We start from the raw sequence: 57,671 nt of genomic DNA on the forward strand, positions 1-57,671 counted from the left end.
GGCCCTTTCTCGTTGCCTGGGTGCAGTGCGGGGTTGTCAGCGCGCGCGGCTCCGCAGGCCGGCTCCTGCTGCCATCAGGTTCGCCAGCAGGTCGTCAAAAAGCAGGGCGGCGGACTTGGCGGAATCACCGGGCCAGTGGTGCACCGGATGGGCGGCGCCCTGGATCTGCTGCCAGTTGGCCTGCTCCGGAATCCGGGGGCTCAGCAGGAGGTCGCCGAACATTGATTCCATTTCCGCGAGGCGGTAGGTGTGTTCGGATGACCCGGGCCGGACCCGGTTGGCCACGATCCCGGCGGGGGAGAGGTTGGGGGCGAACTCGCGGCGGAAGAGCTGGATGGCGCGCATGGTGCGTTCCGTTCCGGCCACCGAGAACAGGCCCGGCTCGGCCACCAGGGCCACTTTGTCGCTGGCTGACCAGGCCATCCTGGTCAGGCCGTTAAGCGACGGCGGGCAATCGATCAGCACCAGCTCGTAGGTCCCGGCGCCGGCCAGCACCGTTGACAGCCTGCGGAGGTCGCGCCGGCCAAGATCAGGCCGGTCGTAGATGCCCGTATAAGCGGAGCCCACCGCAACATCGAGCACGGCGGGGCCGGCACCGTTGCTCTTGGCCCGAGCGGTCCAGCCGCTGCCCACCACGTTCTCCGCAAGCCTGGCGCGGCGGGGGCTTTTCAGCATCCGGCCGATGTCCAGCTGGCCGTCCTGCTGGACGCCGAGGGCGGTGGTGGCGTCCGCGTGCGGATCAAGGTCCACAACCAGCGTGCGGATGCCCGCGGCCAGCGCCGCAGACGCCAATCCTGTGGTGACGGAAGTCTTACCGACTCCACCCTTAAGGCTGCTGATGCTGACTACTTGCACTGGAAGACCAAAACCTAACGCCGGATGCCGTGTTGGGAGCAGAGATGCTCCGGCGGAGCCGAAGCAGGGCAGCCCTGCTGCCCCAACCATCATATGTTGACGGCCGGGCTAATCTTGCGTTCAGCAGGCCCCGGGCATGGCACCGGTGCCCATAGCCGGGAGCCGGTACTTTTGGGCCCGGTGGAAGCGGCGAGGAGATGACGGCGAAATCTGTGACGGTTGCCACAAAGATTTGTGTTTGGCGGCAACGGTCCTAGACACTGTGACCACTCACCGATCCACCCGCGATGATGCAGGAGAAGTATGTTTTCCAAGATTCTGGTGGCCAACCGCGGCGAAATCGCGATCAGGGCCTTCCGCGCCAGCTACGAGCTGGGCGCCAAGACCGTTGCTGTGTTTCCCAACGAGGACCGCAACTCGATCCACCGCCAGAAGGCCGATGAGGCCTACCTCATTGGCGAGCAGGGACACCCCGTCCGGGCCTACCTGGACGTTGCCGAAGTTGTACGGGTGGCCAAGGAGTCCGGTGCGGACGCCATCTACCCCGGCTACGGCTTCCTTTCCGAGAACCCGGACCTGGCCCGCGCGGCCAAAGAAGCGGGCATCACCTTTGTTGGGCCGCCCGCCGAGGTCCTGGAGCTCGCCGGCAACAAGGTCGCAGCCCTGAAGGCTGCCAAGGAAGCCGGCGTGCCCGTCCTTAAGTCCAGCGAGCCGTCCAAGGACCTCGATGAACTGATCGCCGCCGCCGACGAAATCGGCTTCCCCATCTTCGCCAAGGCCGTGGCCGGCGGCGGCGGCCGCGGCATGCGGCGCGTCGACACCCGTGAAGCGCTTCCGGAAGCCCTCCAGGCAGCCATGCGCGAGGCGGACGCCGCATTCGGGGACCCCACCATGTTCCTCGAACAGGCAGTCCTGCGGCCCCGCCACATTGAAGTGCAGATCCTCGCGGACGCTGAGGGCAACGTGATGCACCTCTTCGAGCGTGACTGTTCCATCCAGCGCCGGCACCAGAAGGTCATCGAGATCGCCCCGGCCCCCAACCTGGACGAAGGCATCCGCCAGGCCCTCTACCGGGACGCCGTAAAATTTGCCCGCGCCCTGAACTACGTCAACGCCGGAACCGTCGAGTTCCTGGTGGACACCGTGGGCGAACGCGCCGGACAGCACGTGTTCATCGAGATGAACCCCCGCATCCAGGTGGAGCACACCGTGACGGAGGAAGTCACGGATGTGGACCTGGTCCAGGCCCAGCTGCGGATCGCCGCCGGCGAAACCCTCGCGGACCTCGGCCTGTCCCAGGAAACCGTCCAGCTCAAGGGCGCCGCCCTGCAGAGCCGCATCACCACCGAGGACCCGGCCAACGGGTTCCGGCCCGACGTCGGAAAGATCACCGGTTACCGTTCCGCCGGTGGCGCAGGCGTAAGGCTCGACGGCGGCACCGTCTACTCGGGTGCCGAAATCAGCCCCCACTTCGACTCCATGCTGGTTAAGCTCACCTGCCGCGGCCGGGACTACCCTGCTGCCGTGGCCCGGGCCCGCCGCGCCCTCGCGGAGTTCCGGATCCGTGGCGTCTCCACCAACATTTCGTTCCTGCAGGCGGTGCTGGACGATCCCGACTTCATCGCCGGCAACGTGGCCACCAGCTTCATCGACGAACGCCCGGAGCTCCTTAAGGCCCGCGTCTCCGCTGACCGCGGCACCAAGCTCCTGACGTGGCTGGCAGATGTGACAGTCAACAAGCCCAACGGCGAACTGAAGGTCCACTCGAACCCGGCAGACAAGCTTCCCGCCGTCAAGGGCCTGCCGGCGGCACCCGGTTCCCGCCAGAAACTCCAGGAGCTCGGACCCGAGGGGTTCGCCGCGTCGCTGCGGGCGCAAAACGCCGTCGCCGTCACGGACACCACGTTCCGCGACGCGCACCAGTCGTTGCTGGCCACCCGTGTCCGCACCCGCGACCTGGTGGCAGCCGGACCCGCCGTCACGGCGCTCCTGCCGGAACTGCTCTCCGTTGAGGCCTGGGGCGGTGCAACCTACGACGTTGCCCTGCGCTTCCTCGGCGAGGACCCCTGGGACCGGCTGGCGGCCCTGCGCAAGGCGCTGCCCAACGTCTGCCTGCAGATGCTGCTCCGCGGCCGGAACACCGTGGGTTACACCCCGTACCCGGAAGAGGTGACCGAAGCCTTCGTTAACGAAGCGGCTGCCACCGGCATCGACATCTTCCGGATCTTCGATGCGCTCAATGACGTCAGCCAGATGGCCCCGGCCATCCGCGCCGTCCGGGCCACCGGAACCGCCGTGGCCGAGGTGGCACTCTGCTACACCTCGGACATGCTCGACCCGGCGGAGACGCTCTACACGCTTGACTATTACCTGGCCCTGGCGCAGAAGATCGTCGACGCCGGCGCTCACATCCTCGCCATCAAGGACATGGCCGGCCTGCTGCGCCCTGCCGCCGCAGCCAAACTCGTCACCGCCCTTCGCGAGCGGTTCGACCTGCCGGTGCACCTGCACACCCACGACACCGCAGGCGGCCAGCTGGCCACGCTCCTGGCGGCCGTGGACGCCGGTGTGGACGCCGTGGATGTGGCCTCCGCATCCCTGGCAGGCACCACCAGCCAGCCTTCCGCTTCGGCCCTGGTCGCGGCGCTGGCCCACACGCCCCGCGACACCGGGCTCAGCCTGGCCGCCGTCAGCTCGCTGGAGCCGTACTGGGAGGCGGTCCGCCGCGTCTACGCCCCGTTCGAATCCGGCCTGCCGGGCCCCACAGGGCGCGTGTACCAGCACGAGATCCCCGGCGGCCAGCTCTCCAACCTCCGCCAGCAGGCAATGGCCCTGGGCCTGGGGGAGCGTTTCGAAGCCATCGAGGACATGTACACCGCTGCGGACCGCATCCTGGGCCGCCTGGTGAAGGTCACGCCGTCGTCCAAGGTGGTCGGTGACCTGGCCCTGCACCTGGTGGGCCTGAACGCCGACCCGGCGGACTTCAACGAAAACCCGCAGAACTACGACATCCCCGATTCCGTCATCGGCTTCCTGTCCGGCGAACTGGGGGATCCTCCCGGTGGCTGGCCGGAGCCGTTCCGCACCAAGGCACTCCAGGGCCGGGCCGTGAAGGTCCGGGACGTGGAGCTCAGCGCCGAGGACAGCGCGGCGCTGAAGGCGGATTCCAAAACCCGCCAGCACACGCTGAACCGGCTCCTGTTCGCAGGCCCCACCAAGGACTACCTCAAGAGCGTCGAAACCTTCGGCAACATCTCGGTCCTGGATACCCGCGACTACCTGTACGGGCTGCAGCAGGGCACCGAACACGAGATCACGCTGGAGCGCGGCGTCCGGCTGATCGCTTCCCTCGAAGCAGTCTCGGAGCCGGATGAGAAGGGCATGCGCACCGTGATGTGCACCCTCAACGGCCAGTCCCGGCCCGTGGTGGTAAGGGACCGGTCAGTGGTGAGCAACGTCAAGGCTGCCGAGAGGGCAGACCCGGCCCAGCAGGGCCACGTCGCAGCGCCGTTCGCCGGCGCCGTAACGGTGACCGTGAAGGCCGGTGACACCGTCAGCGCCGGGGATACCGTCGCCACCATCGAAGCCATGAAGATGGAGGCGTCCATCACGACGCCGGTGGGCGGCACTGTTTCACGGCTCGCCATCTCCGCGGTGGAGCAGGTCCAGGGCGGGGACCTGCTGCTCGTCATCGCCTAGGCAGCAAAAAAGCGCGGGGCCACGTGAGGTGGCCCCGCGCTTTTGTGTTCCCCGTCAGCCCCGCGGGGCCGCGTACATCTCGTCGATGACCGTCTCGAAGTCCTTCATGACCTGGGCCCGCTTGACCTTCATGGATGGGGTCAGGTGCCCTGACGCTTCGGTGAAGTCAGCCGGGACGATCCGGAACGACTTGATGGCCTCCGCCTGGGAGACCGAGGCGTTGGCCGCGGTGATGAGGTCCTGGACGGCGGCCTTCACCACGGGATGGCCCGCAGCGTCCGCCAGGGACGTATCGCCCGGCAGGCCGTGGCGCTGGAGCCAGCCCGGCAGCGCCTCGGTGTCCAGCGTGACCAGTGCTCCGATGAAGGGCCGGTTATCGCCCACCACCAGCACCTGCGACACCAGGGCGTCAGCCCGGATCTGGTCTTCGAGGAGAGCCGGGATCACGTTCTTGCCGCCGGCGGTGACGATGATTTCCTTCTTCCGGCCGGTGATCCAGACGAAGCCGTCCTCATCGAGGCGGCCGATGTCACCCGTCCGGAACCAGCCGTCCACGAAGGTTTCGGCCATCAGCTCTTCGCGGTGGTAGTAGCCGTGCATCACGCAAACGCCCTTGGCGAGGATTTCGCCGTCGTCGGCAATCCTGACCGCGTTGCCCGGCAGCGGCTTGCCGACCGAGCCGATCTTGATCCTGGACGGGGTGTTGACCGAAATCGGCGCCGTGGTTTCGGTCAGGCCGTAGCCTTCGAGGACCTGCATTCCGATGCCCTGGAAGAAGTGGCCCAGGCGTTCGCCCAGGGGGCCGCCGCCGGACACGGCGTGGGCAACCTGCCCGCCCATGGCGGCGCGGAGCTTGCCGTAGACCAGTTTGTCGAAAAGCGCGTGGCGCAATTTGAGGCCCAGGCCCACACGGCCGTCCTGCCGGGCTTTGGAGTAGGCGATCGCGGTATCGGCTGCCCGGTGGAAGATGGCGCCCTTGCCACCGTCCTCGGCCTTGGTCAGTGCCGAGTTGTAGACCTTCTCAAAGACGCGGGGTACTGCCAGGATGAACGTGGGCTCGTAGCTCTGCAGGTCCGCCAGGAGGTTCTTGATGTCCGGCGTGTGGGCCACGGTGGTGCCACCGGCCATGGCCAGGACGGAAATGAACCGGGCGAATACGTGCGCCAGGGGAAGGAACATGATGGTCTTGGCGTTTTCGTGGACGATCTCGCCGATGATCGACAGTGCGTTGTCCGAGAGTTCCACAAAATTGCCGTGGGTCAGTTCACAACCCTTGGGCCTGCCGGTGGTTCCGGAGGTGTAGATGATGGTGGCGACGTCGGCCAGGCCGGCCGTGGAGCGGCGCTGCTCCAGGTCCGCATCGCTGACGTCCCCGCCGGCCCCGCGGAGGGCATCCAGGCCGGCGCCTTCCAGCTGCCAGACGTGCTGGAGCCCCGTCAGGGCCTCGGACGTGACGGCCTGCCGGATGATGTTCTCGTGGTGCGCCGACTCCGCAAACGCGGCCACGGCGCCGGAGTCGCCAAGGTTCCAGGCCACCTGCGACGGCGACGACGTTTCGTAGATCGGGACCGAAACCGCGCCGGCGAACCAGATGGCAAAGTCCACCAGGGACCACTCGTAGCGCGTCCGGGACATGATGCCCACGCGGTCACCGGCACCCACGCCGCTGGCGATCAGGCCCTTGGCCAGGACCTGGACGTCGGCCAGGAAGTCCGTGGCGGAAATGTCCTGCCAGGCGCCTGCCGCATCAAGCCGGGAAAACAGTGCGGGGTTGCTGGCTTTGGTGGCCTGCCGCAGTACCAGGTCGGTGATGTTGGTCTCCGGTGCGACAACAACAAGAGGCGGAACACTGAATTCGCGCACTATAGCTCCTTTGATATCCGAGGTCCCGCGCTGGGGTATGCCCCAAGACTAGTATGCCCGCGCAGGCCCATGCAGTAACCAAAGCTACTGGTGAGTAACTTAGTCGTCAATCGGTCCGGCGCCCGGCGTGTGCCGGATTCGCTGCCCGGTCCCGGTGCCGACCTAGAATGGTGGACTATGTACGCACCACCCCCCGGCGAACAGGCCGGCTCCCCGAGAAGGTCCGCCCCGTGGCGGCGCAGGCCCGCCGCCTACCGCGCCAGGGCCCGGCACGGTGAAGGCTTCCGCGAGCACCTGAGGCTGGGCCGGAAGGGCCTGGCCATCGGGATCGACATCGGCGGCACCAAGGTCGCCGCAGGCGTGGTGGACGCCGAAGGCAGGATCCTTCGGGAAGCCCGGCGGTCAACGCCCGGCAACGATCCGCGGGCCGTGGAACGCGTCATTGTGGAACTCGTGGCGGAACTTGGGCAGGGCCACCGGATCTGGTCCGTGGGCATCGGCGCTGCCGGCTGGATGGACCTTGACGGCGGCACGGTGCTGTTCAGTCCGCACCTCGCCTGGCGCAACGAGCCCCTGCGCGCCAACCTCCAGCGCCTGCTCCGCCGCCCCGTGCTGCTGGCGAACGACGCCGACGCCGCTGCCTGGGCCGAATGGCGCTTTGGCGCCGGCCAGGGCGAGGACCGGCTGGTCTGCATCACGCTGGGCACCGGAATCGGCGGGGCCATGGTGATGGACGGCAGGGTGGAGCGGGGACGCTTCGGGGTGGCCGGCGAATTCGGCCACCAGGTCATTATGCCCGGCGGGCACCGCTGTGAATGCGGCAACCGGGGCTGCTGGGAGCAGTACGCCTCCGGCAACGCCCTGGGCCGGGAAGCCCGGCTGCTGGCCATCGCCAACTCGCCCATGGCGCAGGACCTGCTGACGGCGGTGGGCGGACATGCGGACGCCATCACCGGGGCGGTGGTGACGGAGCTGGCGCTCGCCGGCGACTCCGCCTCCCGCGAACTGCTGGAGGAAGTGGGGGAGTGGCTGGGCCTGGGCCTGGCCAACCTCGCCGCAGCCCTGGATCCAGGCCTCTTTGTGATTGGTGGCGGGCTGTGTTCGGCCGGGGACCTCCTGGTGGAACCGGCCCGTAAGGCTTTTGCCCGCAACCTGACGGGCCGGGGTTTCCGGCCCGTGGCAGGCATCGAGCTGGCGGCGCTGGGGCCCAAGGCCGGTCTGATCGGTGCCGCTGACCTGTCCAGGGTAAGCAGCCGCGTCCGCAGCTAGCCGGACCAGGCGCTGGTTCAATTCGGTACATCGATGGATGTACCATTGCCGCATGGAGACTTTAGCTGCCACGTCCGTCCTGGCCCGGTTTGGCTATGCCCTCTCGGACGCCACCAGGGCCCAGGTGCTGCTGGCGCTGCGCGAAGCCCCGGCATACCCGGGCGACCTGGCGTTGGCCGCAGGCGTCAGTAAGCAGAGCCTGTCGAACCACCTGGCCTGCCTGCGCGGCTGCGGGCTGGTGGTCGCGGTCCCTGAAGGCCGCCGGATGCGATACGAACTTGCCGACCCCCGGCTGGGTGATGCCTTGACCGCCCTGCTCGGCGTGGTGGCCGTCGCCAAGGCCGGGTGTGCCTGCGGCAGCGGTGCTGTGGACGGCTGCTGCTGATGGCCGCCGCGTCCGCAGTCCAGGCCCCCACCCGGGACCGCCGTGCCGTCCTGTCCCGCCGGATCCGGTTCCTTGTGGCCGCCACCATCAGCTACAACGTGGTGGAGGCGGTGGTGGCACTGACGGCTGGTTCCCTGGCATCCTCCAGCGCGCTGATCGGATTTGGCCTGGACTCCATTGTCGAGGTGCTCTCCGCCGCTGCCGTGGCCTGGCAGTTCGCGGGCCGTGACCCGGAGGCCAGGGAGAAGACCGCGCTGCGCCTGATCGCGTTTTCCTTCTTTGGCCTGGCCCTGTTTGTTTCGATCGATGCCGTCAGGGCGTTGGCCGGGGCCGGGGAAGCGGACCACTCGACGGTGGGCATTGTGCTGGCAACGGTCAGCCTGGCCGTAATGCCGTTCCTGTCCTGGGCGCAACGGCACGCCGGCCGGGAGTTGGGTTCCCGGTCCGCCGTCGCCGATTCAAAGCAGACCCTGCTTTGTACCTACCTGTCGGCTGTCCTGCTGGTGGGCTTGGTCCTCAATTCAACGCTGGGCTGGTCCTGGGCTGACCCCATCGCCGCTTTGGTGATCGCCGGCATTGCCGTCAAGGAAGGTTTGGCCGCATGGCAGGGCGATGCGTGCTGCGCGCCCTCCTTCACCGCCGCGGACCCCGCAGCCGTCGCGGAGAATGCCGACGGTGCGGACAACGAAGATGCAGCCACAGCCGGGTGCGCCTGCTGCGCACCCCAGGAGCGCCCCGGCGGGGCGTGAGGCTCCGGTCAGGCCTGGTCGAGGAACGTCAGGACGATCAGCACGCAGTTCAGGACCACAATCAGGGTGGCGCTGGTCCAGCCTGCGATCTTCAGAGGCATGGAGTCGGTGTGGATGCCCATGATCTCCCGCTTGCCGGTCAGCCGGATGAGCGGAATCAGGGCGAAGGGGATGCCGAAGCTGAGCAGCACCTGGCTGAGCACCAGGGCAAGGGTGGGTTCGATGCCCGCCGCCAGGATGATGAGGGCCGGGATGAGCGTGATGACCCGGCGGGTCAGCAGCGGGATCCGCACCTTCAGGAGCCCGCCCATGATGGTGGCGCCGGCGTAGCAGCCCACGGAGGTTGAGGCCAGTCCGGAGGCCAGCAGGCCGATGGCAAACACAACGCCGATGGCCGGGCCCAGCGCCGACGTAACGGCTGCGTGGGCCCCGGCAATGGTGTCGGTGCCCTCCACCCCGCGCAGGCTGGACGCCGCCAGCAGCAGCATCGCGATGTTGACCACGCCGGCCAGCAGCAATGCGCCGGCCACATCGAAGCGTGTCGCGCGGATGAGCCGGGTGCGTACGGCCGGGTCGGGGGAGAAGCCGTGCCGGTCCCGGGCCAGGGCGGAATGCAGGTAAATGGCGTGCGGCATCACGGTGGCACCGAGCATGCTCGCCGCCAGCAATACGGTGTCCGTTCCTTCAAACCGGGGGACCAGGCCGGCCAGGGCGCTCCCCGCGTCCGGCGGGTTCACAAACAGGCCGGAGACAAAACCCACGGCAATGACACCAAGCAAAACCAGGATGGCAAGCTCAAATGACCGCTGGCTGCGGTTGGACTGCAGGGTGAGCAGCAACATGGAGGCGATACCGATGATGACCCCACCGACCGGCAGCGGAAGGCCGAACAGCAGGTTCAGGGCCACGGCACCGCCAATCACCTCGGCCATGTCGGTGGCGCCGGCCACAATTTCGGCCTGGACCCAGTAGGCGCGGCGCCGCTTCGTCCCAAGGCGCCGGCCGAGGATTTCCGGCAGGCTCAGCCCCGTCGCAAGCCCCAGCTTGGCTGACTGGTACTGGATCAGCACCGCCATGGCATTGGCGGCCACCAACACCCATACCAGCAGGTAACCGAAGTTGGCCCCGGCCGTGAGGTTGGCGGCAACGTTGCCCGGATCCACGTAGGCAATGGCGGCTACGAAGGCGGGCCCCAGCAACAGCAGCCGGGACCAGGCGCGGGGCGTCGCCGGCTTTTTATTCAAGGTGGTGACGGCCATGATGTGTCCTCGTCGTTGGGGGCGGTGCTACGACGAGAATAGCTTAATTTAGGTGAACCGAAAAGTAGTGTTGAGGGAACCCTTCACATCAGCAGCCGGCCGGTTCAGACGCGGGCGCCGTCGTCGCCGTCTGCCTTCTCCGAGGGCAGCTTCATGATCAGGTAAACCGTGCCGAGGACAAACGCGGCAACGATGCCCACAATGGCCAGCACAGGTGCTGAACGCCAGAACATCACGGAGAGGAGCAACGCCACCGGGCCGCCCACCGCGCCGAGCCAGGCGAGCACGGTCAGCGGATCCGTCCCGGCCAGGCTGGGCGGTTCGGCAGGGACAAACCCGTCCTCGTCGTCGTCCTCCACCCCGTAGTCCCGCGGGCCCGGAAGCGCGGGGGTTCCGCCGCCGGCGTCGTTGGCGCCCGCAGCTGTGGGTTCGGCAGGGAGGGAACCGGCGAGGCCCAGCGGATCGAAGTCCCGGAAGGTCGGGGCAGCGCGCCGGCCGGCGTCTGTGGTGCCGCCTGTGGTGCCGCTTGTGGGGGCGGCGCCGGCGGCGGGGGAGTCCTCCTGCAGGCGGGCCACCAGGTCCAGCCACACGGCGTCGTCCTGGTTGGCGCCCTGGTCAGGAGCGCCCGGGTCATGCCTGGCCATGCCGGGCCTCCTGGTTGTCGGAGTTGGAGCCGGAGCCGGAAGCCGGCGGAACCAGGCCGTTGATGAAGTCCACGGAGCCCTGGAAGATCCGGTCCGCATCGTTGTCCATGGTGGCCACGTGGTAGCTGTTCTCCAGCCGCACCAGCTCCAGCGGTGCATGGGTCAGGCCGCGGCGGAGCGCAGCGATGCTGGAATCGGAGACCACATGGTCAACGGTGGAGCGGTATACCTGGACCGGGGCGGTGACGCGGGGCAGCAGCCGGACGGTGTCCTTGAACATCTTGTTCAGTTCGTGGGCCGCGGCAACTGGCGTGCGGAGGTAGGCGCCCTCATCCATGCCGGGCTTGAGGATGTCGTTGGAAATCGGCGGGGTGGACTTGAGCACCAGCTTCAGGATTCCGGCCAGGGGCGCGCGGGGATCGTCCAGCACCAGTCCGGGATTCACCAGGACCACCCCGGCCACGGGGCGGGTGGCCGCGATCCGCAGCGCCAGGGCGCCGCCCATGCTCAGGCCGGCAGCAAACACCTGGTCGCACTGGGCGTCCAGGTCCAGGTAGGCCTCATCAAGGGCGTTATGCCACTGCTGCCACCGGGTCCGGGCGAGGTCCTGCCAGCTGGTGCCGTGGCCGGGGAGCAGCGGCATCCGCACGGCAAACCCGGCCGCGGCGAAGGCTTCCGCCCAGGCCCGAAGACCGTGCGGACTGCCGGTGAAGCCATGGGAGAGCACCACGCCCGTGCGTGCGCCGCCCACGCCAAACGTGCTGCTGAACGGACTGTGGTCAGGGCCGCCGGTCATGGGCTCTCCAGGGTGCTTGCGCGGGCGTTGGCGTCAAAGAACGCGCTCGAGTCCGAGAAGATCCGTGGCGCGTCCACGTCAAGCGTAGCCACATGGCCGCTGCTATCAAGGTCCACCACCGCCACCAGGCGCGGGCCCAGCCATTTTTTCAGCAGTTCCAGCGATGTGGGCGGCACCACCACGTCCGTCCGGGATTTGAAGACCTGCACGGGGGCCGTAATCCGGGGCAGGCCCCGGGTGGCGGCAGCGAAGAGCTTCCGCAGTTCGTGGACCGCTGCCAGCGGGGTGCGCGAGTAGTCGCCGTCCTCCGTGTGGGGCGCGGTGGTCATTTCCTCCTGGATGGGAATGGTGGTCCGCTGGAAGTACTTAAGGACGCCGATCACGCGCACCCGCCGGTCGTAAAACGTCAGGCCGGGATTGACCACGGACACGCCGGCCACCGCGTGCCGGGACGCTGCCAGCAGGGCAATGGCGCCGCCCATCGACAGCCCCGCCACGTAGCAGGTGTCCGTGCGTGCCCGCAGTTCCAGGAATGCCGCCTCGTAGCTGGTGAACCATTCGCGCCAGCCGCGCCCGGCCAGGTCCCGCCAGGAGGTGCCGTGGCCGGGAAGCAGGGGAACTGTCACCGCATAACCCTGCGCCGCCAGGTACTCGGCCCAGGGCAGGACGCTGAGCGGGCTGCCGGTGAAGCCATGGCAGATCGCCACGCCGATCCGTGCATTGGGCCCATGGCCCGGTGAACTGTAGGCCGCAGGAGGGGCTGGAAGGCTGCTTTCGGGCATGGCTCCATCGTGTCACTGTTCCGGGGAATTCTCACTAGAGTAGGGTTGCAGTCAATTGCTGACCAGGCCCGACGCGGGGCCTGACGGCCGCCTTCGGAGAGGTCACCACGTGTTCTATTGGGTCATGAAAAGGATCTTCCTGGGTCCGGTGCTAAAGCTCCTTTTCCGCCCGTGGGTCAAGGGACTGGACAACATTCCGGCCGAGGGCGCGGCAATCATCGCCTCCAACCACCTTTCATTCTCGGACTCCATTTTTATGCCCCTGATGGTGCGGCGGCCGGTGGTGTTCCTGGCCAAATCGGAGTACTTCACCGGGACCGGCGTTAAGGGCAGGCTGACGGCACTGTTTTTCCGGCTGACCAACCAGTTGCCCATGGACCGCTCCGGCGGGGCCGCATCTGCTGCATCGCTCGGCGCCGGCATGGACGTGCTGGGCCATGGCGGCTTGCTGGGCATCTACCCGGAAGGGACCCGCAGCCCCGATTCCCGTCTTTACCGCGGCAAGGTGGGGGTGGCCCGGCTTGCCCTGGAGGCCGGGGTCCCCGTGATCCCGGTGGCCATGATCGGCACCGACAAGGTCCAGCCCATCGGAAAGCGGCTGCCCAACATCCGCCGGATCGGCATGATCTTTGGTGAGCCACTGGACTTCAGCGAATACCGGGACCAGGCCGAGGACCGCGCCGTCCAGCGGAAAGTTGCCGACGCTATCATGTTCGAACTGATGCGCCTGTCCGGCCAGGAGTACGTGGACGAATATGCCGCCGTGGTGAAGCTCCGGCTCGCCGGCGCCCCGGCCGCCGGCGCCCCGGCCGCCGTCGACCGCTCCCCGGACGCCGCGCCTCAAGCTGGCACCGCGGACGGGCAAAAAGAGTCCGACGGCGGGGCTGCCGCCACCGGATAGCGCCGCGCCCGCCCCTGCCGGAGCTGCCCAAGCGCAGTTGTGACGCCGCAGCGTGGGCGCGTGACAGCGGCTGTGTCGCGGCGGTCCGGGCTGGCGCTAGTCTTAGGGGGTGACTGAGCTATCTGCAAAACCTGCCTTTTCCCTGTCCGGCACCGCCCAGAGCGGTGCAGCCAACTATCCCGGACTGGACCACTGGCGGGACCTCCCCATCGCCCAGCAGCCCAGCTGGCAGGACCGCAACGTCTTCGAAGCCTCTGTGCAGGAGCTTTCCGTTGTTCCGCCGCTGGTCTTCGCCGGCGAAGTGGATGTCCTGCGCGAACGCCTGGCCGCCGCGGCCCAGGGCAAGGCCTTCCTGCTTCAGGGCGGGGACTGCGCCGAGACCTTTGAGGCCGCCACGGCGGACAAGATCAGCGCGCGCGTCAAAACGATCCTGCAGATGGCAGTGGTCCTGACGTACGGTGCCGCCATGCCCGTCATCAAGATGGGACGCATGGCAGGCCAGTTCGCGAAGCCGCGCTCCTCCAACGATGAAACGCGTGACGGCGTGACGCTCCCGGCCTACCGCGGCGACATCGTCAACGGCTACGAGTTCACCCCCGAATCCCGCGGCCACGACGCCGCCCGGATGCTGCGCGCCTACCACACCTCGGCGTCGACCCTGAACCTGATCCGTGCCTTCACACAGGGCGGATTCGCCGACCTCCGTTCCGTGCACCAGTGGAACAAGGGCTTCACCGAAAACCCGGCCCACGCCCGCTACGAGTCCCTGGCCCGCGATATTGACCGGGCCATCAAGTTCATGGATTCCTGCGGCGCCGACTTCGAGGCGCTGAAGCGCGTTGAATTCTTCGCCAGCCACGAAGCCCTCCTGCTGGACTACGAGCGGGCGCTGACCCGCATCGACTCCCGGACCGGCCTGCCGTACGACACGTCCGCCCACTTCCTGTGGATCGGTGAGCGGACCCGGGAACTGGACCACGCGCATGTCGACTTCCTCTCGCGGGTCCGCAACCCGATCGGCGTCAAGCTCGGCCCGTCCACCACGGGCGACGACGCGTTGCGCCTCATCGACAAGCTGGACCCCGAGCGCGAGCCGGGCCGGCTGACCTTCATCACCCGCATGGGCGATGGCAACATCCGGGAGAAGCTTCCCGCCGTCGTGGAGAAGGTCACGGCCTCCGGTGCGCAGGTCCTGTGGGTCACCGACCCCATGCACGGCAACACCGTCACCTCGCCCAACGGCTACAAAACCCGCAACTTCGACGACGTCATCGACGAGGTGCGCGGTTTCTTCGAGGTGCACCAGGCCCTGGGCACCGTCCCGGGTGGCCTGCACGTCGAAATGACCGGCGACGACGTTGCCGAGTGCCTGGGCGGCGCCGATCCCGTGGACCAGGAAGCGTTCCTGGACCGTTACGAATCCGTCTGCGACCCGCGCCTGAACCACATGCAGTCGCTGGAGATGGCGTTCCTGGTGGCAGGGGCGCTGGCCAAGAACTAGAGGCTGACAGAAGAAATGCCCGCCGGCCAGGAAACCCCTGGCTGGCGGGCATTTTCCGTTAACGGTCCGGTCCGGCTAGACCACGGTTAGTGTAATGACGGAGCCGAAGGGAGCTTTGGTGTTCACCGGATCCTGGGCTCGGACGGTACCAAAGAAGCCGCCAAGGATTTTGTCCTCATTAACAACGAAACCGAGCTTCTCCAGCGCTGCCCGTGCGTCCGAGGCCTGTTTGCCGATGAAGCTTGGCACGTCCACCATGCGCGGCCCCTTGGAGATGGTGAGCGTGACCGTGCCGCCCCTGGTGAGGGTGCCGTTCGCGGGGGACTGGCTCGCCACTGATCCTTCGGGGACCTTCGCGTCGAAGGCCTCCTCGGCGGCTACCTCTGCCTTCAGCCCGGCCGCTTCGATGGCCTTCTTGGCAGCGTCTTCCTTCTGGCCCACCACGGACGGGACCGGAAGGGGCTGCGGGCCCTTGGAGACCGTCAATGCCACTGGCGTTCCGTGCCGCACCGCTGTTCCCCCCGCAGGGTCCTGGCTCAGCACCACGCCGGCCGGCACTTTTTCGTCAAAAGCCTCGGTTACGGCGCCCAGCGCCATTTCCGCCGTGTTCAGTCCGGTTTTGGCCTCGTCCAGGGTGCCGCCGGCGAAATCCGGCAGCGGAAACAGTTGCGGGCCCTTGGAGACGAACAGGGACACCGGCTGGAACTTCCGGATTTCGACGCCGGCACCCGGCTCGCTGCCCACCACCAGCCCGCTGGGGACGTCGTCGTCAAAAACATCGCTGGTGGTGGCGCGGAAGCCAGCCTGGTCCAGGATCTGCTGGGCCTGCGCAACGGTCTTGTTGGCCACCGCAGGAATGCTGGCTGCAGCCCCGGGGCCCATACCGAAGAACCAGCCTGCCCCGGTGGCCAGCAGCGCCGCGATGACCAGGATGACCACCCACAGGACGCCGCGGCGGCGGGGGCTGCCCTCGCGGAGGGTCCGCACGGGGGTGGCAGCCGCACGTGCCCGGGCCTTCTCCGACTCCTTATCCAGCCTGCGCTGTTCACGTTTGCCGGGCAGCGGTGCGACCGGTTCCCAGGGACCGGCCTGCCGGTTGTCGTCCCGGTCGCCGGGCGGCGTCAGGGCATGCCCGGAGCCGGGCGCCGCCCACGCCGCCGGCTGGGAGGCCGGCTGCGAGGCCGGCTGCGCGGCGTATCCGGGCCGCTGCGCATCCTGCCCGCCCGGACCGCCCGGCGGGCGGGACGGCGGCATGATGGTGGTTGGATTGCTGCCTTGGGAAATGAATTCGGTGGGGTTTTGTACCGCGGGAATGAACTCTGTGGGGTTGTGGGCCGCCGCGATGTGCTCCGTGGGGTGCTGGACCGGGACGGGAGGCATGCCGGTGTGTCCGGCGCGGGCCGGGGGCTGCAGGTCCAACTCCGGGTCCGTGAGGTTGGTGCGGATGTGGCGCAGCTCCTGGAGGAGGGCGGCGGCGTCCACGGGCCGGTTCTCGGGGTCGTTGGCGGTGCACCACTGCACCAGTTCGTCCACTTCGGCGGCAAGGCCCGGAACAACCGCCGACGGCGGTCCCACCGTGGCGTGAACGTGCTGGTAGGCCACCTGGATGGTGCTCTCGCCGCTGAACGGCTGCCGTCCGGTCAGCATCTCGTAGAGCATGATGCCCACCGAGTAGACATCGCTCCGGGCGTCGGCGGGTTTGGTGAGGACCAGTTCGGGTGACAGGTACGCCACGGTTCCGATGAGGGCTCCGGTGCTGGTGGCGGTGGTTACCGCCCTGGCCAGGCCGAAGTCGCCGATCTTGATCCTGCCGTCGTCGGCGATCAGCACATTTTCCGGTTTGACGTCCCGGTGGATGAAGCCGGCGGCGTGGGCGGCGGCGAGGCCGGCCACCACGGGATCAATAAGCGCCAGCGCCAGCCGGGGCGGCAGCGGGCCCTTGTTGTTGAGGAGGTCACGCAGGGTGTGGCCCTTGATGTATTCCATCACCAGGTACGCCGTGGAGTTATCGGTGCCCTGGTCGTAAACGCCCACCACGTGGGGGTGGGAAAGCCTGGCGGCCGCCTTGGCTTCGCGGCCCAGGCGGTCAAGGAACGTTTCGTCGGCTGAGAGGTAGGGGTGCAGCACCTTCAGGGCCACTTCGCGCTCCAGGCGCTGGTCCATGGCCAGGTAAACAGTGGACATGCCGCCGCGCGCCAGCTTGGACAGCACCGCGTAGCGGTTGTCCACCAGCGTTCCGACGAGGGGGTCTGACACGTGTTCCTGCATCCCTCGATCCTAATCCCGCAACGGAAAGGGCCCGAACCGGCTCATTCCGGTCCGGACCCTGTCCGCACTGCATGATGCGGGCCCGGCAGCCGGGCCCGCAGTCCTAGCCGAAGCTCTGCTGGTGTGCCTTGATGCTGGCGACGTAACGCTTGGTGTCGTCGTACATGCCGTACTTGCTGACGGAATACTGGCCCTGGTAGTAGCCGGCGATGGCCGAGTCGCGGTCCCTGCTGGTGGCGAGCAGTTGCCTGATGATGGCAACACCAGCGGTGGCGTTGTCATACGGGTCAAGCAGGTTCAGCTTCCGTCCCACCAGGTCGGACGCCCACTGGCCGGAACTCGGAATAACCTGCATGGTGCCGATGGCGTTGGCGGGCGAAACCGAACGGTGGTCGAAGCTGGACTCCTGGAACGCGAAGGCCAGGGCGAGCGAGGGCTCAACGCCCATCTTCCGGGCCGTGTCGGCAACAATGGTCTTCATTTCGGCCCGGGACGGAACCGGGGAGGCGTTCAGGAGTGCCTTGTTCTCGTTGGCTGAGCTCACCACAGCGGCCGGGTAGCTGAAGCCCAGGAACGAGCTGGGGACCAGCGGCGCGGCGGGCGCAGCCGGAGCCGCAGGTGCAGCAGGGGCGGCGGCAGCGGGGGCTGAACCATTCGGGATGACCAGTTTGCTGCCGGGGTAGATGATGGCGCTGGCGTTCAACCGGTTTGCGGTCAGCAGGCTGGCCAGGCTGACGCCGTTCCGGGAAGCGATGGCCCAGAGCGTGTCGCCGGCCTTGATGGTGTACTGGCCCGAAGCAGGCGACGTGGCGGACGTGTTGGCCAGCGGGGCTGCCGGGGCCGGGGCGGCTGCGGGCGCGCCGCCTGCCCCCACCTTGATCTTCTGGCCCGGGTAGATGATCGAATTCATGCCCAGGTTGTTCCAGCTGAACACGTTGGACAGGCTCACGTTGTGCCGGGCAGCGATGGCGCCGAGCGTATCGCCGGGCTTGACCGTGTACGTGGCTCCGGTGGACGGCGCGGCTGCCGGCGCAGCCGGGGCTGCGGCCGGGGTGGCCGGTTTCGCGGAGCCGGGGAGCTTGATCTTCTGGCCGGGGTAGATGATCGTGTTGGCCTGCAGGTTGTTCAGGGCCAGCACCTCGTTGGTGCCCAGGCCGTACCGGCCGGCCACGGCGCTGATGGTGTCGCCACGCGCAATGGTGTACTCGGCGGGTACTGCCGGCGCGGCGGGGCGCAGGGCAGGAATAGCGGCAGGCACGGCGGCGGCGGGGATGATTGTTGCCACCTGTGCGGCCTGGGCCTTCAGCGCCGCTGCGAGGGTGGCGGGGATGGCGCGGGCAGGCTGCTCGGCGGCCGCCGGCTGCGCGAGTGCAAGGGACGACAAAACAACCGCGGGCAGTGCCGCGGTGGTGGCGGCAATCATCGGCAGACTCGGCCTGGTGGAGTGCTTGCGCGGACGGAACGTCGTCATGGAATGGATCCTCTTCTCACTGCGGGGGGTCATAACGGCTTTCAACGGTGGGGAGGCCGTTGTCATATTTGATACTAATGTTAGTCAAGTTATTGCTGTTACCAGTGTGATCAGTGTGAATCTCTCATGAATCCGGGATTAGCACAAGAATTCCGGTAATTGCCGTAACGCGGAAATTCCTGGTGTGTCCGCGGGCCGGGGCAGCGGCGGCGGTTCCGACTAGGCGGCACGGTACGCGGCATGGCAATCTTGGTCAGTGAGTAATGTAGAAAACCTTGTGGGCGAATGGTTGCCCCTGCCCGACGTCGCCCAGTTGCTGGATATTTCCATCACCAGGGTCCACAGCCTGCTCGATGAACGGTCCCTGGCCGCGCTCAGGGTCGGTGCGCGGCGCATCCGCTCGGTCCCCGCGGCTTTTATCCAGGACGGCCTGGTGGTGGACAGCCTCAAGGGGACCATCGTGGTCCTGGCCGACGCAGGGTACTCCGATGAGGACCTGATCATCTGGCTGTTTACCCCGGACGAATCACTGCGCGGGCGTCCCATCGACGCCCTCCGCGAGGGCCGGAAGACCGAAATCCGGCGCCGGGCCCAGACCCTGGCCTGGTAGCGGCACATTCCCTCAGGACGCGCGGCTGACGGTGGCCTCGGCCAGCCGCCGCAGCGCCGTCTTGGGCAGCTCGTCCAGGTCCAGGGCCTCAAGGGCGTCAAAAGCCGCCGCCCCGAATTCGTTGATCAGCACCTCGGTTGCCTGCAGCGCACCGGACTCCTCAATGATCCTGCGGATCTCCAGGATGTCTTCGTCGGAAAGGTCCTGGCTGCCCAGGCGGGAGTCGATGAACGCGGATTCGGCTTCTGAGGCCTGGTCCAGGGCGAGGGCCACCAGGACCGTCCGCTTGCCTTCGCGAAGGTCGTCGCCGGCAGGTTTGCCGGTGGTCAGCGGATCGCCGAAGACGCCCAGGACGTCATCGCGGAGCTGGAAGGCCTCACCCAGCGGCAGCGCGAAGGCCGAATAGCCCCGCAGCAGCTCGTTCGACGCACCGGCCAGGGCGCCGCCCAGGGCCAGCGGATGTTCGGTGGAATATTTGGCGCTCTTGAACCTGATGATGGAGTGCGCCCGGCTGACTGCCCCGGCCCGGTCCCGGACCGGGCCGGCCACCTCCTCGAGGATATCCAGGTACTGCCCGGCCATGACCTCGGCGCGCATCAGGTTGAAGATGAGCCTGGCCCGGCTGCCGGCAGCCGCCCGCTCGCCGATGTCCGTGAAGGCTTCCTCGCTGAACGAAAGGCACAGGTCCCCGGCGAGGATACCGGCGGCCTGTCCGAAGCGTTCGCTGTCCAGTGCCCAACCCTGGGCACCGTGCAGCTGGCTGAAGCTGCGGTGCACGCTGGGTCCGCCGCGCCTCGTATCGGACCGGTCGATGATGTCGTCATGGATCAGGGCGGCGGCCTGGAAAAGCTCCAGCGCAGCTCCCGCCGTGACCACCTCAGCGGCGGCGGGATCGCCGCCGGCGCCGCGCCAGCCCCAGTAACACATGAGGGCCCGCAGGCGCTTTCCGCCGGTGACGAGGTTGGAGATGGCCCCCATAATGGGGTCGATGTCCGGGGAGATGGCGGACATCACTGACTGCCGCGACGTGAGGAACGCTGTCAGCTCCCCGGCCACAGCCGCCACGAAGTCGGCCTGCTCATTGCGAAGCTGCTCGGCCGCCGTCACTTGGCGGACCCGGCTGCGACGTTGGCGCCGATGGTGAAGGTGCTCACGCCGGCCTTCTCCACCACGGAGAGGTTAACGGTCTCGTTGTCGCCGCGCACGAAGTCCTTGGACGGCTGGCCGGCGACGGCATCGCCCGGGACGGCTTTGAAGCCCTGCGGCTCCAGCGCCTTGGTGTAGAAATCCACGACGGCGGCAGCCGGCGCGTTCACGGTGGCCACCAGGCCAACGGTGGCCAGGGTGGAGGCCTTGTCGAAGCTGCTTGACTGGACAGTGGCCTGCGGCATAAGGGGCAGCAGCTGCTGCGGGAACCCCGCCACCAGGGCGCCCACGGTGGCGGAGGTATTGGGCGACGCCGACGGGCTGGGCGGCGCAGTTGCAGCGGTTTCGGCGGCAGCCGGCGAGGAATCGGAAGGGCTGGGAGCGGGGGACCCCGACGGTGTTGGGCTGCAGGCCGCCAGGGCCAGCGCGGCGCCGGCCGCAGCGGCGGCCAGGCCAGTGGTTCGAAGTCTTCCAAAGACCGTCACAGGGGCGTTCCTCCTGGTGTTGATACCGGATGCAGCCTCCAGTTTAGTCAGTACCAGCGGATAGGATTACAGCCGTGCAGCAACAGGGTAGGGACCAGCCGGTGCAGCCAGCCGCCACGGGCCGCCGGCGCCAGTGCATCATGCACGTGGACATGGATGCCTTTTTTGTGTCCGTCGAGCTGCGGACACGGCCCGAACTTGTGGGCAGGCCGGTGATCGTGGGATTCCCCGGCGAACGTTCGGTGGTCCTCTCAGGCTCCTACGAGGCCAGGGCCTTCGGCGTCAAATCAGCAATGCCCATGGCCGTGGCCATGAGGATGTGTCCGCAGGCCGTGGTGATTGAACCCCGACACAAGCTGTACTACGAGGTCTCGGCCCAGCTGATGGCCATCTTCGAATCCGTCACGGACCTGGTTGAGCCGCTCAGCGTGGACGAGGCGTTCCTGGACGTCACTGGGGCCCTGCGCCGCCTCGGCCCGCCCCGGGGCATCGGCGACCTGATCCGCCGCCGCGTGGCCGCCGAGCTCGGGATCACCGCCTCCGTGGGGATCGCCGAAACAAAGTTCGTTGCCAAAATTGCCTCCACCCGATGCAAACCCGACGGTCTGCTGATGATCGGCCCGGACCAGACCGTGTCCTACCTGCACAGCCTTCCGGTGGGCGCCCTGTGGGGCGTAGGCGCCAAGACCGCCGACGTCCTGGCCAACATGGGGATCAGGACCGTGGCGGATGTGGCCGCCACGCCAGTGGCCACCCTCAAGCGGACCCTCGGGGCCACCGGCGAACACGTCCACAACCTGTCGTGGGGCATTGACGCCCGCCCGGTCACCCCCACGCGGCTGGAGAAGAGCATCGGCGCGGAGGAGACCTTCGCCGTGGACACCGCGGACGACGCCCTCCTCCACCGGGAGATCCTGCGCTTGGCACACCGCACGGCAGGCCGGCTGCGCAGTGCGGGGATGGTGGCCCGCACTGTCGCCCTGAAGCTGCGGTTCGCCGACTTCTCCACCATCACCCGAAGCCGCACCGTCCAAACGCCGGTCGACAGTGCGCAACTCATCTACGCGGTGGCCCTGCAGCTGCTGGAATCGGTGGGGGAGCGGCCCATGACCGTCAGGCTGGTGGGGGTCAGGGCGGAACAGCTTGAGGATGCCGCACGGACGTCGCTGCAATTGAGCTTTGACCGCCGGGATGACAACTGGCGGGCGGCCGAACAGGTCCTGGACCAGGTCACCCGGAAATTCGGCAACAAGTCCGTCCTGCCGGCCCGATTGATGGAACCGGACGCCGGTGGGGAACCCGCAAGCTAACTGTCCGGGATGCAGCCGGTTGGAAAGTCATTGCCGTCTTTCAGATCGGGCCCCAACAAACTATCCTTATTACTACATAGTTTTTGAGTGAATGGACTTACTGCCGGACCCTCTTGGACATGCTCCCGCTCCGTGGGCTGCGTGCCTGGTCCCCGCTACTGCCATCGACGGCACGGCGGGAACATTCCAGGCACCCCAGTCGTTGATGGATACAGAGTACTGGCTGGGACCAGACCGGACGTTGGCCTAGTAAAGGAGGTCGTGATGCCGCTGTCGGAGCACGAACAAAAGCTGCTTGAGCAGCTGGAAAAGCAGCTTCACGAGGATGACCCCAAGTTTGCAAACTCCATGGGGTCGGATCCAGGACGCTCCTGGTCAACCAGGCACGTCGTTATCGGCGTCCTGTGCACGTTGGCAGGGATCTTCCTGCTGTTGGTGGGCGTGACCCTGCAAAACATCATTCTGGGTGTGCTGGGCTTCATCGTTATGGGCGGCGGTGTCTACTTCGCGACGATGCGCAGCTCGGCCGCGGCCAAAGCCGGCAACAAGGCAGGCAGCCCCAAGCCCGGGAAGCAGCGAAGCTCGTTTATGAACAGCCTCGAAGAGCGCTGGGACGAACGGCGCCGCGGCGAACCCTAGGCCGGTATGCCGGTCCCAGGACCGGCACTCCACGTTTGGCCACCGCCACACTGTCCCCTCCACTTTGCCCCCCCGCCATCCGGCGGGTGCAGCAAAAGGCCCGCTTCGGCGGGCCTTTTGGCGTTTAAGCGCCGGATCAGCGATCCTCCGGAGCCGGTTCGCGCCACGCCTCTTCCCAGCGGTTCGCGCCACGCCTCTTCCCAGCGGTTCGCAGCCCGGCTCCGTGCCCTGAAGCCTCCACTTCGCACCACCGGCGCAAAAACGCGGCAGGTGGAGCCAACGGGACCCGGTTCCACCCCTCAGGTGGAGCGTTTTGCGTTGACTGTGGTGGAAAGTGGAGTAATGTGGAGGACATAAGAGGGTAGTTGCAACATAGGGGATGTGCAGTTCCTGACAGCGGACAGGCGGTGGGCCAATGTTTCTTGGCACACATTCGCCGCGTCTGGATGAAAAGGGCCGGATTATCCTTCCCGCTAAGTTCCGTGAGGAGCTTGCCAGCGGACTGGTGCTGACAAGGGGCCAGGAACGTTGCATCTACGTTTTCAGCGAGAAGGAGTTTGCGCGGGTTCACGAGCAGATGCGGGAGGCACCAATTTCCTCCAAGCAGGCCCGTGACTACATCCGTGTTTTTCTCTCTGGAGCCTCGGATGAGGTACCGGACAAGCAGGGGCGGGTCACCATCCCCCCGGCGCTTCGGGAGTACGCAGGTCTTGGCAGGGAACTGGCCGTCATAGGTGCAGGATCCCGCGCGGAGATCTGGGACGCCCAGGCATGGAACGAGTACCTCGCGGAGAAGGAAACAGCGTTCTCCGAAACTGATGATCCGATCCCGGGCATTCTTTAGGATCCCGGGCGGACAGCAGGAACGCTTCTTGATCGGGATCTCCAGCCGGCCCGTCGACCGGCCAACCTGGCTCACTTCCCCGGAGCCAGGCGGGCAGGACGGTAGGCGCGGATGGGGATCCAGACCAAGAAGCAATCAGCAGTACCAACGGCGAGAAAGGACGAGGCATGAACGAACACCCCAAGCCCACGTCCGAACGCCATGTGCCGGTCCTCAAGGACCGGTGCATTAATTTGTTGGCACCCGGATTCGAAGCTGCCCGGCTCCGCGGCGAAACGCCCGTGGCCATCGATGCCACGCTTGGCATGGGCGGGCACTCGGAAGCCATGCTGCAGCGGTTCCCGGACCTTCACCTCATCGGCATCGACCGCGACGAAGAGGCCCTGGCGCTGGCGGGGGAGCGGCTGGCTCCCTTCTCAGCCCGGACCGACCTGGTCCACGCCGTGTACGACGAGATCGCGGACGTCCTGGCGGATCTCGGCGTCGCAAACGTTTCCGGAATCCTGATGGACCTCGGCGTCTCGTCCCTGCAGCTGGACGAACGCGAACGGGGTTTCGCTTACTCCTTCGACGCGCCCCTCGACATGCGCATGGACACCAGCCGCGGGCAGACCGCTGCCGACGTCGTTAACAACTACAGCGAAGACGAACTGGTCCGGATCATCCGCAAATGGGGTGAGGAAAAGTTTGCCGGCCGCATTGCCAACCGGATTGTGGCCGCACGTGCCGTCAAGGCGTTCAGCACCACCGGCGAACTGGTGGAACAGATCCGCTCCGTGGTCCCCGCCGCTGCGGCCAAGTCGGGCGGGCACCCCGCCAAGCGGACGTTCCAGGCTCTGCGGATCGAAGTGAACGAGGAACTCGAAGTGCTTGAACGGGCCGTCCCGGCTGCCGCCGATGCACTGGCCATGGGCGGCCGCCTGGTGGTGATGTCCTACCACTCGCTGGAGGACAAAATCGTCAAGGGCGTCCTGCAGTCCCGTTCCAAATCCTCGGCGCCCCTCGGCTTCCCCGTGGAACTCGAGGAACATAAGCCTGAACTGAAGACCCTGACCAGAGGCACCGAGGTGCCCACCGCCGTCGAAATCGCTGAAAATCCCCGCGCCGCTTCAGCAAGACTGCGGGCAGCGGAACGTATCCGAGCCAGGAGAGCTGCATGAGCACCGCCGCCGTCAAGAACTTTCCCGCCGTCAGCGGCAGGTCAGCCGGCGCCGGCGTGCCCGCTGCAAAGCCCGGCGAAAAGCGGCGGGAGCGCACACCGCTCTCAGTGGTCAGGACGGTGCCCCGTAAACGCCGGGCCCCGTTTGTGGTCCTCTGCTTCGCACTGTTGGCCGTTGCCCTGGTGGCTGTGCTGGTCCTGAACATTTCGGTGTCCACCTCGCAGTACCAGCTGGTGGAACTGCGCGCCACGCAGAGCAAACTCACCAAGGAAAACCAGGACCTGACCCAGCAGGTGCAGAACTTCGAGGCGCCGCAGAACCTTGCGGCCAAAGCGAAGGACCTCGGCATGGTGGCTTCCACTGTCCAGGGGCAGATCGACCTGTCCACGCTCACCGTTACGGGTAAGGCCACCCCGGCTGTGAAGGGCACCACGGAAGGTGCCGTGATACCGGCGCCGGCTGTTGCCGGACAGCTGATTGTGGTGCCGCCGGCCACTAAGGGTGAGCCGCTGGAGAGCCGGAAACCTGCCGAAGCCGCACCGGCCGCGGTTGCGCCGGTGGAGAAGCCCGCCGCGGCAGCGCCGGCCGCCCCGAAAGTGGAGTTGAACGGCGGGTCCGTGCCGGCTCCCCAGCAGAAGGCCCCCGGGCAGTAACGTAGGACAGACAGGCACGACGGTCGAGCAGCAAGGAATATCGCAGGTGGCGCAGAAGACCGGAAAAGCACTGGCAGGCAAAGCCCCCAACGCCACCAAACGGTTGCGGCTGGGCCTGAGCATCATGCTCGCCCTGCTCCTGGTGGTGGGCGGCAAGCTCTTCCTGGTCCAGGGCCTGGACGTTGGCGGTATCGCCGAGGCCGCCCTGGACAAGCGCATGACCCAGACCACCCTGCCCGCAGAACGCGGCAGCATCCTGGACTCCAACGGGACCGTCCTTGCCAACAGCGTGATCCGCTATGACATCGTGGTGGACCAGGTGCTGAACACCGCCACGGAAAACTTCCGGCGCCTGGATACTGTCGACGGCGAACCCAAGCTGGTTACCGTCAGCCGGGACCAAGGCATCAACGAACTCGCCACCGCCCTTGGCATGGAACCCGCTGCCGTCAGGGAAGCACTGACGGGGGACAAGAAGTACTACGTTGTCGCCAAAGAGGTCAAACCCGAGGACGAGGACCGCATCTCCCAGCTTCAGATTCCCGGGCTTGTCAGCCAGGGTGTCAGCAAGCGTGTTTATCCCAACGGCTCCGTGGCCGGCGGGATCGTGGGTTTCCTCCAGGACGGAACCACCGGCCAGGCCGGTATCGAACAGACCCAGGACGGGTTGCTGAAGGGCACCGACGGCAAACGACTGTACGAGGAAGGCGCAGACGGGCTCCGGATTCCCGTGGGCTTTGACGAACTGACCCCGCCGGAGGACGGCAAGGACGTCAAGCTCACCCTGAACTCGGACCTGCAGTACTTCGCCCAGCAGGCCATCCAAAGCCAGTCGGACAAGCTGGGCGCCGAGTGGGGCGTCATCATTGTGATGGACGCCAAGACCGGCAACCTCGTGGCCATGGCCGACACCAACGCACCCGACCCCAACAACCCCGGGTTGGTGGCTGCGAAGGACCGCGGCGTCCGCTCCGTCACAGCCGCTTACGAACCGGGTTCGGTCCAGAAGATGATTACCGCAGCAGCCCTCATTGACGAGGGCAAAGCCAACCCCTTGAGCGAATATACGCTCCCGCCCTCCTACACCGTGGACGGGCAGACATTCACAGACTCCTTCTCCCACGGCACCGAGGAGCGGACGCTCGCCGGGATCCTTGGCTACTCCATGAACACGGGAACCGTGATGGCCGGCCAGCAGCTGTCCAAAGACCAGCGGTACGACTGGCTGAAAAAATTCGGGATCGGCGAAGCCCCCGATATCGGCCTGCCCGCCACCGCCTCAGGCATCCTGACTCCAGCCGACCAATGGGACGGTCGGCAGGAATACACAGTCCTTTTCGGGCAGGGAGTTTCGCAGTCAACACTGCAGACCGTCCGGGCCTTCCAGACCATCGCCAACAACGGCGTCATGCTTCAGCCACGGCTCATCGATTCCTATGTTTCCCCTGATGGGACCGAGGAAAAGGTTCCGGCCGAACCCTCCCGCCAGGTGGTATCCAACAACACGGCACAGCAGGTCCAGGACATCCTGGAAAGCGCGGTTACCGAAGGCCAGATCAAGGACGCCGGCATTGACGGCTACCGCGTCGGCGCCAAGACCGGCACCTCAGAATCGCCGTGCGACGACGGCAAGTCCGGCTACTGCGGCTACACCGCCTCGATGGTGGGGATGGCGCCGATGGACGATCCCCGGTTTATTGTTGAGGTGGTCCTGCAGCGGCCCAAGGGCAGCATCTACGGCATCACCAACGGCCCGGTTTTCCGGTCCGTCATGAGCCAGGCGCTGCGCACCTACAACGTCCAGCCGTCCACGGGTGAGCCGGCAAGGCTGCCCCAGTTCGCCAAGTAATTCCCCGGCACCAACAGCCGGCCCGGCCGGCCGGCCTGAACGCGGCGGGCACCCCTAGCACCATCGGAGATCCCTTGTCAGAGTTCACCCCGTCCGGCGGCCCGGCCCCGGACCCGCAGGCCGGCCGGTCGCCGTTCCGCCCCTCCACCGTTGTCCCGGTCAGCCTGGCAACCATCGGCGACGCGCTGGGCGTGGCCGTACCCGGCGCCTCCGCTGACGTGGCTGTCACCGGAGTCTCGTTGAACTCCCGCGCCGTGGAAGCCGGCGACCTGTACGTCGCCCTCCCCGGGGCCACCCGGCACGGTGCGGACTTTGTGTCCCAGGCCATCGACGCCGGCGCTGCCGCCGTCCTCACCGACGACGCCGGCGCCAGGCTCCTGGCCCTCGCCGCCGACACTCCGGTCCCCGTCCTGGTGGTCCACCATCCCCGGAACGTGGTGGGACCCCTGTCCGCAATGGTTTACGGCAGCCAGCCCACCGACGGGACCGCGCCCGAGCTGTTCGCCGTCACCGGCACCAACGGCAAAACCACCACCACCTACTTCATCACCTCGCTGCTGCGCGCCCTGGGCCGCACCACGGGGCTGATCGGCACCATCGAGATCGTTGCCGGCGGGGAGCCCATCCCCAGCCTGCTCACCACCCCGGAATCCACCGACGTGCACGCCCTGCTGGCACTCATGCGCGAGCGGGGCCTTGAAGCCGCGGCCATGGAGGTGTCCTCCCACGCCATCTCCTTCCAGCGCGTGGATGGGGTCCGCTTCGACGTGGCCGGATTCACCAACCTCACCCAGGACCACCTGGACCTGCACCACACCATGGACGACTACTTCGCCACCAAAGCCGACCTCTTCACCCCGGCCAGGGCCGGCAGGGCCGTGGTGACGGTGGACGACGAGTGGGGCCGCCGGCTCGCCGCCACGGCAGCCATCCCCACAACCACCCTCGCGACCCGCCCCGGAGCCGCAGCGGACTGGACCATCACTGCCACCACAGCCCGCGGCCTGGGCACCGACTTCACCCTCACCGGCCCCGGCAACGCCACCCTCCAGGTCCACACCGGCCTGCCGGGCGGATTCAACGTGGCCAACGCCGCCCTCGCCGTGGTGATGGTCCTGGCCTCAGGAGTCGACGCCGCCACGGTCCAGGCTGCCCTTGATTCCCGGGACCCGTTCACCGTTGCCGTCCCGGGCCGGATGCAGCTCATCTCCGAACGTCCGGCGGCTGTGGTTGATTTTGCACACAACACCGACGCGTTGGCCCGTGCCTGCGAGGCCGTGCGCCCGGGGGAGGAAGGCGCAAAACTGATTGTGGTCTTCGGCGCCACCGGGCAACGCGACCAAGGGAAACGCCCCGCCATGGGCGCCATCGCAGCCCGGCTCGCCGACACCGTGATCATCACCGACGACGACCCGCACGACGAGGACGCCGCAGCCATCCGGGCTGATGTCCTGGCCGGCGCCGTGGCCGCCCGCGACGGCGGCTCGCTGCCCTGCAAAATCCTCGAGATCCACCCCCGCGACGAAGCCATCCGGCGCGCCGTGAAACTCGCCGGACCGCAGGACACCATCCTTGTCGCGGGCCGCGGCCACGAGGTGTGGCAGGAGGTCCAGGGCGTCAACATCGCCCTCGACGACAGGGTGGAACTGCGCAACGCCTTGACAGCCAGGGGATTCAACGTTCTCCAAGACGACCGGATAGAGTCCTAGACCGACATGATTGCACTTACTGCGGCGGAAATCGCCGACATCACTAACGGGCGCCTGGCCGCCGATCCCGGAACCACGCCGCTGTCGGTGGTGACGGATTCACGCGACGCCACACCGGGTTCGCTCTACGTCGCCAAACCCGGCGAACACGCTGATGGGCACGACTTCATTGGCGCGGCCTTTGCTGCCGGAGCCACCCTCGCCCTTGTCGAACGCCCCGCCGTCGCCCCCGACGGCACGGTGTACCCCTCGGTCCAGGTGGCGGACGCCGTCCTGGCGATGGGTGCGCTGGCCGCCGAGGCTGTCCGCCGGATCCGGGCTGCCCGCGCAGCCGCCGGCGAGGAACTGACGGTGGTTGGCATCACCGGCTCGGCCGGCAAAACCACCACGAAGGACCTGCTGGCAGGAATCTTCTCCGCTGCCGGAAATACCGTGGCGCCGCAGGGTTCCTTCAACGGCGAGGTCGGAGTGCCCCTGACGGTCTTCCGCGCCGACGCCGGCACCCGTTACCTGGTGATCGAAATGGGCGCCACCGGCGTTGGCCACATCCGCTACCTCGCCGAAATGGTCAAGCCTGATATCGGCGTTGTCCTGGGCGTGGGAACAGCCCACGCCGGCGAATTCGGCGGCGTGGAAAACATCGCCCGCGCCAAGGGCGAACTGGTCGAAGGCCTGTCCGCCGCAGGAACAGCCATCATCAACCTCGACGACGGCCGGGTCGCCGCCATGCAGGACCGCACCGGCGCCACGGTGCTGGGGTTCTCCGCCGAAGGCCGGCCGGATGCCGCAGTGCAGGCCCTCGACGCCGACACCAACGCCGCCGGCAACCCGGAATTCGAGCTGCAGCTCCCCGGCGAAGACGCCCCGCTGCACGTCAGCAGCCAGCTCATCGGCGCCCACCACGTAACGAACCTGCTCGCCGCCGCCGCGGCCGCGCATGCCGCCGGAATCCCCGCAGCAGCCATTGCCGCGTCCCTGGGCAGCCAGTCAGCCGCCAGCCGCTGGCGCATGGAGCGGACCGAACGCGCCGACGGCGTCACCATCATCAACGACGCCTACAACGCCAACCCGGAGTCCATGCGGGCCGCACTGCGCACCCTGGCCGACCTGGGCCGGGGCCGCCGGACCTGGGCTGTCCTGGGCGCCATGCTGGAGCTGGGACCGGACTCCATCCGCGAGCACACGGCCGTGGGCACGCAGGTGGTCCGGCTCAACATCTCCCGACTGGTGGTGGTGGGCCGGGAGGCCCGCGCCCTCTACGTTTCCGCCGTCCAGGAAGGATCCTGGGGGGACGAATGCATCTTCACTGAAAACGCCGAAGAAGCCTACGAACTGCTCAACCACGAACTCAAACCCGGCGACCTGGTCCTGTTCAAGTCCTCCAACAGCGTGGGGCTTCGCCATCTGGGCGATCGGATAGCATTACCCCCACAAACCCAGCAAAACGCCGATGAAAGGAGCACTCTGCCGTGATTGCACTTTTGATCGGTGCGGGCCTTGCCCTGCTGTTCGCCCTCGTAGGGACCCCACTTTTCATCCGGCTCCTGGTGCGCCGCGGCTACGGCCAGTTCATCCGTGATGACGGACCCACCTCGCACCACACCAAGCGCGGCACGCCCACCATGGGCGGCACCGTGGTGGTCGCGGCGGTGCTCCTGAGCTACGGGCTCACGCACCTCATCATGCTGATGATGAACCCCGACTCGCCCGGACCGTCAGCGTCCGCCCTGATCCTGCTCTTCCTGATGGTGGGCATGGGACTGGTGGGCTTCCTGGACGACTTCATCAAGATCTCGCGCCAACGCAGCCTGGGCCTGGACGCCAAGGCCAAACTCATCCTCCAGGCCGCGGTGGGCATCATCTTCGCCGTCCTGGCACTGAACTTCCCGGACGAGAACGGGCTGACCCCGGCGTCGACCAAAATCTCCCTGGTGCGCGACCTGCCCTGGCTGGACCTTGCGTTCGGCGGCACCGTCCTTGGCGCCATCCTCTTTGTGGTCTGGTCCAACCTGATCGTCACCGCCGCCACCAACGGCGTGAACCTCACTGACGGCCTCGACGGACTGGCCGCGGGCGCCTCCGTGATGGTCTTCGGGGCGTACACCCTCATGGGCATCTGGCAGAGCAACCAGGCCTGCGGCTCGCCCCGCGAGGCCGGCAGCGGCTGCTACTCCGTCCGTGACCCGCTGGACCTGGCGCTGCTGGCTGCCATCCTCAGCGCCGCCCTGGTGGGCTTCCTGTGGTGGAACACCTCACCGGCCAAAATCTTCATGGGGGACACCGGCTCCCTGGCCATCGGCGGTGCCGTTGCCGGCTTCGCCATCCTGTCCCGCACCGAACTGCTGCTGGGCATCATCGGTGGCCTCTTCGTCATCATCACCCTCTCTGTCATCATCCAAGTGGGCTACTTCAAAGCCACCGGCGGCAAACGTGTCTTCAAGATGGCACCGCTGCAGCACCACTTCGAGCTCAAGGGCTGGGCGGAAGTCACAGTGGTGGTCCGCTTCTGGATCCTCTGCGGCCTGTTCGTCGCCGTAGGCCTGGGCATCTTCTACGCTGAATGGGTCGTACTGCTGTGACCGTTTCCCCCCGGCTCAACTCCCTGGTCTCCTGGGACTCCGACTGGTCCGGACTGCGTGTTGCCGTCACCGGAATCGGCGTCTCCGGCTTCGCCGCGGCCGACACCCTGATCGAGCTCGGGGCCCGCGTGGTGGTGGTTGATGCCGCCACCAGCGAAACCGCCCTGGCCCAGGCCGACACGCTCCGGATCGTGGGCGCGGTGGATGTCCTGCTGGGTGAGGACGCCGTCACCAGCATTCCAAGGATCGACGGCGAACTGCCGGAACTGATTGTCACCTCGCCGGGCTGGCGTCCCGACCAGGCCCTGCTCGCCGCCGCAGCGCGCGCCCACATTCCGGTATGGGGCGACGTTGAACTTGCCTGGCGGGTGCGGGTCCGCGAGGGCCGGAAGACCGCTGACTGGCTTGCCATCACCGGCACCAACGGCAAAACCACCACGGTGGGCCTGACTGAATCCATGCTGCGCGCCGCCGGCCTCAAGGCCCTCGCCGTAGGAAACGTGGGCACCCCCATCCTGGACGCGCTCCGGGACCCGGTGGAATATGACGTCCTTGCCGTTGAACTGTCCAGCTTCCAGCTGCACTGGGCCGAATCCCTGTCGCCCATCGCCAGCGTCTGCCTCAACGTCGCCGAGGACCACGTGGACTGGCACGGCTCCTACGGCTCCTACCTGGCCGACAAAGCCAAAGTCTACGAACGCACCGTCAAAGCCTGCATCTACAACGCGGAACAGATCGAAACCGAACGGATGGTGGAAAACGCCGACGTGGTTGAAGGCTGCCGCGCCGTGGGATTCACCACCGTCACCCCGGCCGTCAGCATGCTCGGTGTGGTGGAAGGGCTGCTGGTGGACCGTGCATTCATCGAAGGGCGCAGGGACAGCGCCGCGGAACTGGCTTCCATGAGCGACCTCGGCGAACTTGCACCCCGGCACATGGTGGCCAACGTCCTGGCCGCAGCCGGCCTGGTCCGGGCCTACGGCGTGGATCAGCAGGCGGTCCGCCAGGGCATCCGCGACTACGTCCCCGGTGACCACCGCATCCAGCCCGTGGCCCGGCAGAACGGAATCCTCTGGATCAACGATTCCAAGGCCACCAACCCGCACGCCGCTGCCGCCTCCCTTGCAGCCTTCACCAACGTGGTGTGGATCGCCGGTGGCCTCTCCAAAGGCGTCAGCTATGACCACCTGGTCCGTGAGAACGCGAAGCGGCTCAAGGCCGTGGTGCTCATTGGAACCGACACCTCGGCCCTCGTTGAGGCCCTCCGGCGACACGCGCCGGATGTCCCCATGATCCCCGCGCTGCCGGGTCACACTGAAGGGGTGCAGACTGCTGCGGCGGAGCGGACCCCTGGTCCGGCCGGCCCCGTGTCCGGGGAAGAGGTGATGTCCCTGGCCGTCGCGTCAGCAGCGCAGGTGGCCGTCTCCGGCGACACTGTGCTGATGGCCCCGGCAGCTGCTTCCATGGATCAGTTCTCTTCCTATGCTCACCGTGGCGGCGCCTTCATTGAAGCTGTCCGCGGGCTGGTGGAGGGGCAGGCCCGGACCGGCGAGGAGTAACAATGGTCAGCACGCCCACCCGGCCGCAGGCCAAAAAAAGCCAGGCCCGGAACCCCCAGGTCCGGCAGTCCCCGGCCGGAACCCGGCAGGGCGCAGCGCCCAAAGCGGCAAAAACCGGTGCCACGGCCCGTCCGGCGGTATCCCTTCCCGGCCGGCTGCGGTCCGCCTACCGCAGGTTCTGGTCCGCCCTTGAAGGTACCGGTACGTCCCGGAACGGGTCCACGTATTACCTGATCCTCGGATCCACCCTGGCCCTGACAGCCATCGGGATCATGATGGTCCTGTCCGCGTCCAGCGTCGAATCCATTGCCGCCGGGAAATCGCCGTACGGCGACGCCCTGAAGCAGGGGGTGTTCGCGGCCATCGGCATGTTCACCATGTTTGTACTTTCCCGGATCAACGTGGTGTGGCTTAAACGCCTGGCGTGGCCAGGGGTAGGCGCCGCGGTGGTCCTGCTGGCCCTGGTCCAGGTGGTGGGCAGCGAAATCAACGGCAACAAAAACTGGATCGACCTGGGCGGCATCACGTTCCAGCCCTCCGAGGCCTCGAAACTGGCACTGGCGCTGTGGATGGCCACCGTGCTGGCCATGAAGGGCAGGCTGCTCAGCCGCTGGCAGCACGTGGCCATCCCGGCCGTCCCCATGGCCGCGATCGTGATCGGGCTGGTCCTGATCGGCAACGACCTTGGCACCGCCATGATCATCATGATGATTGCGGCAGCGGCGCTGTTCTTTGCCGGCGTACCCCTGTACCTCTTTGGGATCGCCGGTCTGGCCGCAGCTGCCGGAACCGCGCTGATGGCCGTGACGAGCTCCAACCGGATGTGCCGCATCACGTCATGGTGGACCGGCGAGACCTGCGCCAACGGCACCGACGCCAACTACCAGGCCACGAACGGCCTGTACGGCCTGGCCTCCGGTGGCTGGTTCGGTGTGGGGCTGGGCCAGAGCCGGCAAAAGTACAGCTGGATCCCCGAAGCCCACAACGACTTCATCTTCGCCATCATCGGCGAGGAACTCGGCCTGGTGGGCACCGTCGTCGTCCTCATCCTCTTCGCCATCCTCGGCGCCGCCATCTACCGGGTGGTCGTGGCGCAGGAGGACATGTTCCACCGCGTCCTGGCCGGCACCATCATGGTGTGGCTGCTGGGCCAGGCCACCGTCAACATGTCGGTGGTGACCGGGCTGATGCCCGTCATCGGCGTGCCGCTGCCGTTCATCTCCTACGGCGGCTCGGCCCTGCTGATGTCACTCTGCGCCATCGGCGTGGTGCTCTCCCTGGCGAGGGAACAGATGGCGCCCGCCATCCGGCCCCGCCGGATGCTGAAGCTGAAGGCCAAAACGGCGAAAGACACCGCCGCCAAAAAGAAGACTGCAAGGAAGCGTGCCTAACCACCGATGACTCCGACAAACCCATCCATCGTCCTGGCGGGTGGCGGTACTGCCGGCCACATCAGCCCGCTCCTGGCCATCGCCGCTGCCCTCCGGGCCGCCTCGCCCGGCGCGGCCATCCTCGCCGTCGGTACCCCCGCCGGGATGGAAACCCGGCTGGTACCCGCCGCCGGCGTGGAACTTGCCACCATTGACCGGGTGCCGTTTCCGCGGCGGCCCTCCCTGGACCTGCTGCGCCTTCCAGCCCGCCTGGCCGGCGCAGTGCGGCAGGCAGGGGAGATCCTGGACAAGTCCGGGGCGGATGTCCTGGTGGGGGTGGGCGGTTATGTCTGCACGCCGCTGTACCTGGCAGCCCGACGCCGGGGCGTACCGATTGTGATCCATGAAGCCAACGCCCGGCCCGGCCTGGCCAACCGGCTGGGTGCGCAGCTGACCAAACGGGTCGCGGTGGCGTTCGAGGGCACCCCGCTGCGCCACGCCGTGCACGTGGGGATGCCCATGCGCACCGAAATTTCCGGCCTGGACCGCGCCGCCGCCCGGCACGATGCGCGGACGGCGCTGGGACTGGACCCGCACCTGCCCACGCTCATCGTCACCGGGGGATCCTCCGGCGCGCAAAGCATCAACCGGACCATCGCGGCAGCAGTCGGCACACTGGCTGCGGCCGGCATCCAGACCCTGCACATCACCGGCCGCGGCAAGACCGTGGCAGGCAGCTCCGGGCAGCCCCTCGCTGCAGCCGGGTACCGGCAGGTGGAATACGTGGCCGGCATGGAACTGGTGTACGCCGCCGCTGACCTCCTGCTGGCCCGCTCGGGAGCCGCAACCGTCTGTGAGGCAGCCGCCGTTGGCGTCCCGGCCGTCCTGGTGCCGCTGCCCATCGGCAACGGCGAGCAGGCCCTCAACGCTGCCGGGCTCGTCAAGGCCGGCGGCGCGGTCCTGGTCCCTGACCGGGACTTCACGCCCGGCTGGGTGGAGCGGGAACTGATCCCGCTGGCCACCGATCCCGCACGGCTGGCCGCCATGGCCGCCAGTTCCCACCAGCTTGGCATCCGCAACGCCGACCAGCGCATGGCCGGCCTCGTCCTGGAAGCGGTCTCCGCATGAGCATCGACGTCCCCACCGGCCCTGCCACCCTGGGCCGGACCCACTTCATCGGCATCGGCGGCGTGGGCATGTCCGCCGTGGCACGGATCATGGTGGCCCGCGGGATACCCGTCAGCGGCTCTGATGCCAAGGACCTGCCCGTGATGGCGGACCTTGCCGCCGCCGGCGCCCGGATCGAAGTGGGCTACGCGGCCGGCAACCTGGGTGACGCCCAGACGGTTGTGGCCGGCTCCGCCATCCGGGCCGATAACCCCGAACTCGCCGCCGCCCGGGAGGCCGGCCTGCCCGTCCTGCACCGCTCCCAGGCCCTGGCCGCCATCATGGGCGCGGACACCGTGGTGACAGTGGCCGGGACACACGGGAAGTCCACCACGACCTCCATGGTCGCGGTGCTGCTGAAAGGCGCGGGCCTGGACCCCACGTTCGCAATCGGCGCCAACGTCCCGGCACTCGGCGTCAACGCCGCGCACGGCTCGTCCGGGATCTTTGTGGCGGAGGCTGACGAGTCCGACGGGTCCTTCCTGAACTACCGGCCGCAGATCGCCGTGGTCACCAACGTCGAGCCCGACCACCTGGACCACTACGGCACGCCCGAGGCCGTTTACGCCTCCTTCGACAGCTTCACCGCACTGCTGCCGGCGGACGGCGTCCTGATCGCCTGCGCGGACGACGCCGGTGCGCTGGCGCTGGCGGACCGGACCCGGCAGCGGGGCAACACCCGGGTTTTCCTCTACGGCACCGGCGCGGAGGCGGACCTGCAGCTGCACGACGGCGGTCCCGGCGAGGTGTCCGTGTCTGCCCCGGCCGGCCGGTTCGACCTGGCCCTGCAGGTACCCGGCAGGCACAACGCCCTGAACGCGGCGGCAGCCTTCGCGGTGGCCCTGGAGCTGGGCGTGGACCCCGCAGCCGCGGCCTCGGCCCTGGGCCACTTCGCCGGCGCTTCCCGGCGCTTCGAGCTCAAGGGCGAAGCCGGGGGAGTGCGTGTGTTTGACGACTATGCCCACCATCCCACTGAAGTCCGGGCGGCGCTGACGGCGGCCAGGAGCGTGGCGGGCGGCCACAAGGTGCACGTCCTGTTCCAGCCGCACCTGTTTTCCCGCACCCGCGAGTTCGCTGCCGAGTTCGCCGGGGCGCTCAACCTCGCCGACACGGCGCTTGTCCTGGACATCTACCCGGCCCGCGAGGACCCCATCCCGGGTGTCACCAGCCAGCTGATCGCGGACCACCTGGGCCCGGGCGGCCGGCTGGTTGAAGCAGCCGATGCCGCCGCTGCCCTGGCGGCCGCCGCGGCTCCCGGTGACATTGTGCTCACCGCCGGTGCGGGCGACGTCACGGCGTACGGTGCCCGGATTGTCGAGGCCCTGCGTGCCTAGCTCCCGCCGGCCCACCTACACCTCTGCGAACCGGGCCGGCGGCCCAGGCAACCCGGGGCGCCCTGCCGGACGCCCCGACCCCGGCAGCCAGGTGGATACCGGCCAGCAGGAGGCAGTTCGGCCTGCAGCGCCCATGCCCGCTGCAGACATCATCTCGGCCTCCCGGAGCCTCCCCGATCCGGGCGCTTCCGTGCCTGGCCCGCCCGTGCCCGCCGCACCCGGTTCCGGAAAGCCGGCCCGGGCGGCACGCCTGGCGCTGCCTGGCTGGCGGCGTGCGCGGCACCAGTCCAACGGTGCAGGAACCGCTGCCAACGTGGTGGCGTTCCCGGAGCCCAAAAGCAAGCGGCGCCGCCGGAACCTGCTGGTGGCAGTGTCCACCATCGCTGTGCTGGTGGCCGTGGTGCTGGCCGCAGCCATCTACTCCCCGATCCTGGCGCTCCGCGAGGTCAGCGTGTCCGGGACCAAGCTGCTGGCGCCGGACCAGGTGCAGGCCGCCCTGTCACCGCTGCAGGGCAAACCGCTGCCCCAGATCAGCAAGGATGACGTTTCCCGGCTGCTGGAACCACTGGTGCAGGTGGAATCCGTCGCCATCCTGGCCCGGCCGCCGTCGGGCCTTGCCGTAACAGTCCGTGAGCGGGTTCCCGTGGCGCTGGTGAAGCAGGGCGAGCAGTACCAGCTGGTGGACGTCGACGGCGTCCGGCTGGCCACCACAGCCGACCCCGCGTCCGTCGCCCTGCCCGTGATCGACGGGGGAGCGGGCACCATCGGGCAGGACCTCTTCCTGGCCACCGCCAACGTGCTGGCGGCGCTGCCCGCCGACGTCCTGGCCAAGCTCTCCAACGCGTCCGCCCAGTCGGTGGACGCGGTGGAACTGAAGCTGGTGGACGGCCAGACCATTGTGTGGGGCAACGCGTCGGAGAAGGAGCTCAAAGCCAAGGTCCTGGCTGCCCTGCTGAAGGCCCCCGTGGATCCCAAAAACCCGGTCAAGGTCTATGACGTCAGTGTCCCGCGCCACCCCGTGACGCGATGAGGCGCTTTCTTTCGGGTATTAATCCGACACGCGGACCCGGTTATTGAATGTGGGAACCAGAGGAAATACCGTTCCAGACATGAGTTACTTGACATAACTATAACCTTCAACACGAAGGTTAAGGTTTCAGGATTCAAGTCCTCCATCAGCTTTCGCAGCAAACTTCGCAGTACACACGAACAAAAAAGACACGAACAAGGGACACGTAACGTGGCAGCTCCGCAGAACTACTTGGCCGTCATCAAAGTCGTCGGCATCGGCGGCGGTGGCGTAAACGCAGTCAACCGCATGATCGATGTGGGCCTCCGTGGTGTCGAATTCATCGCCATCAACACGGACGCCCAGGCGCTGTTGATGAGTGACGCCGACGTCAAGCTCGACGTCGGCCGCGAACTCACCCGCGGCCTTGGCGCCGGCGCCAACCCCGAGGTGGGCAAGCAGGCCGCCGAGGACCACGCCGACGAGATTGAGGAAGTCCTCCGCGGCGCGGACATGGTCTTTGTGACCGCCGGCGAAGGTGGCGGCACCGGAACCGGCGGCGCACCCGTAGTGGCCCGCATCGCGCGGTCCCTGGGCGCCCTGACCATCGGCGTTGTGACCCGTCCGTTCACCTTCGAAGGCCGCCGCCGTGCGGGCTCCGCCGAGGCCGGCATCGACGCCCTCCGCGACGAAGTCGACACCCTCATCGTGATCCCCAACGACCGCCTGCTGTCCATCAGCGACCGCAACGTCTCGGTGCTTGACGCCTTCCGCTCCGCTGACCAGGTGCTGCTGTCCGGCGTCCAGGGCATCACCGACCTCATCACCACCCCCGGCCTGATCAACCTCGACTTCGCCGACGTCAAGTCGGTGATGCAGGGTGCAGGCTCGGCGCTGATGGGCATCGGCTCCGCCCGTGGCGAGGACCGCGCCGTGAAGGCCGCGGAACTGGCCATCGCATCGCCGCTGCTGGAAGCATCCATCGACGGCGCCCACGGCGTGCTGCTCTCCATTCAGGGCGGCTCCGACCTCGGCCTGTTCGAAATCAACGAGGCAGCCCGCCTGGTGCAGGAAGTGGCACACCCCGAAGCCAACATCATCTTCGGCGCCGTCATCGACGACGCCCTCGGTGACGAAGCCCGCGTTACAGTCATCGCGGCCGGCTTCGACGACGTCAAGGCCACCTCGCCGTCCATGGACCAGTCGCAGGCCCAGGTCGCCCCGCAGCGCCCGGCAGCCCCCGCGGCCGCACCCGCCCAGGCGCCCACCGCCGGCAACCACCACACCAACGTCCAGCCCGTGCACGCGGGCGTCGGCGCTGCAGGCCTGGGCAACTGGGGCCAGCAGCGTCCCAGCGCGGTCCCGGCCGACTCCGGTTTCGACGTGGACCTGCCGTCCGTGGTGGAGCCGGACATGACCGGCAGCCGCTCGGATGACCTGGATGTCCCCGACTTCCTGAAGTAGGGTCCGGCTTGTTCCTCTGGCGTGGAGACATCCTGCCCGGTGTTTCCGCCGCATTCACGGATGTCCGCGCCGGGAACCTGGCTTTGCATGTGGGGGACCACCCCGACGAAGTCCGCGGCCGCCGCGCCCACCTGGAGCAATCCATGGGCGTGGCGCCGCAGGACCTGTTGTTCATGAACCAGGTCCACGGTTCCACCGTGGCCGTGATGGCCGCCGGCAGCCCGGCCCCCGACGCCGATGCCATGGTCTCGCTCGGGGTGCCGCTGGCCGTGATGGTGGCGGACTGCATTCCCGTGCTCCTGGCCGGAACATCGCCGGCCGGTCCGGTCCTTGCCGCCGTCCACGCCGGCCGGCCTGGAATCGCCAACGGTGTCCTGCCAAAAGCCGTGGACAGCATGCGGTCCCTGGGCGCCACCGGCATCCGTGCCTGGCTGGGCCCTTCAATCTGCGGACACTGCTACGAGGTGCCGGCCGGGCTCCGCGATGAGGTGGCCGCCGCAGTCCCCGCCACCGCGGGCACCACCTCCTGGGGAACCCCGGCCCTTGACCTTCCGGCCGGAGCGCGCAGCCAGCTTGAAGCTGCCGGCGTTCCGGTGGATTACACCGGCCCCTGCACCCTGGAGACGGAATCCCTCTACTCATACCGGCGCAACCAAAAGACCGGACGGTTCGCCGGGGTGGTGTGGAGCCATGACTGAATCCGCACCCCACGGGGCCGACCCCCGTTCCCTTGAACTGGCGGACCGGCTGGCAGCCGTCCAGGCCCGGATAACGCGTGCTGCCGCCGACGCAGGCCGGCAGGACCGGCCGCCCCGCCTGATTGTGGTGACCAAATTCCACCCGGCCGCGGACGTCCGCCGGCTGGCAGCCCTTGGGGTCCGGGACGTTGGCGAAAACAGGGACCAGGAGGCGGCCGCCAAAGCCGCCGAACTGGCGGACTGTGGCCTCACCTGGCACTTTGTGGGACAGGTCCAGAGCAAAAAAGCCAAATCCGTGGCCCGTTACGCAGCCGCCGTGCACTCCGTGGACCGGGTCCAGCTGGTGGATGCCCTGGCAAAGGCCATGGCCACTGCTCAGAATACGGCCGCGCAGGATGGTGCGCCCCGCCCGGACCTGGACTGTTTCATCCAGGTCAGCCTGGAGGAGGACGCCGGCGCGCACCGCGGCGGAGCGGACCCGGCCGACGTTCCGGAACTGGCCCACCGGATAGCGGCAGCGGAAGGCCTCCGGTTGGCAGGCGTGATGGCGGTTGCCCCGCTGGGTGGCGAGCCGGAATCGGCCTTCGAAAAACTTGCCGGCGTGTCCGCCCGGCTGGTGGCGCAGCACCCCGGCGCCACGGGCATTTCAGCGGGCATGAGCCAGGACCTCGAGGCGGCCATCCGCTTCGGGGCGACACACCTGCGGATCGGCTCCGATATTCTCGGAACACGTCCCGCGGTGGGGTAGCGTCGATCCTGTTGGAAGTGATCGGCGGGGACTCCAGTGCTGTCAAACCATTGGGCGGCCCGCATCCGGGACATACGAAATAGGAGTCGACCATGGCCGGCGCTCTGCGCAAGACAATGATCTATCTTGGGCTCGCCGATGGCGATGAGCATTACGAGTCCGAGCACCAGACCACACGTAAGGATGAGGACGAACCCATGGAAGCAGACCGCGAGGAACGCCGTGCGCCCGCACCGGTCCGCGAAGTCAGCCGGGAAGCGTCCTACAGCCCCGAAGAGGAATACCGCGCCCCTGTGACACCCATCAAGCGTGCGGCGTCCAGCCGCGAGGAAATTACCGGGCTCCGGCAGATCACCACCATCCACCCGCGCTCCTACAACGATGCCAAACTCATCGGTGAGAGCTTCCGGGACGGCATTCCGGTGATCATGAACGTCACCGACATGGGCGAGGCAGACGCCAAGCGCCTGGTCGATTTCTCCGCCGGCTTGGTCTTCGGACTCCGCGGCAGCATCGAACGGGTCACCAACAAGGTCTTCCTGCTCTCGCCGTCGTACGTTGAAGTCATCGGCGATGACAAAAAAGCCAGCGACACCCAGGCCAGTTTCTTCAACCAGAGCTGACCGGCAAGGCCGCACCGGATGCCAGGCAGGGACACCTGCCTGGCATCTGTGCTGAAATAGACCAGAAGAACCGGCACAACGCCGCGGTAATCACAACTGACATGGAGATATGAGTTAAGTCATGGGAATTGTTTTCGGACTTGTCTATCTCGCCCTCCTGCTCTTTTTTGTCGCCCTGATCATCCGCCTGGTCTTTGACTGGGTGCAGATATTTGCCCGGGAATGGCGGCCCCGCGGGGCCGCCCTGGTGGCGGCGCACACTGTCTACTCGATCACCGACCCGCCCCTGAAGGTGCTCCGCCGGCTGATCCCGCCCCTGCGGCTCGGCGGCATTTCGCTGGACCTGGGGTTCCTGATTCTGTTCATCGCCGTGAGCATTGCGATGGGAATCACCCGCAGCCTCGCCTGAATACCCGCGAAACCCTGTCAAATACGCTGGGCCCGCCCCGGGAACGGCTAGGGTGAAGTGAAGAAAACCCGTATTTGACACTTCAGTGTTGAATTACAGGTAGCAGACCAAATTTAGGTACCGTAGTTTTGACGGCCGGAAGGCCTACTGACTAACCAGACCAGTGAGGTGACCAGATGGCTTTGACGCCAGAAGACGTTGTCAACAAACGCTTTCAGCCCACCAAGTTCCGCGAGGGCTACGACCAGGACGAAGTTGATGACTTCCTGGACGAAATCGTCGTCGAACTCCGACGCCTGAACCAGGAAAACGACGAGCTCCGCAAGAAGCTCGCCGATTCCGGCACCAGCGTCCCGGCCGCCACCGCCGCAGCACCTGTGGTGGAGAAGGTCCCCGCACCGGTCAAGGCCGACAAGGACGACGCCAACGAGAAGGCCGAGGCAGCCAAGGCCGCCGAAGCTGCCAAGAAGAAGGAAGCCGCTCCGGCCGCTCCCGCCCCGGCAGTACAGGCCCCACCGGCACCGGCAGCAGCAGCCCCGGCCAACACCCCGTCAGCGGAATCCGCTGCCGGCCTGTTGGCCATGGCCCAGCAGATGCACGACCGCCACGTCTCCGACGGCCAGGCCCAGAAGGACAAGATCATCGCCGAAGCGCAGATCGAAGCCTCCAGCCTCGTCAACGACGCCCAGGAAAAGTCACGCAAGATCCTCGGCGCCCTGGAACAGCAGCGGTCCGTCCTGGAGCGCAAGGTCGAGCAGCTGCGCGGCTTCGAACGCGACTACCGTTCACGCCTCAAGGCTTACATCGAGGGCCAGCTCCGCGACCTCGACGCACGCGGCTCCGTCGCTGCACCGGAAGTCAGCGAAGCCAACTGATCCACCCAGCACGTATTCTGAAAGCCGGTGGCTGAGGATTCCTCGGCCACCGGCTTTTGGCATTAATACCGGTATCACGAATGAAAGCACCATGACTGACGAACCTGCCGCTGCCGCTGCACGCCCTGTCCCGCCTTCGCAGCGCCCCCGCCGCGCCGTGCTGCTGTCCCTGTTTGCCGGGTTCGCAGTCTTCGCCTACGTCTTTGACCAACTGACGAAGATCTGGGTGGTATCCACCATGGTGGAGGGCGAACGGATCCCCGTCCTGCCGCCGGTCCTGCACTGGTACTTCATCAGGAACTCCGGCGCCGCCTTCTCGATCGGCGAGAACGTAACCTGGATCTTTTCCATCATCATGGCGGCCGTGGTGGTCGCCATCCTGTTCCAGATCCGCAAAATCGGCTCCCGCTGGTGGGCGCTTGCCCTGGGGCTGCTGCTCGGCGGCGCACTGGGAAACCTGACAGACCGGCTGTTCCGGGAACCTTCCTTCGGAATGGGCCATGTGGTGGACTTCATCCAGCTACCCAACTTCGCCATCTTCAACATCGCCGACTCCGCAGTGGTCTCCGCGGTGGCGATCATCTGCATCCTGACGCTCCGCGGCATTGGCATGGACGGTGCCCGACTGCACGCTGCGGCCAAAACCAGTCCCGACACGGCGAAGGAGTCCGGTGATGCCTGAGCGCATCATTGTTGCCGGGGAATTCGGCGGAACACGGGCCGACGCCGGCCTGGCCGCCCTGCTGGGCATCTCCCGTTCGATGGCGGCCACCCTCCTGGCCGAAGGCAACGTTGTTGCCGGCGGCAAGGTGCTGGGCAAGTCGGCAAAACTCGTGGCCGGAGACGAACTCCTGGTCACCATTCCGGACCGGCGCGACCCGCTGGAAGTCGTGGAGGAAGTTGTGGAAGACCTGTTGATCCTGCTCGACGACGAAGATTTCGTCGTCGTCGACAAGCCCGTGGGGGTTGCCGCGCACCCGTCACCGGGCTGGGTGGGCCCCACGGTGGTGGGCGGCCTCGCCGGGGCTGGTTACCGCATTTCCACGTCCGGGGCACCGGAACGCGCCGGCATCGTCCACCGGCTCGACGTCGGCACGTCGGGCGTGATGGTGGTGGCCAAGTCCGAGCGCGCCTACACGGCCCTGAAGCGGGCTTTCAAGGAGCGCACCGTGGAGAAGGTCTACCACGCGGTGGTCCAGGGACTGCCTGACCCGCTCGAAGGCACCATCGACGCGCCCATCGGCCGGCATCCCGGCCACGACTGGCGCTTCGCCGTCATCGAGGACGGCCGCCCCTCCGTCACGCACTATGAAGTCCTGGAGGCCTTCGGAAAAGCATCGCTGGTGGAGGTGCACCTCGAAACGGGACGCACCCACCAGATCCGAGTGCATTTCTCCGCCCTCCGCCACCCCTGCGTCGGCGACCTGACCTACGGAGCGGACCCGCGGCTCGCGGCCACCCTGGGGCTCACGCGGCAGTGGCTGCACGCCCGTCAGCTGGGCTTCGAGCATCCCGTCACCGGTGAACCTGTGCTGGTGTCCAGCGAGTACCCGCAGGACCTTTCCTACGCACTGGAAGTGCTCGGCTCGGGCCAGGCCTAGCCATCCCCACGCGCGCCAGTGCGTAGAATGGTGCGGTGACTTCCAGCAATGATTCGTTCGTCCACCTGCACACCCACACCGAATACTCCATGCTGGATGGGGCGGCCCGGCTGGGTGAACTGTTCGATGAAACCGACCGGCTGGGCATGCCGGCGCTGGCCACCACGGACCACGGGTACCTCTTCGGGGCCTTTGATTTCTGGCGGAAAGCCACGGATAAGGGCATCAAACCCATCATCGGGGTGGAAGCCTACGTCACCCCCGGCACGGCCCGCGGCGACAAGAGCCGCGTCCGCTGGGGCGAGGAAAACCAGCGCAAGGACGACGTCTCCGGCGGTGGCTCCTACACCCACATGACGCTGCTGAGCTACAACAACGTCGGCATGCGCAACCTGTTCCGAGCCTCCTCCATCGCCTCCCTCGACTCGGTATTCGGCAAGTGGCCCCGGCTGGACCGCGAACTGCTGAACACCTACTCCGAAGGCCTCATCGCCACCACAGGCTGCCCCTCCGGAGAAGTCCAGACCCGCCTTCGGCTCGGCCAGTACCGCGAGGCCCTGGAGGCGGCCGCCGAATTCCGGGATATCTTCGGTGCGGAAAACTACTTCTGCGAACTGATGGACCACGGCCTGGATATCGAGCGGCGGGTCACCGGCGACCTGCTGCGCCTGGCCAAGGACCTTAACCTGCCCCTGGTGGCTACCAACGACCTGCACTACACCCACGAGCACGACGCGAAGGCGCACGAGGCGCTGCTCGCCATCCAGTCCGGCTCCACGCTCCTGGAACCCACGTACGACAACGGCGGCTCCCGCTTCGCGTTCTCCGGCAGCGGCTATTACCTCAAGTCGCCGCGGGAAATGCGGGAACTGTTCCGCGACCACCCGGAAGCCTGCGACAACACCCTCCTGATCGCCGAACGCTGCGAAGTTTCGTTCAACACCGGCGCCAACTACATGCCCCGGTTCCCCTGCCCGGAGGGTGAGGACGAAACCTCCTGGCTGGTCAAGGAAGTGGATACCGGACTGCGCTACCGCTACCCGCAGGGCATCCCGGACAAGGTCCGCAAGCAGGCAGACTACGAACTCGAAGTCATCACGTCCATGGGCTTCCCGGGCTACTTCCTGGTGGTGGCCGACTTCATCAACTGGGCCAAAAACAACGGTATCCGCGTGGGTCCCGGCCGTGGTTCCGGCGCTGGTTCCATGGTTGCCTACGCCATGCGCATCACCGACCTCGATCCGCTGCACCACGGCCTGATCTTCGAACGGTTCCTGAACCCCGACCGCGTCTCCATGCCCGACTTCGACGTCGACTTCGATGACCGGCGCCGCTCCGAAGTCATCGACTACGTCACCCGCAAATACGGCGATGAGCGCGTGGCCATGATCGTCACCTACGGCACCATCAAAACCAAGCAGGCGCTCAAGGACTCCTCCCGCGTGCTGGGCTACCCGTTCAGCATGGGCGAAACGCTGACCAAGGCGCTGCCGCCCGCCGTGATGGCCAAGGACATCCCCCTGGCCGATATCCAGAACAAGGACTCAAAGCGCTACAGCGAGGCCGGCGACTTCCGGCAGCTGATCGCCACTGACCCCGAAGCCGCCAAGGTCTTCGAAACGGCCCTGGGCATCGAAGGCCTGAAACGCCAGTGGGGCGTGCACGCCGCCGGCGTGATCATGTCCTCGGACCCCATCATCGACGTGATCCCCGTCATGCGCCGCTTCCAGGACGGCCAGGTCATCACGCAGTTCGACTATCCGACGTCCGAGGGCCTGGGCCTGATCAAGATGGACTTCCTCGGCCTGAGGAACCTGACGATCATTTCCGATGCCCTGGAAAACATCAAGATGAACCGGAACATCGACCTGGACCTGGAGACCCTGGAACTGGACGACGTCGAATCCTACGAACTCCTGGCCCGCGGCGACACCCTCGGGGTGTTCCAGCTCGACGGCGGCCCCATGCGCTCCCTCCTGAAGCTCATGAAGCCTGACAACTTCGAAGACATCTCGGCAGTGCTTGCCCTGTACCGTCCCGGCCCCATGGGCGCCAACGCCCACACCGACTATGCCCTGCGCAAGAACGGCATCCAGGAAGTCATCCCCATCCACCCCGAGCTCAAGGAACCGCTCGCGGAAATCCTGGGCGGTACGTACGGCCTGATTGTGTACCAGGAGCAGGTCATGGCCGTGGCCCAGAAGCTGGCCGGCTACTCCCTGGGCCAGGCCGACATCCTTCGCCGCGCCATGGGCAAAAAGAAGAAATCCGAGCTGGACAAGCAGTTCGCCGGGTTCTCCCAGGGCATGCAGGACAACGGCTACTCCATGGCTGCCGTGAAAACCCTCTGGGACATCCTGCTGCCCTTCTCCGACTACGCCTTCAACAAGGCGCACTCGGCGGCCTACGGCGTCATTTCCTACTGGACTGCGTACCTCAAGGCGCACTACGCGCCGGAGTACATGGCTGCGCTGCTGACCTCCGTGGGGGACGACAAGGACAAGTCCGCCATCTACCTCAACGAATGCCGCCGTATGGGCATCACCGTGCTGCCGCCGGATGTGAACGAGTCCGCCCTGAACTTCACTCCGGTGGGCACCGACATCCGCTTCGGCATGGGCGCCATCCGGAACGTGGGCGTCAACGCGGTCGAAGCCATGGTGGCCGCCCGCGAAAGCGAGGGAGCATACATCTCCTTCAAGGACTACCTGATGAAGGTCCCCGCGGTGGTCTGCAACAAGCGCACCATCGAGTCACTGATCAAGTCCGGGGCCTTCGACTCCCTGGGGCACCACCGGCGTGCGCTGGCCATGATCCACGAGGAAGCCATCGACTCGGTGATCACCCTCAAGCGCAATGAGGCGATCGGCCAGTTCGACCTCTTTGCCGGCTTCGAGGATTCCGACTCGGAAGCGTCGCTCAGCATCGAAATCCCGGACCTGCCCGAATGGGAAAAGAAGGACAAACTGTCTTTCGAGCGGGACATGCTGGGCCTCTACGTCTCCGACCACCCCCTGCAGGGGCTCGAAGGGCTCCTGAGCCAGCACGCCGAAATGAGCATCACTACCGTCCTCGGCGAGGACGGACCCCAGGACGGCGCCATCATCACCATCGCCGGCATGATCACCTCCCTGAGCCGCCGGATCGCCAAAGCCAGCGGCAACGCGTACGCCCGGGCCGAAGTGGAGGACCTGGGCGGTTCACTGGAAGTAATGTTCTTCGGCCAGGTCTACGGGCCCATCGCCTCCGTACTGGCGGAGGACCTGATTGTGGTGGTCAAGGGCCGCCTGCAGAAGCGCGACGACGGCGCCATCGCCCTGAACTGCATGGAGCTGTCCGTGCCGGACCTCAGCGAGGGGCTCAACGGGCCGCTGGTGATCACCATGGCCACGCACAAGGCCACCGAAGCCGTGGTCACCGAGCTCGGCGACGTGCTCCGGACCCACCGGGGCAACTCGGAAGTCCGGCTGCACCTGCAGGGCGATACCCGCACCGAGATCATGGGCCTGCCGGTCCACCTCCGGGTGAACCCCAGCCCGTCACTGTTCGGTGACCTGAAGGTCCTCCTGGGCCCAGCCTGCCTGGACGCCTGACCCGCCGCTACGCCCCGGCCGCCCCTCAGATCTCGTAGTCGAGGGGCGCCGGCTGGCTGTAGGCGCCGTCGTGGTACAGCAGGGGCAGGCCATCGCCGCCCACCTGGCCGTCCACCACCTGGACCACCACCACGGCGTTGTTCTCGAACGAGAGCCGCATCTGGACTTCCCCGATCAGCCAGCCGGCGACGTCCTTGAGGACCGGCACTCCGTGCGGGCCCACCTCCCAGTGGTCGCCTTCGAAACGGTTCCTGGTCCTGGCGAACCGGTCAGCCAGGTCCTGGTTCTCCAGGCCCAGCATATGGACGCCCACGTGGGTGGTGTTGGCCACGGCGGGCCAGGAGCTGGAGCTGCGGGCCATGTTGAACGTAAACCGCGGCGGCTGCGCAGACAGTGACGCCACTGACGTGGCAGTGAAGCCGTAGGGCCGGTCCTGGTAGTTGACTGTGATGATGGCGACGCCTGCTGCATGCCGGCGGAACATCTGCTTGAACGTCGCCTCGAACGACGCACTGGTCTCATCCACCGGAACTCCTGACAAATAAAAGGTTGCTTGGCTTCAAGGGTATGGCCCTGCGGCCGGGGCGCCGAACGCCTGTGAAGCCGGAAGACCGGCGCTGGACCACCCCGTAATTTGTTAAGGTTTGTTGCATGAGCACTATTCCCCGCCGGCAGCGCGCACGGCCATCCTGGGCCACCCTCGTGGTGACGGCTGCCGCAGGCATCCCTGCCGGCGTCCTCTGGTGGCTGCTGGCCCCGGCCGGGCTGAACCTGATCACCCGGGACCCCGCCCTCGGCACAGGCACCAACCCGCTGGCGTGGCTGCCCCGGGACCTGACGCTCGCCGGCCTGTTCCTCCTCGCCGGCTGCCTGGTGGCGGCCTTCCTGGCCGGCAGCAAGCGGCCGGACCCGCAGACTGCCCTGGTGCTGGGCCTGGCAGGGTCGTTCTGCGGTGCAGTCCTTGCCTGGCAGACGGGCCTCCTCGCCGCCTCGCTGTGGGGACCTGCCGCCGACCCGGCATTGAATGCCAGTGTGGCGTTTTCGCTGCGCGCCTGGCCCGTGATCCTGATCTGGCCGGCCGCCACCGCCATCGCAGTATTTGTCCTCGAAATCATCCAGTTTCCAGGCCGCAGGCCAGCCTCCGGGATGATGTCCGGGCAGGACGCCCCCGGCCCCGTAAAATAGCCGGGTGAGCCTTCCTTCCCAGCCTTCTGCCCCCGCCACTTCCGCCGTCGCCTTCCGCACCGTTGACCTCCGCGGCCAGGACCTGACGCTGGCCGGACTGCGCGCCGCCGTGCCGCGGGCCAAGGGCCGGACAGTTGCCGACGCCGAGGAAAAAGTGCACGGCATCATCGCCGCCGTCAGGGCGGACGGGTTCGCCGCCCTGGCTAGCCTCGCGGCAAAGTTCGACGGCGTGGAGCAGCAGCACCCGCTGGTCCCGCAGGACGCGCTGGACGCCGCCCTGGCCGGGCTGGATCCCGAGGTGCGCAGCGCGCTGGAGGAATCGATCAGCCGCGCCCGGATTTTTGCCGACGGGCAGCGTCCACGGAACATCGACGTTGAACTGGGCGACGGCGCCGTGGTCAGCCAGAACTGGGTCCCGGTGGGACGCGTGGGCCTGTACGTCCCCGGCGGCCTGGCCGTCTACCCGTCCTCCGTGATCATGAATGTTGTCCCCGCCCAAGCCGCGGGCGTGGCCTCGATCGCCCTGGCGTCGCCGCCGCAGAAGGAATTCGGCGGGCTGCCGCACCCCACCATCCTTGCCGCCGCCGCGCTGCTGGGCATCACCGAGGTTTACGCCATCGGCGGCGCGCAGGCCATCGCCGCTTTCGCCTACGGCATCCCGGCGGCCCCGGCCGGACCCGCCCTGGAGCCCGTGGATGTGGTGACTGGCCCCGGCAACATCTTTGTGGCGACGGCCAAGCGCCTGGTCAAGGGAGTGGTGGGGATCGATTCGGAGGCCGGCACCACGGAGATCGCCATCCTCGCCGACTCCAGCGCCCAGCCGCACCTCGTGGCCGCAGACCTCATCAGCCAGGCCGAGCACGATCCGCAGGCAGCGTCAGTTCTGGTGACGGACTCCGAGCAACTCGCCGCAGCGGTGCGTGTTGAACTGGACCGGCAGGCTGCCGCCACCCGGCACGCCGCCAGGGTGGCTGAAGCCCTGTCCGGGCCGCAGTCAGGGGTGGTGCTGGTGGACGGCCTGGAACAGGGCATCGCCGCCTGCGACGCCTACGCCGCCGAGCACCTGGAGATCATGACCCGGGACGCCGCAGCCGTGGCAGCCCGGATCAGGAACGCCGGAGCCATATTTGTGGGGGACTACAGCCCGGTCAGCCTGGGCGACTACTGCGCAGGCTCCAACCACGTCCTGCCCACCAGCGGTACCGCAGCCTTCTCTTCCGGCCTGAACGTCACCACTTTCCTGCGGGCCATCCAGGTGATCAACTACAGCCGTGCGGCGCTCTCCGAGGTCAGCGGCCACATCGTCAGCCTTTCCCGGGCAGAGGACCTGCCGGCACACGGCGACGCGGTGACCGCCCGCTTCCCCGCAGCGCGCTAGGCACCACATGTAGTAATTACAGGATTGTGATTACCCCAGATGTGGCCGTAAACTGAACAGTGCTGTACTGCCGCCTCCGCCGGGGGCCGGTTGGGACGTCCCGGTCACCGGGACCGTGCGAAAGGGGACACCTTGTACTGTCCGTTCTGCCGCAATCCCGATTCCCGCGTTGTTGACAGCCGCATGGCTGATGACGGCTCGGCCATCCGCCGCCGTCGCCAGTGCCCTGGCTGCGGCCGCCGGTTCACCACCGTGGAAACCACCAGCCTGTCCGTGATCAAGCGCTCCGGCGTCGGTGAGCCGTTCAGCCGCAGCAAGGTCATTAACGGCGTCCGCAAGGCGTGCCAGGGCAGGCCTGTCAGCGAGGATGACCTCGCGCTGCTGGCCCAGGAGGTGGAGGAGCAGATCCGCGCCTCCGGAGCCGCGGAAATCGACGCCCATGAGGTGGGGCTGGTGATTCTTGGCCCGCTGCAGAAGCTGGACAAGGTGGCCTACCTCCGGTTCGCCAGCGTCTACCAGGCCTTCGAGTCCCTGGCGGACTTCGAAACAGCCATCTCCCTGCTCCGCCATGAAGCGGACCAGGACGCTGCGGCCGGTCCGGCCACGGCACCCGTGGGCCCGGAGAAAAGCGCCCTTTAGCTTGCCGGTGGCGGCGCGGAGGGGAAGCCGCAGCCGCCGCCGGCACCCCCGGACCGGTCCATCTGCTGCCTGGGCCCCCCGGCCCGGCCGGTTACCTGCCGCCGGAAACGGGCAGGATGGCGCCGGTGATGTAGGCGGCCTCGTCCGAAAGCAGCCACAGGACGGCGGCTGCCACCTCTTCGGGTTCGGCGCCCCTGCCCATCGGGATGGTGGGGTTCAGCCGTGCCACCCGGTCCGGCATTCCTGCCGCGGCATGCAGCCCGGTGTTGGTGCTGCCGGGGGCCACGGCGTTGACCCGGATCCCATGCTGTGCCACCTCGGCGGCCAGTCCTGTGGTCAGGACATCCACGGCGCCCTTGGACGCAGCGTAGTGGGCCCAGGTCCCTGGTGAACCGGCCTTGGTGGCGGTGGAGGAGATGTTGATGATGGCCCCGCCGCGGCCACCCGCCTGCGTGCCCATCCGCCGCACGGCCTCCTGGCACATAAAGATGGTGCCGCCGACGTTGACGTCCATCACCCGGCTGACGTTTTCCGCCGGCATGTCCACCAGGTTACCGATCAGGTTCCCGGTAATCCCGGCGTTGTTGACCACGGCGGTGACCTCGCCCAGGCGCGCCGCGGCATCAAAAAGGGAGCCGACGGCGGCGGGCACGCTGATGTCCGCGCGTGCAGCCAGTGCCGTGCCGCCGTCGTCGTGAATGTCCTGGAGCACCCGCTCCGCACCGGCGGAGTCCTCCGAGTAGTTCACCACCACGGCGTAACCCGCACGGGCGGCGCGCCGGGCAATGGCGGCCCCGATGCCGCGGCTGGCACCGGTAACCAGCAGGACCCCGCGGTCGGTGCCGCCGGCGGCCGGTTCCGTTGCAGCTACCGGCTACTTGGCCAGTTTGTGCTTCAGGGCGATTTCGATGGCGGCGCCCACAATGCCTGCCTCGTTGCGCAGCTGGGCCGGAACGATTTTGGTGCGCAGCTTGAGGTTGGGCAGGTACTCGTCCGCCCGCTTCGAGATCCCGCCGCCCACAATAAAGAGTTCGGGGGAGAAGAGGAACTCGACGTGGGAGAAGTAGCGCTGCAGGAGGACACTGTATTCATCCCAGGACAGGCCGTCGCGTTCGCGGGCCACCGCGGAGGCCTTGCTCTCCGCGTCGAAGCCGTCCACTTCCAGGTGGCCCAGTTCGGCGTTGGGTACCAGCTTGCCGTCAAAGATGAACGCCGAACCGATGCCGGTGCCCAGCGTGATCACCAGGACCGTGCCGGCGACGCCCTCGCCTGCGCCGTAGCGCGCTTCGGCAAGGCCTGCGGCGTCGGCATCGTTGATGACCTCCACGGGGCGGCCCAGGCGTTCGGTCAGGAGGGCGTCGATGTCCGTGTCCAGCCAGGATTTGTCCACGTTCGCGGCCGAATGCACCACGCCGTGCTGGATGATGCCGGGGAACGTCACACCGACCGGCGAACCGGCGGCGGGGGCTTCGGGCCGGGCGGAGAGTTCGGCGACCACCTGTGCCACTGCTTCAGCAACCGCTTCGGGGGTGGCCGGCTGCGGGGTGGGCACGCGGAACCGCTCACCGAGCAGCTTGCCCTTCTTAAGGTCGACAATGCCGCCCTTAATGCCCGTCCCTCCGATGTCGATGCCGATCAGCGGGGCGTTCTTGTGCGACTTTTCGTCCTTCTTGGCCAAGGGGTATCCGTTCGTGCAGTGGCGGGCAGGGGAGAACCGGCGAACTGCCGGCCCGGACATCCGGTGCAGGCACCGGGCGTCGAAGGTTGAAGGAACAGGTTACGGCAGCGTGAGGATTTCCGCGCCGGACTCCGTAACAAGCAGGGTGTGTTCGAACTGCGCGGTGCGCTTGCGGTCCTTGGTGACCACTGTCCAGTCGTCGGCCCACATGTCCCATTCCACGGTGCCCAGGGTGAGCATCGGTTCAATGGTGAACACCATTCCGGTCTCGATGACCGTGTTGTAGGCGGGCGCAGCGTCATAGTGCGGGATGATCAGCCCCGTGTGGAATGCCTCTCCCACGCCATGGCCGGTGAAATCGCGGACCACGCCGTAGTTGAAGCGCTTGGCGTAGGACTGGATGGCCCGGCCGATCACGTTGATCTCCCGGCCCGGGGCCACGGCCTTGATGGCGCGGTTCAGGGATTCCTGCGTCCGCTCCACCAGCAGCCGCGAATCCTCGTCCACCTCACCCACCGGGAAGGTGAAGTTGGTGTCGCCGTGCACACCGTTGATGTATGCGGTGATGTCGATGTTGATGATGTCGCCGTCACGGACCACCGTACTGTCCGGGATGCCGTGGCAGATGACCTCGTTCAGGGAGGAGCACAGCGACTTGGGGAAACCCCGGTAGCCGAGGGTGGAGGGGTAGGCATGGTGGTCGAGGAGGAACTCGTGGCCCACCTGGTCCAGCTGGTCAGTGGTCACGCCGGGCTTGATGTGCTTACCCACCTCCACGATGGCCTGGGCCGCGATCCTGCCCGCCACCCGGATCTTTTCCACCGTCTCGGCCGATTTCACCTCGGAGCCGGTGAATTTGGCCGGCGCGGGCCTGCCCACGTACTCCGGGCGGGGGATGGTTGCCGGAACGGGGCGCTGCGGGCCCACGGTTCCCGGGGTGAGGGTGCCGATGGGTGCAGTGGAGGCAAGGGAAGGCATAGATTGATCATATAAGGGACCACAGAACGCCTGGCAACAGGAAGCCGTGGCAGGACCGCGTCAGCAGGAACGTTACGCAGGTCAGGCCCGGCAGCCTGCCGGACGGGGACAGGAGCAGCCATGAGTGAGTACTGGTATAACGTCAACACCCACGAGGTCGAGGAGGACCGGCAGTCCGACTGGAGCCAGTTGATCGGCCCCTACAAGACCCGTGAGGAAGCCGAGCACGCGATGGAGAAGGTGCGGGCCCGGAACGAGCAGTGGGACAAGCAGGACGAGGACTGAGCTAGAAGGAGTGCTCGGGTCCGGGGAACTGCCCGGACCTGACATCCTCGCCGTAAGCCGTGGCGGCGTCCAGGAGCGTGGTGCGGAGGTCCGCGTACTGCTTGACGAACTTGGCCATTTTTCCGCCGCGCAGCCCGGCCATGTCCTGCCAGACGAGCACCTGGCCGGTGGTTTCCTTGCCGGCGCCGATCCCCACCGTGGGAACTGCGACGGCGGCATCGATGGCTGCCGCTGTGGCGGCCGGAACCATTTCCATCAGCACGCTGAACGCGCCGGCGTCAGCCAGCGCCACGGCGTCGTCAATCAAGCGCTGGGCGTCCTCTCCCCGGCCCTGGACCCGGTAGCCGCCCAGCGAGTGTTCGCTTTGCGGCGTGAAACCGATGTGCGCCATGACCGGGATGCCGGCCTGGACCATTGCCTTCACGGTATCCGCGTAGTACTTGCCGCCCTCGATCTTGACGGCGTGGGCCAGGCCTTCCTTGAGGAACCGGACCCCCGTCGCCACCGCCTGTTCCGCTGAGACCTCGTAGCTGCCGAAGGGCAGGTCGGCCACCACCAGGGCGCGCTTCGCGGAGCGGGCCACGGCCCGGCAGAGCGGCAGCAGCTCGTCCACCGTTACGGGCAGGCTGGTTTCGTTGCCGTAGACGTTGTTGGAGGCGGAGTCGCCCACCAGGAGCACCTCGATCCCGGCGGCATCAAAAATTTCGGCCGTGTACTGCTCATACGCGGTGAGCATGGCAAACCTCGTGCCGTCCTGCTTGGCCTGCAGCAGGTGGTGGATCCGCACCTTCGCGGGCCGCCGTTCCGATCCCGCAGCACCGTGGCCCGGCCCGTTGCCGTAAGGGGCGGGCTGTTCTGCGGGCGTGGCTGAGGCTGCACTGTTGCTGGAGTCCATGGCACGAGCGTAGTGGGCGGTGCGCGGTCCCTGCTACCGGCCGGGTCCTGGCGCACGGGTGATAAGGGTCATAATCCACCGGCCATTTGCAGGTGGCCGCCGCGTGCGGCGGCTGGCGCGGACCCTGGATCGGTTGTAAACGCTGTGTTACACGCGGTGCGGGCTTCAGCATCGCCGTCGAATGCTTAGTACAGTGTTGGTGAACTGCTGCCGGCTTCCCTTTCTTGTGGACCCGGAGCATGGACGTTGACCGGAGAAGAGGCCTTCATGGACCGCCAGCAAGAGTTTGTCCTGCGCACAATCGAAGAGCGCGACGTACGCTTCGTGCGCCTGTGGTTCACCGACGTTGTGGGATCGCTCAAGTCAGTGGCCCTGGCGCCGGCCGAAGTGGAGGGGGCGTTCGAGGAAGGCCTCGGGTTTGACGGCTCCGCCATCGAAGGCCTGGCCCGCGTCTTCGAATCCGACATGCTTGCCCAGCCGGACCCCTCAACCTTCCAGATCCTGCCGTGGCGGGGCGAAACGGAGCAGACATCGCGGATGTTCTGCGACATCCTTACCCCCGACGGCGAACCTTCCGCCGCCGATCCGCGCAACGTCCTCAAGCGCACGCTGGCCAAAGCCGCCGACATGGGTTTCACCTGTTACACCCACCCGGAAATCGAGTTCTACCTGCTCAAGTCGCAGGCCCCGGGCCCGGACGGCGCGCCGATCCCCGTGGACGAGGGCGGCTACTTTGACCACGTCCCCGGCGGCGTCGCCCAGGACTTCCGCCGCACCGCCGTGACCATGCTCGAATCGGTGGGCATCTCCGTGGAGTTCAGCCACCACGAGGCCGGCCCCGGCCAGAACGAAATTGACCTGCGCTACGCTGACGCCCTGCAGACCGCGGACAACATCATGACGTTCCGCACCGTCATCAAGGAAGTGGCGCTGCAGCAGGGCACGTACGCCACGTTTATGCCCAAGCCGTTCACGGACCACCCCGGCTCCGGCATGCACACCCACTTCTCGCTGTTCGAAGGCGACGCCAACGCCTTCTACGAGGCCGGCGCCGAGTTCCAGCTGTCCAAGACCGCACGGCAGTTCATCGCCGGCATCCTCAAGCACGCACCTGAGTTCACGGCCGTCACCAACCAGTTCGTGAACTCGTACAAGCGCCTCTGGGGCGGCGGCGAGGCGCCCAGCTACCTGAGCTGGGGCCACAACAACCGCTCGGCCCTGGTCCGGGTTCCGCTGTACAAGCCGGGCAAGGGCCAGTCCGCCCGGATCGAGTACCGCGGCATCGATTCCGCCGCCAACCCCTACTTGGCGTACGCCGTCCTGCTCGGTGCCGGGCTCAAGGGCATCGAAGAGGGCTACGACCTGCCGGCAGCCGCTGAGGACGATGTCTGGTCGCTGAGTTCCGCGGAGCGCCGCGCCATGGGCCACGATCCGCTGCCCGCCAGCCTCCACGATGCGATCCGCTCCATGGAGGACTCTGAACTGATGCCCCAGATCCTGGGCGAACAGGTCTTTGAGCACTTCCTGCGCAATAAGCGGGCCGAATGGCAGGACTACCGGCTGCAGGTCACCCCTTACGAGCTGCAGCGCAATCTCGGCATCCTCTAGGCTGCCGGCGTGAGCCTGGCGCGTCGCCTGATCTCGGCCGGCTTCAGTGACCTGGAGAAGGCAGGGCGGTTCCTGGCTGCCCGGGAACTGGAGGGCCTGGACCAGGACCGGCTCTTCGCCGGGCTGCAGATGGCTGCCAGTCCGGATACGGCGCTGCAGTCCCTGGTGCGCCTGGTGGAGAAGCACCCCGCGCTGCGGGAACTCGCCGAAGCCGACCCTGAAACCAGCGAACCGCTGTACCGGGTGCTGGGCGCCTCCGAGGCGCTGGGTGAGTTCCTGATCCGGCACCCGGAGCACCTCGAGGCCTTCAACGTCCGGGCAAGCCCCGAGCCAGTCCAGGCGGACCCGGCCGTGCTCCGCGCGGTGCTTCTGCAGTCCGTGGGCGCCGACCCGCGGGCTGCCAGGCCGGTGGCCACCCGGACCGGAGTGGAAGCCTACGTGGCGCTGCGCACCGCCTACCGCAGGGGAGTGGTGGACCTTGCGGTCAAGGACCTCTGCGCCGCCGACCCGCTGGATTTCCTGCCCGCAGTGGGGGCCGAACTGGCTGACCTGGCAGGTGCCGCCATCGAGGCGGCCCTCGCCGTGGCGCGGGCCGAGGCAGCGGAGCAGCACAGTGCCTCGGACGTTGCCGGGATTGGCCTCGCCGTCATTGGCATGGGCAAATGCGGCGCCCGGGAACTGAACTACATTTCCGACGTCGACGTGATCTACGTGGTGGACGCGGGGCAGTTGGATGACGCCCACGCCAATACCATCGGCACGGCACTCGCCACGGGCATTTCGCGCGCCATCATGGGCCTCGCCCGGGAGCCGGGCCTCTGGGAGGTGGACGCCAACCTGCGCCCGGAGGGCAAATCCGGTCCACTGGTGCGGACCCTGGCCTCGCACGAATCGTATTACGCGCGCTGGGCCGAAAGCTGGGAGTTCCAGGCGCTGCTGAAGGCCCGTACCATTGCCGGCGACGCCGTCCTGGGCCGCCGTTATGAGGAAGCGGTGGCGCCGCTGATCTGGACGTCGGCCAGCCGGGACGGATTTGTGGAGTCCGTGCAGGCCATGCGGCGCCGGGTCACCGACCACATCCCGCCGGCCGAAGAGCAGCGCCAGATCAAGCTGGGCCGTGGCGGCCTGCGCGACGTCGAATTCACCGTC

Annotated in this window: 51 protein-coding genes (1 of these 51 running past the window's edge); 36 read left to right on the forward strand and 15 right to left on the reverse strand. The window is 67.2% G+C overall.

Features of this window, described 5'->3' with window-relative positions:
• Window positions 1–36: 36 nt before the first annotated feature.
• On the reverse strand, window positions 37–855 hold the full coding sequence (locus ACU18_RS03340; RefSeq protein ID WP_050684123.1) for a ParA family protein: 819 nt from the start codon (window positions 853–855) through the stop codon (window positions 37–39).
• A gap of 303 nt (window positions 856–1,158) precedes the next feature.
• Between ACU18_RS03340 and ACU18_RS03345 the strand changes: the two genes are divergently transcribed.
• On the forward strand, window positions 1,159–4,554 hold the full coding sequence (locus ACU18_RS03345; RefSeq protein WP_050684124.1) for a pyruvate carboxylase: 3,396 nt from the start codon (window positions 1,159–1,161) through the stop codon (window positions 4,552–4,554).
• Window positions 4,555–4,608: 54 nt separating this feature from the next.
• On the opposite strand, the gene ACU18_RS03350 is transcribed toward ACU18_RS03345, so the two are convergent.
• On the reverse strand, window positions 4,609–6,417 hold the full coding sequence (locus ACU18_RS03350; RefSeq protein ID WP_050684125.1) for an AMP-dependent synthetase/ligase: 1,809 nt from the start codon (window positions 6,415–6,417) through the stop codon (window positions 4,609–4,611).
• A 177-nt stretch (window positions 6,418–6,594) separates the two neighbouring features.
• Here ACU18_RS03350 and ACU18_RS03355 point away from each other — a divergent pair, with 177 nt between their 5' ends.
• The 3 genes from ACU18_RS03355 to ACU18_RS03365 are packed head-to-tail and all read left to right on the forward strand — an operon-like array spanning window position 6,595 to window position 8,820.
• Window positions 6,595–7,686, forward strand: a complete 1,092-nt coding sequence (locus tag ACU18_RS03355) for an ROK family glucokinase (protein WP_050684126.1) — start codon at window positions 6,595–6,597, stop codon at window positions 7,684–7,686.
• Between the two features lie 52 nt (window positions 7,687–7,738).
• On the forward strand, window positions 7,739–8,071 hold the full coding sequence (locus ACU18_RS03360) for an ArsR/SmtB family transcription factor (protein WP_050684127.1): 333 nt from the start codon (window positions 7,739–7,741) through the stop codon (window positions 8,069–8,071).
• Window positions 8,071–8,820: a cation diffusion facilitator family transporter gene (locus ACU18_RS03365; RefSeq protein WP_050684128.1), complete on the forward strand. Its 750-nt coding sequence runs from the start codon at window positions 8,071–8,073 to the stop codon at window positions 8,818–8,820. Before ACU18_RS03360 ends, ACU18_RS03365 begins: the two co-directional genes overlap by 1 nt.
• An 8-nt stretch (window positions 8,821–8,828) precedes the next feature.
• Here ACU18_RS03365 and ACU18_RS03370 read toward each other — a convergent pair whose 3' ends face one another.
• From ACU18_RS03370 to ACU18_RS03385, 4 genes are all read right to left on the reverse strand, one after another.
• The gene (locus ACU18_RS03370; RefSeq protein WP_050684129.1) at window positions 8,829–10,079 is read right to left on the reverse strand and encodes an Nramp family divalent metal transporter; all 1,251 of its coding nucleotides are present in this window, start codon (window positions 10,077–10,079) and stop codon (window positions 8,829–8,831) included.
• 104 nt (window positions 10,080–10,183) lie between these two features.
• Window positions 10,184–10,723 (reverse strand): hypothetical protein, encoded by a 540-nt coding sequence (locus tag ACU18_RS03375; RefSeq protein WP_050684130.1) that lies wholly within the window; start codon window positions 10,721–10,723, stop codon window positions 10,184–10,186.
• Window positions 10,710–11,519: an alpha/beta hydrolase gene (locus ACU18_RS03380; protein ID WP_050684131.1), complete on the reverse strand. Its 810-nt coding sequence runs from the start codon at window positions 11,517–11,519 to the stop codon at window positions 10,710–10,712. The genes ACU18_RS03375 and ACU18_RS03380 overlap by 14 nt, the downstream gene beginning before the upstream one ends.
• On the reverse strand, window positions 11,516–12,301 hold the full coding sequence (locus tag ACU18_RS03385; protein WP_050684132.1) for an alpha/beta hydrolase: 786 nt from the start codon (window positions 12,299–12,301) through the stop codon (window positions 11,516–11,518). Before ACU18_RS03385 ends, ACU18_RS03380 begins: the two co-directional genes overlap by 4 nt.
• Before the next feature lie 109 nt (window positions 12,302–12,410).
• Here ACU18_RS03385 and ACU18_RS03390 point away from each other — a divergent pair, with 109 nt between their 5' ends.
• Together ACU18_RS03390 and ACU18_RS03395 are read left to right on the forward strand one after the other, a co-directional pair.
• Window positions 12,411–13,202: a lysophospholipid acyltransferase family protein gene (locus ACU18_RS03390; RefSeq protein ID WP_050684133.1), complete on the forward strand. Its 792-nt coding sequence runs from the start codon at window positions 12,411–12,413 to the stop codon at window positions 13,200–13,202.
• 109 nt (window positions 13,203–13,311) lie between these two features.
• Window positions 13,312–14,703, forward strand: coding sequence for a class II 3-deoxy-7-phosphoheptulonate synthase (locus tag ACU18_RS03395; RefSeq protein ID WP_050684134.1), 1,392 nt, complete (start codon window positions 13,312–13,314; stop codon window positions 14,701–14,703).
• 75 nt (window positions 14,704–14,778) lie between these two features.
• Here the strand turns inward: ACU18_RS03395 and ACU18_RS03400 are convergent, their stop codons facing one another.
• Window positions 14,779–16,971 (reverse strand): Stk1 family PASTA domain-containing Ser/Thr kinase, encoded by a 2,193-nt coding sequence (locus tag ACU18_RS03400; RefSeq protein WP_050684135.1) that lies wholly within the window; start codon window positions 16,969–16,971, stop codon window positions 14,779–14,781.
• A gap of 103 nt (window positions 16,972–17,074) precedes the next feature.
• Complete coding sequence (locus ACU18_RS03405) at window positions 17,075–18,442, reverse strand: lytic transglycosylase domain-containing protein (protein ID WP_050684136.1); 1,368 nt, start codon at window positions 18,440–18,442, stop codon at window positions 17,075–17,077.
• 256 nt (window positions 18,443–18,698) lie between these two features.
• Here ACU18_RS03405 and ACU18_RS03410 point away from each other — a divergent pair, with 256 nt between their 5' ends.
• Window positions 18,699–19,052 (forward strand): Rv2175c family DNA-binding protein, encoded by a 354-nt coding sequence (locus ACU18_RS03410; protein WP_050684137.1) that lies wholly within the window; start codon window positions 18,699–18,701, stop codon window positions 19,050–19,052.
• Window positions 19,053–19,064: 12 nt separating this feature from the next.
• On the opposite strand, the gene ACU18_RS03415 is transcribed toward ACU18_RS03410, so the two are convergent.
• Both ACU18_RS03415 and ACU18_RS03420 read right to left on the reverse strand, forming a co-directional pair.
• Entirely contained in the window at window positions 19,065–20,159 is a 1,095-nt protein-coding gene (locus ACU18_RS03415; protein ID WP_050684138.1) for a polyprenyl synthetase family protein, read from the reverse strand.
• Window positions 20,156–20,683, reverse strand: coding sequence for a hypothetical protein (locus ACU18_RS03420; RefSeq protein ID WP_050684139.1), 528 nt, complete (start codon window positions 20,681–20,683; stop codon window positions 20,156–20,158). The genes ACU18_RS03415 and ACU18_RS03420 overlap by 4 nt, the downstream gene beginning before the upstream one ends.
• 140 nt (window positions 20,684–20,823) lie before the next feature.
• Here ACU18_RS03420 and dinB point away from each other — a divergent pair, with 140 nt between their 5' ends.
• From dinB to dnaE, 23 genes are all read left to right on the forward strand, one after another.
• Window positions 20,824–21,993 (forward strand): DNA polymerase IV, encoded by a 1,170-nt coding sequence (dinB, locus tag ACU18_RS03425; RefSeq protein ID WP_050684177.1) that lies wholly within the window; start codon window positions 20,824–20,826, stop codon window positions 21,991–21,993.
• 264 nt (window positions 21,994–22,257) lie between these two features.
• Window positions 22,258–22,632 (forward strand): DUF3040 domain-containing protein, encoded by a 375-nt coding sequence (locus ACU18_RS03430; protein ID WP_050684140.1) that lies wholly within the window; start codon window positions 22,258–22,260, stop codon window positions 22,630–22,632.
• Between the two features lie 415 nt (window positions 22,633–23,047).
• Window positions 23,048–23,476, forward strand: a complete 429-nt coding sequence (gene mraZ, locus ACU18_RS03435; RefSeq protein ID WP_009358613.1) for a division/cell wall cluster transcriptional repressor MraZ — start codon at window positions 23,048–23,050, stop codon at window positions 23,474–23,476.
• 167 nt (window positions 23,477–23,643) lie between these two features.
• The gene (rsmH, locus tag ACU18_RS03440; protein WP_050684141.1) at window positions 23,644–24,636 is read left to right on the forward strand and encodes a 16S rRNA (cytosine(1402)-N(4))-methyltransferase RsmH; all 993 of its coding nucleotides are present in this window, start codon (window positions 23,644–23,646) and stop codon (window positions 24,634–24,636) included.
• Entirely contained in the window at window positions 24,633–25,289 is a 657-nt protein-coding gene (locus ACU18_RS03445; protein ID WP_050684142.1) for a hypothetical protein, read from the forward strand. Before rsmH ends, ACU18_RS03445 begins: the two co-directional genes overlap by 4 nt.
• A gap of 46 nt (window positions 25,290–25,335) precedes the next feature.
• Window positions 25,336–27,138 carry a peptidoglycan D,D-transpeptidase FtsI family protein gene (locus ACU18_RS03450; RefSeq protein ID WP_050684143.1) on the forward strand — a complete coding sequence of 601 codons (1,803 nt, stop codon included), beginning with the start codon at window positions 25,336–25,338 and terminating at the stop codon, window positions 27,136–27,138.
• Between the two features lie 74 nt (window positions 27,139–27,212).
• Entirely contained in the window at window positions 27,213–28,847 is a 1,635-nt protein-coding gene (locus ACU18_RS03455) for a UDP-N-acetylmuramoyl-L-alanyl-D-glutamate--2,6-diaminopimelate ligase (protein WP_050684144.1), read from the forward strand.
• A 6-nt stretch (window positions 28,848–28,853) separates the two neighbouring features.
• A complete protein-coding gene (locus ACU18_RS03460; protein WP_050684145.1) occupies window positions 28,854–30,320 on the forward strand; it encodes a UDP-N-acetylmuramoyl-tripeptide--D-alanyl-D-alanine ligase in 1,467 nt (488 codons plus the stop codon).
• Window positions 30,317–31,426 (forward strand): phospho-N-acetylmuramoyl-pentapeptide-transferase, encoded by a 1,110-nt coding sequence (gene mraY, locus ACU18_RS03465; RefSeq protein ID WP_050684146.1) that lies wholly within the window; start codon window positions 30,317–30,319, stop codon window positions 31,424–31,426. Before ACU18_RS03460 ends, mraY begins: the two co-directional genes overlap by 4 nt.
• Entirely contained in the window at window positions 31,408–32,985 is a 1,578-nt protein-coding gene (gene murD / locus ACU18_RS03470; protein ID WP_050684147.1) for a UDP-N-acetylmuramoyl-L-alanine--D-glutamate ligase, read from the forward strand. Before mraY ends, murD begins: the two co-directional genes overlap by 19 nt.
• A 2-nt stretch (window positions 32,986–32,987) precedes the next feature.
• Entirely contained in the window at window positions 32,988–34,376 is a 1,389-nt protein-coding gene (gene ftsW, locus ACU18_RS03475; protein ID WP_050684148.1) for a putative lipid II flippase FtsW, read from the forward strand.
• A 6-nt stretch (window positions 34,377–34,382) separates the two neighbouring features.
• Window positions 34,383–35,483, forward strand: coding sequence for an undecaprenyldiphospho-muramoylpentapeptide beta-N-acetylglucosaminyltransferase (gene murG, locus ACU18_RS03480; RefSeq protein ID WP_050684149.1), 1,101 nt, complete (start codon window positions 34,383–34,385; stop codon window positions 35,481–35,483).
• Complete coding sequence (murC, locus tag ACU18_RS03485; RefSeq protein ID WP_050684150.1) at window positions 35,480–36,856, forward strand: UDP-N-acetylmuramate--L-alanine ligase; 1,377 nt, start codon at window positions 35,480–35,482, stop codon at window positions 36,854–36,856. The genes murG and murC overlap by 4 nt, the downstream gene beginning before the upstream one ends.
• Entirely contained in the window at window positions 36,849–37,886 is a 1,038-nt protein-coding gene (locus ACU18_RS03490; RefSeq protein ID WP_050684151.1) for a cell division protein FtsQ/DivIB, read from the forward strand. Before murC ends, ACU18_RS03490 begins: the two co-directional genes overlap by 8 nt.
• 210 nt (window positions 37,887–38,096) lie before the next feature.
• Window positions 38,097–39,329: a cell division protein FtsZ gene (gene ftsZ / locus ACU18_RS03495; RefSeq protein ID WP_050684152.1), complete on the forward strand. Its 1,233-nt coding sequence runs from the start codon at window positions 38,097–38,099 to the stop codon at window positions 39,327–39,329.
• An 8-nt stretch (window positions 39,330–39,337) separates the two neighbouring features.
• Window positions 39,338–40,027 (forward strand): polyphenol oxidase family protein, encoded by a 690-nt coding sequence (locus ACU18_RS03500; protein WP_050684153.1) that lies wholly within the window; start codon window positions 39,338–39,340, stop codon window positions 40,025–40,027.
• Complete coding sequence (locus ACU18_RS03505) at window positions 40,020–40,775, forward strand: YggS family pyridoxal phosphate-dependent enzyme (RefSeq protein WP_050684154.1); 756 nt, start codon at window positions 40,020–40,022, stop codon at window positions 40,773–40,775. The genes ACU18_RS03500 and ACU18_RS03505 overlap by 8 nt, the downstream gene beginning before the upstream one ends.
• 92 nt (window positions 40,776–40,867) lie before the next feature.
• Window positions 40,868–41,398 (forward strand): cell division protein SepF, encoded by a 531-nt coding sequence (locus ACU18_RS03510; RefSeq protein WP_050684155.1) that lies wholly within the window; start codon window positions 40,868–40,870, stop codon window positions 41,396–41,398.
• A gap of 121 nt (window positions 41,399–41,519) precedes the next feature.
• The gene (locus ACU18_RS03515) at window positions 41,520–41,807 is read left to right on the forward strand and encodes a YggT family protein (protein WP_050684156.1); all 288 of its coding nucleotides are present in this window, start codon (window positions 41,520–41,522) and stop codon (window positions 41,805–41,807) included.
• A gap of 176 nt (window positions 41,808–41,983) precedes the next feature.
• The gene (locus ACU18_RS03520) at window positions 41,984–42,682 is read left to right on the forward strand and encodes a DivIVA domain-containing protein (RefSeq protein ID WP_050684157.1); all 699 of its coding nucleotides are present in this window, start codon (window positions 41,984–41,986) and stop codon (window positions 42,680–42,682) included.
• A 91-nt stretch (window positions 42,683–42,773) separates the two neighbouring features.
• Window positions 42,774–43,364, forward strand: coding sequence for a signal peptidase II (gene lspA / locus ACU18_RS03525; protein WP_050684158.1), 591 nt, complete (start codon window positions 42,774–42,776; stop codon window positions 43,362–43,364).
• The gene (locus ACU18_RS03530; RefSeq protein ID WP_050684159.1) at window positions 43,357–44,283 is read left to right on the forward strand and encodes an RluA family pseudouridine synthase; all 927 of its coding nucleotides are present in this window, start codon (window positions 43,357–43,359) and stop codon (window positions 44,281–44,283) included. The genes lspA and ACU18_RS03530 overlap by 8 nt, the downstream gene beginning before the upstream one ends.
• 35 nt (window positions 44,284–44,318) lie before the next feature.
• Entirely contained in the window at window positions 44,319–47,876 is a 3,558-nt protein-coding gene (gene dnaE / locus ACU18_RS03535) for a DNA polymerase III subunit alpha (protein WP_050684160.1), read from the forward strand.
• 25 nt (window positions 47,877–47,901) lie between these two features.
• On the opposite strand, the gene ACU18_RS03540 is transcribed toward dnaE, so the two are convergent.
• Window positions 47,902–48,360 carry a flavin reductase family protein gene (locus ACU18_RS03540; protein ID WP_197273508.1) on the reverse strand — a complete coding sequence of 153 codons (459 nt, stop codon included), beginning with the start codon at window positions 48,358–48,360 and terminating at the stop codon, window positions 47,902–47,904.
• 167 nt (window positions 48,361–48,527) lie between these two features.
• Here ACU18_RS03540 and ACU18_RS03545 point away from each other — a divergent pair, with 167 nt between their 5' ends.
• From ACU18_RS03545 to nrdR, 3 genes are all read left to right on the forward strand, one after another.
• On the forward strand, window positions 48,528–49,061 hold the full coding sequence (locus ACU18_RS03545) for a hypothetical protein (protein WP_050684162.1): 534 nt from the start codon (window positions 48,528–48,530) through the stop codon (window positions 49,059–49,061).
• 4 nt (window positions 49,062–49,065) lie between these two features.
• On the forward strand, window positions 49,066–50,439 hold the full coding sequence (gene hisD / locus ACU18_RS03550; protein ID WP_050684163.1) for a histidinol dehydrogenase: 1,374 nt from the start codon (window positions 49,066–49,068) through the stop codon (window positions 50,437–50,439).
• Window positions 50,440–50,571: 132 nt separating this feature from the next.
• A complete protein-coding gene (gene nrdR, locus ACU18_RS03555) occupies window positions 50,572–51,078 on the forward strand; it encodes a transcriptional regulator NrdR (RefSeq protein ID WP_050684164.1) in 507 nt (168 codons plus the stop codon).
• A gap of 91 nt (window positions 51,079–51,169) precedes the next feature.
• On the opposite strand, the gene ACU18_RS03560 is transcribed toward nrdR, so the two are convergent.
• From ACU18_RS03560 to map, 3 genes are all read right to left on the reverse strand, one after another.
• Window positions 51,170–51,904, reverse strand: coding sequence for an SDR family oxidoreductase (locus ACU18_RS03560; RefSeq protein WP_050684165.1), 735 nt, complete (start codon window positions 51,902–51,904; stop codon window positions 51,170–51,172).
• A 48-nt stretch (window positions 51,905–51,952) separates the two neighbouring features.
• Window positions 51,953–52,756 (reverse strand): polyphosphate--glucose phosphotransferase, encoded by an 804-nt coding sequence (gene ppgK / locus ACU18_RS03565; protein WP_050684166.1) that lies wholly within the window; start codon window positions 52,754–52,756, stop codon window positions 51,953–51,955.
• Window positions 52,757–52,855: 99 nt separating this feature from the next.
• Complete coding sequence (map, locus tag ACU18_RS03570) at window positions 52,856–53,734, reverse strand: type I methionyl aminopeptidase (protein WP_050684167.1); 879 nt, start codon at window positions 53,732–53,734, stop codon at window positions 52,856–52,858.
• Between the two features lie 120 nt (window positions 53,735–53,854).
• On the opposite strand from map, the gene ACU18_RS19545 reads away from it, so the two are divergent.
• A complete protein-coding gene (locus ACU18_RS19545) occupies window positions 53,855–54,019 on the forward strand; it encodes an SPOR domain-containing protein (RefSeq protein ID WP_157370968.1) in 165 nt (54 codons plus the stop codon).
• 1 nt (window position 54,020) lies between these two features.
• Here ACU18_RS19545 and panB read toward each other — a convergent pair whose 3' ends face one another.
• Window positions 54,021–54,914, reverse strand: a complete 894-nt coding sequence (gene panB / locus ACU18_RS03575) for a 3-methyl-2-oxobutanoate hydroxymethyltransferase (protein WP_050684168.1) — start codon at window positions 54,912–54,914, stop codon at window positions 54,021–54,023.
• 267 nt (window positions 54,915–55,181) lie between these two features.
• Between panB and glnA the strand changes: the two genes are divergently transcribed.
• Entirely contained in the window at window positions 55,182–56,522 is a 1,341-nt protein-coding gene (gene glnA / locus ACU18_RS03580) for a type I glutamate--ammonia ligase (RefSeq protein ID WP_050684169.1), read from the forward strand.
• Between the two features lie 9 nt (window positions 56,523–56,531).
• Window positions 56,532–57,671: the 5' end (the start) of a bifunctional [glutamine synthetase] adenylyltransferase/[glutamine synthetase]-adenylyl-L-tyrosine phosphorylase gene (locus tag ACU18_RS03585; protein WP_050684170.1), read on the forward strand. 1,872 nt of this gene lie beyond the right edge of the window; the window shows 1,140 of its 3,012 coding nt (coding positions 1–1,140); the start codon lies at window positions 56,532–56,534; the stop codon falls past the right edge of the window.

The organism is Arthrobacter sp. ZBG10 (assembly GCF_001238605.1).
GTDB lineage: Bacteria > Actinomycetota > Actinomycetes > Actinomycetales > Micrococcaceae > Arthrobacter.

What these genes read in the sequence shown, in the direction of transcription:
- ACU18_RS03345 (WP_050684124.1), top strand. Translation starts at nt 1,159, where the DNA reads ATGTTTTCCAAGATTCTGGTGGCCAACCGCGGCGAAATCGCGATCAGG.
- ACU18_RS03355 (WP_050684126.1), top strand. Translation starts at nt 6,595, where the DNA reads ATGTACGCACCACCCCCCGGCGAACAGGCCGGCTCCCCGAGAAGGTCC.
- ACU18_RS03360 (WP_050684127.1), top strand. Translation starts at nt 7,739, where the DNA reads ATGGAGACTTTAGCTGCCACGTCCGTCCTGGCCCGGTTTGGCTATGCC.
- ACU18_RS03365 (WP_050684128.1), top strand. Translation starts at nt 8,071, where the DNA reads ATGGCCGCCGCGTCCGCAGTCCAGGCCCCCACCCGGGACCGCCGTGCC.
- ACU18_RS03370 (WP_050684129.1), bottom strand. Translation starts at nt 10,079, where the DNA reads ATGGCCGTCACCACCTTGAATAAAAAGCCGGCGACGCCCCGCGCCTGG.
- ACU18_RS03375 (WP_050684130.1), bottom strand. Translation starts at nt 10,723, where the DNA reads ATGGCCAGGCATGACCCGGGCGCTCCTGACCAGGGCGCCAACCAGGAC.
- ACU18_RS03380 (WP_050684131.1), bottom strand. Translation starts at nt 11,519, where the DNA reads ATGACCGGCGGCCCTGACCACAGTCCGTTCAGCAGCACGTTTGGCGTG.
- ACU18_RS03385 (WP_050684132.1), bottom strand. Translation starts at nt 12,301, where the DNA reads ATGCCCGAAAGCAGCCTTCCAGCCCCTCCTGCGGCCTACAGTTCACCG.
- ACU18_RS03400 (WP_050684135.1), bottom strand. Translation starts at nt 16,971, where the DNA reads ATGCAGGAACACGTGTCAGACCCCCTCGTCGGAACGCTGGTGGACAAC.
- ACU18_RS03405 (WP_050684136.1), bottom strand. Translation starts at nt 18,442, where the DNA reads ATGACGACGTTCCGTCCGCGCAAGCACTCCACCAGGCCGAGTCTGCCG.
- dinB (WP_050684177.1), top strand. Translation starts at nt 20,824, where the DNA reads ATGCACGTGGACATGGATGCCTTTTTTGTGTCCGTCGAGCTGCGGACA.
- ACU18_RS03430 (WP_050684140.1), top strand. Translation starts at nt 22,258, where the DNA reads ATGCCGCTGTCGGAGCACGAACAAAAGCTGCTTGAGCAGCTGGAAAAG.
- mraZ (WP_009358613.1), top strand. Translation starts at nt 23,048, where the DNA reads ATGTTTCTTGGCACACATTCGCCGCGTCTGGATGAAAAGGGCCGGATT.
- rsmH (WP_050684141.1), top strand. Translation starts at nt 23,644, where the DNA reads ATGAACGAACACCCCAAGCCCACGTCCGAACGCCATGTGCCGGTCCTC.
- ACU18_RS03445 (WP_050684142.1), top strand. Translation starts at nt 24,633, where the DNA reads ATGAGCACCGCCGCCGTCAAGAACTTTCCCGCCGTCAGCGGCAGGTCA.
- ACU18_RS03460 (WP_050684145.1), top strand. Translation starts at nt 28,854, where the DNA reads ATGATTGCACTTACTGCGGCGGAAATCGCCGACATCACTAACGGGCGC.
- murD (WP_050684147.1), top strand. Translation starts at nt 31,408, where the DNA reads ATGGGTCGTACTGCTGTGACCGTTTCCCCCCGGCTCAACTCCCTGGTC.
- ftsW (WP_050684148.1), top strand. Translation starts at nt 32,988, where the DNA reads ATGGTCAGCACGCCCACCCGGCCGCAGGCCAAAAAAAGCCAGGCCCGG.
- murG (WP_050684149.1), top strand. Translation starts at nt 34,383, where the DNA reads ATGACTCCGACAAACCCATCCATCGTCCTGGCGGGTGGCGGTACTGCC.
- murC (WP_050684150.1), top strand. Translation starts at nt 35,480, where the DNA reads ATGAGCATCGACGTCCCCACCGGCCCTGCCACCCTGGGCCGGACCCAC.
- ACU18_RS03505 (WP_050684154.1), top strand. Translation starts at nt 40,020, where the DNA reads ATGACTGAATCCGCACCCCACGGGGCCGACCCCCGTTCCCTTGAACTG.
- ACU18_RS03510 (WP_050684155.1), top strand. Translation starts at nt 40,868, where the DNA reads ATGGCCGGCGCTCTGCGCAAGACAATGATCTATCTTGGGCTCGCCGAT.
- ACU18_RS03515 (WP_050684156.1), top strand. Translation starts at nt 41,520, where the DNA reads ATGGGAATTGTTTTCGGACTTGTCTATCTCGCCCTCCTGCTCTTTTTT.
- ACU18_RS03520 (WP_050684157.1), top strand. Translation starts at nt 41,984, where the DNA reads ATGGCTTTGACGCCAGAAGACGTTGTCAACAAACGCTTTCAGCCCACC.
- lspA (WP_050684158.1), top strand. Translation starts at nt 42,774, where the DNA reads ATGACTGACGAACCTGCCGCTGCCGCTGCACGCCCTGTCCCGCCTTCG.
- ACU18_RS03530 (WP_050684159.1), top strand. Translation starts at nt 43,357, where the DNA reads ATGCCTGAGCGCATCATTGTTGCCGGGGAATTCGGCGGAACACGGGCC.
- ACU18_RS03540 (WP_197273508.1), bottom strand. Translation starts at nt 48,360, where the DNA reads ATGTTCCGCCGGCATGCAGCAGGCGTCGCCATCATCACAGTCAACTAC.
- ACU18_RS03545 (WP_050684162.1), top strand. Translation starts at nt 48,528, where the DNA reads ATGAGCACTATTCCCCGCCGGCAGCGCGCACGGCCATCCTGGGCCACC.
- map (WP_050684167.1), bottom strand. Translation starts at nt 53,734, where the DNA reads ATGCCTTCCCTTGCCTCCACTGCACCCATCGGCACCCTCACCCCGGGA.
- ACU18_RS19545 (WP_157370968.1), top strand. Translation starts at nt 53,855, where the DNA reads ATGAGTGAGTACTGGTATAACGTCAACACCCACGAGGTCGAGGAGGAC.
- panB (WP_050684168.1), bottom strand. Translation starts at nt 54,914, where the DNA reads ATGGACTCCAGCAACAGTGCAGCCTCAGCCACGCCCGCAGAACAGCCC.
- glnA (WP_050684169.1), top strand. Translation starts at nt 55,182, where the DNA reads ATGGACCGCCAGCAAGAGTTTGTCCTGCGCACAATCGAAGAGCGCGAC.